This window comes from Ancylobacter sp., assembly GCF_965229075.1.
Classification (GTDB): domain Bacteria; phylum Pseudomonadota; class Alphaproteobacteria; order Rhizobiales; family Xanthobacteraceae; genus Ancylobacter.
The window spans coordinates 1,171,731-1,229,401 of sequence record NZ_CBDDIO010000001.1; the positions used below are offsets into that span (position 1 = coordinate 1,171,731).

Annotated in this window: 46 protein-coding genes and 1 pseudogene (2 of these 47 cut by a window edge); 6 read left to right on the forward strand and 41 right to left on the reverse strand. The window is 67.5% G+C overall.

The window, feature by feature from the left end; all coding sequences use genetic code 11:
• Positions 1–704, forward strand: partial view of a DeoR/GlpR family DNA-binding transcription regulator gene (locus ACO07Z_RS05795; RefSeq protein WP_421697796.1) — the 3' portion only. Its footprint begins 7 nt before the window's first position; 704 of the gene's 711 nt are visible here — the last part of the coding sequence; its start codon lies beyond the left edge, outside the window; the stop codon is at positions 702–704.
• 8 nt (positions 705–712) lie between these two features.
• On the opposite strand, the gene ACO07Z_RS05800 is transcribed toward ACO07Z_RS05795, so the two are convergent.
• The 14 genes from ACO07Z_RS05800 to ACO07Z_RS05865 all read right to left on the reverse strand — a co-directional run bounded on the left by ACO07Z_RS05800 (position 713) and on the right by ACO07Z_RS05865 (position 20,373).
• A complete protein-coding gene (locus ACO07Z_RS05800) occupies positions 713–1,549 on the reverse strand; it encodes a hypothetical protein (RefSeq protein WP_421697797.1) in 837 nt (278 codons plus the stop codon).
• Positions 1,549–3,024, reverse strand: coding sequence for an arylsulfatase B (locus tag ACO07Z_RS05805; RefSeq protein WP_421697798.1), 1,476 nt, complete (start codon positions 3,022–3,024; stop codon positions 1,549–1,551). Before ACO07Z_RS05805 ends, ACO07Z_RS05800 begins: the two co-directional genes overlap by 1 nt.
• A gap of 23 nt (positions 3,025–3,047) precedes the next feature.
• Entirely contained in the window at positions 3,048–4,046 is a 999-nt protein-coding gene (locus tag ACO07Z_RS05810) for a formylglycine-generating enzyme family protein (RefSeq protein WP_421697799.1), read from the reverse strand.
• A gap of 75 nt (positions 4,047–4,121) precedes the next feature.
• Positions 4,122–5,174 (reverse strand): AraC family transcriptional regulator ligand-binding domain-containing protein, encoded by a 1,053-nt coding sequence (locus ACO07Z_RS05815; RefSeq protein ID WP_421697800.1) that lies wholly within the window; start codon positions 5,172–5,174, stop codon positions 4,122–4,124.
• A gap of 121 nt (positions 5,175–5,295) precedes the next feature.
• On the reverse strand, positions 5,296–7,125 hold the full coding sequence (locus ACO07Z_RS05820; protein WP_421697801.1) for a hypothetical protein: 1,830 nt from the start codon (positions 7,123–7,125) through the stop codon (positions 5,296–5,298).
• 238 nt (positions 7,126–7,363) lie between these two features.
• Complete coding sequence (locus tag ACO07Z_RS05825) at positions 7,364–9,127, reverse strand: thiamine pyrophosphate-binding protein (RefSeq protein ID WP_421697802.1); 1,764 nt, start codon at positions 9,125–9,127, stop codon at positions 7,364–7,366.
• Positions 9,124–10,125 (reverse strand): glycosyltransferase family 2 protein, encoded by a 1,002-nt coding sequence (locus tag ACO07Z_RS05830; protein ID WP_421697803.1) that lies wholly within the window; start codon positions 10,123–10,125, stop codon positions 9,124–9,126. The genes ACO07Z_RS05825 and ACO07Z_RS05830 overlap by 4 nt, the downstream gene beginning before the upstream one ends.
• The gene (locus ACO07Z_RS05835) at positions 10,122–10,544 is read right to left on the reverse strand and encodes a GtrA family protein (RefSeq protein ID WP_421697804.1); all 423 of its coding nucleotides are present in this window, start codon (positions 10,542–10,544) and stop codon (positions 10,122–10,124) included. The genes ACO07Z_RS05830 and ACO07Z_RS05835 overlap by 4 nt, the downstream gene beginning before the upstream one ends.
• Complete coding sequence (locus ACO07Z_RS05840) at positions 10,541–11,500, reverse strand: NAD-dependent epimerase/dehydratase family protein (protein WP_421697805.1); 960 nt, start codon at positions 11,498–11,500, stop codon at positions 10,541–10,543. The genes ACO07Z_RS05835 and ACO07Z_RS05840 overlap by 4 nt, the downstream gene beginning before the upstream one ends.
• A 13-nt stretch (positions 11,501–11,513) precedes the next feature.
• Positions 11,514–12,842: a lipopolysaccharide biosynthesis protein RfbH gene (rfbH, locus tag ACO07Z_RS05845; RefSeq protein ID WP_421697806.1), complete on the reverse strand. Its 1,329-nt coding sequence runs from the start codon at positions 12,840–12,842 to the stop codon at positions 11,514–11,516.
• A 36-nt stretch (positions 12,843–12,878) separates the two neighbouring features.
• Entirely contained in the window at positions 12,879–13,952 is a 1,074-nt protein-coding gene (gene rfbG / locus ACO07Z_RS05850; protein ID WP_421697807.1) for a CDP-glucose 4,6-dehydratase, read from the reverse strand.
• Positions 13,949–14,725 carry a glucose-1-phosphate cytidylyltransferase gene (gene rfbF / locus ACO07Z_RS05855; protein ID WP_421697808.1) on the reverse strand — a complete coding sequence of 259 codons (777 nt, stop codon included), beginning with the start codon at positions 14,723–14,725 and terminating at the stop codon, positions 13,949–13,951. Before rfbF ends, rfbG begins: the two co-directional genes overlap by 4 nt.
• Complete coding sequence (locus ACO07Z_RS05860) at positions 14,725–18,255, reverse strand: glycosyltransferase (protein ID WP_421697809.1); 3,531 nt, start codon at positions 18,253–18,255, stop codon at positions 14,725–14,727. Before ACO07Z_RS05860 ends, rfbF begins: the two co-directional genes overlap by 1 nt.
• Before the next feature lie 63 nt (positions 18,256–18,318).
• Entirely contained in the window at positions 18,319–20,373 is a 2,055-nt protein-coding gene (locus tag ACO07Z_RS05865; RefSeq protein ID WP_421697810.1) for a hypothetical protein, read from the reverse strand.
• A 201-nt stretch (positions 20,374–20,574) separates the two neighbouring features.
• On the opposite strand from ACO07Z_RS05865, the gene ACO07Z_RS05870 reads away from it, so the two are divergent.
• Genes ACO07Z_RS05870 through ACO07Z_RS05880 form a run of 3 tightly spaced genes read left to right on the forward strand, consistent with a single transcriptional unit; the run spans position 20,575 to position 24,046 of the window.
• On the forward strand, positions 20,575–21,822 hold the full coding sequence (locus tag ACO07Z_RS05870; RefSeq protein ID WP_421697811.1) for an acyltransferase family protein: 1,248 nt from the start codon (positions 20,575–20,577) through the stop codon (positions 21,820–21,822).
• Positions 21,819–23,039, forward strand: coding sequence for an HAD-IIIA family hydrolase (locus tag ACO07Z_RS05875; protein ID WP_421697812.1), 1,221 nt, complete (start codon positions 21,819–21,821; stop codon positions 23,037–23,039). Before ACO07Z_RS05870 ends, ACO07Z_RS05875 begins: the two co-directional genes overlap by 4 nt.
• Before the next feature lie 11 nt (positions 23,040–23,050).
• Positions 23,051–24,046 (forward strand): galactokinase, encoded by a 996-nt coding sequence (locus ACO07Z_RS05880; RefSeq protein ID WP_421697813.1) that lies wholly within the window; start codon positions 23,051–23,053, stop codon positions 24,044–24,046.
• Between the two features lie 78 nt (positions 24,047–24,124).
• Here the strand turns inward: ACO07Z_RS05880 and ACO07Z_RS05885 are convergent, their stop codons facing one another.
• The 10 genes from ACO07Z_RS05885 to ACO07Z_RS05930 all read right to left on the reverse strand — a co-directional run bounded on the left by ACO07Z_RS05885 (position 24,125) and on the right by ACO07Z_RS05930 (position 34,099).
• On the reverse strand, positions 24,125–24,709 hold the full coding sequence (locus tag ACO07Z_RS05885) for a D-sedoheptulose-7-phosphate isomerase (RefSeq protein ID WP_421697814.1): 585 nt from the start codon (positions 24,707–24,709) through the stop codon (positions 24,125–24,127).
• 127 nt (positions 24,710–24,836) lie between these two features.
• Positions 24,837–25,916, reverse strand: coding sequence for an ABC transporter ATP-binding protein (locus ACO07Z_RS05890; RefSeq protein WP_421697815.1), 1,080 nt, complete (start codon positions 25,914–25,916; stop codon positions 24,837–24,839).
• Positions 25,913–26,713 carry an ABC transporter permease gene (locus ACO07Z_RS05895; RefSeq protein WP_421697816.1) on the reverse strand — a complete coding sequence of 267 codons (801 nt, stop codon included), beginning with the start codon at positions 26,711–26,713 and terminating at the stop codon, positions 25,913–25,915. The genes ACO07Z_RS05890 and ACO07Z_RS05895 overlap by 4 nt, the downstream gene beginning before the upstream one ends.
• A 5-nt stretch (positions 26,714–26,718) precedes the next feature.
• Positions 26,719–27,585, reverse strand: coding sequence for an ABC transporter permease (locus ACO07Z_RS05900; protein ID WP_421697817.1), 867 nt, complete (start codon positions 27,583–27,585; stop codon positions 26,719–26,721).
• A gap of 147 nt (positions 27,586–27,732) precedes the next feature.
• Positions 27,733–28,761 (reverse strand): ABC transporter substrate-binding protein, encoded by a 1,029-nt coding sequence (locus tag ACO07Z_RS05905; RefSeq protein ID WP_244376529.1) that lies wholly within the window; start codon positions 28,759–28,761, stop codon positions 27,733–27,735.
• 86 nt (positions 28,762–28,847) lie between these two features.
• A complete protein-coding gene (locus ACO07Z_RS05910) occupies positions 28,848–29,162 on the reverse strand; it encodes an NIPSNAP family protein (RefSeq protein ID WP_421697818.1) in 315 nt (104 codons plus the stop codon).
• Positions 29,163–29,171: 9 nt separating this feature from the next.
• On the reverse strand, positions 29,172–30,653 hold the full coding sequence (locus ACO07Z_RS05915) for an aldehyde dehydrogenase (protein ID WP_421697819.1): 1,482 nt from the start codon (positions 30,651–30,653) through the stop codon (positions 29,172–29,174).
• A gap of 10 nt (positions 30,654–30,663) precedes the next feature.
• Positions 30,664–31,701, reverse strand: coding sequence for an LLM class flavin-dependent oxidoreductase (locus ACO07Z_RS05920; protein ID WP_421697820.1), 1,038 nt, complete (start codon positions 31,699–31,701; stop codon positions 30,664–30,666).
• 18 nt (positions 31,702–31,719) lie between these two features.
• The gene (locus tag ACO07Z_RS05925; RefSeq protein WP_421697821.1) at positions 31,720–33,486 is read right to left on the reverse strand and encodes an alpha/beta fold hydrolase; all 1,767 of its coding nucleotides are present in this window, start codon (positions 33,484–33,486) and stop codon (positions 31,720–31,722) included.
• The gene (locus tag ACO07Z_RS05930; protein WP_421697822.1) at positions 33,479–34,099 is read right to left on the reverse strand and encodes an amino acid synthesis family protein; all 621 of its coding nucleotides are present in this window, start codon (positions 34,097–34,099) and stop codon (positions 33,479–33,481) included. The genes ACO07Z_RS05925 and ACO07Z_RS05930 overlap by 8 nt, the downstream gene beginning before the upstream one ends.
• A gap of 154 nt (positions 34,100–34,253) precedes the next feature.
• Between ACO07Z_RS05930 and ACO07Z_RS05935 the strand changes: the two genes are divergently transcribed.
• Both ACO07Z_RS05935 and ACO07Z_RS05940 read left to right on the forward strand, forming a co-directional pair.
• A complete protein-coding gene (locus ACO07Z_RS05935) occupies positions 34,254–34,949 on the forward strand; it encodes a GntR family transcriptional regulator (RefSeq protein ID WP_307017858.1) in 696 nt (231 codons plus the stop codon).
• A gap of 95 nt (positions 34,950–35,044) precedes the next feature.
• Complete coding sequence (locus tag ACO07Z_RS05940; protein ID WP_421697823.1) at positions 35,045–36,454, forward strand: FAD-binding oxidoreductase; 1,410 nt, start codon at positions 35,045–35,047, stop codon at positions 36,452–36,454.
• On the opposite strand, the gene ACO07Z_RS05945 is transcribed toward ACO07Z_RS05940, so the two are convergent.
• The 17 genes and pseudogenes from ACO07Z_RS05945 to ACO07Z_RS06025 all read right to left on the reverse strand — a co-directional run.
• Positions 36,451–39,090, reverse strand: a complete 2,640-nt coding sequence (locus ACO07Z_RS05945) for a DNA-binding protein (protein WP_421697824.1) — start codon at positions 39,088–39,090, stop codon at positions 36,451–36,453. The two genes, ACO07Z_RS05940 and ACO07Z_RS05945, sit on opposite strands and share 4 nt — an antisense overlap.
• The gene (locus ACO07Z_RS05950) at positions 39,087–40,211 is read right to left on the reverse strand and encodes a metallophosphoesterase family protein (RefSeq protein WP_421697825.1); all 1,125 of its coding nucleotides are present in this window, start codon (positions 40,209–40,211) and stop codon (positions 39,087–39,089) included. Before ACO07Z_RS05950 ends, ACO07Z_RS05945 begins: the two co-directional genes overlap by 4 nt.
• A 216-nt stretch (positions 40,212–40,427) precedes the next feature.
• Positions 40,428–41,615, reverse strand: a complete 1,188-nt coding sequence (gene mmsB, locus ACO07Z_RS05955; protein ID WP_307017865.1) for a multiple monosaccharide ABC transporter permease — start codon at positions 41,613–41,615, stop codon at positions 40,428–40,430.
• A complete protein-coding gene (gene mmsA / locus ACO07Z_RS05960) occupies positions 41,612–43,162 on the reverse strand; it encodes a multiple monosaccharide ABC transporter ATP-binding protein (RefSeq protein ID WP_421697826.1) in 1,551 nt (516 codons plus the stop codon). Before mmsA ends, mmsB begins: the two co-directional genes overlap by 4 nt.
• A 65-nt stretch (positions 43,163–43,227) precedes the next feature.
• The gene (gene chvE, locus ACO07Z_RS05965) at positions 43,228–44,298 is read right to left on the reverse strand and encodes a multiple monosaccharide ABC transporter substrate-binding protein (RefSeq protein ID WP_421697827.1); all 1,071 of its coding nucleotides are present in this window, start codon (positions 44,296–44,298) and stop codon (positions 43,228–43,230) included.
• A gap of 95 nt (positions 44,299–44,393) precedes the next feature.
• A pseudogene (locus ACO07Z_RS05970) lies at positions 44,394–45,060 on the reverse strand (2-dehydro-3-deoxy-6-phosphogalactonate aldolase).
• Positions 45,057–45,983: a 2-dehydro-3-deoxygalactonokinase gene (locus ACO07Z_RS05975; protein WP_421697828.1), complete on the reverse strand. Its 927-nt coding sequence runs from the start codon at positions 45,981–45,983 to the stop codon at positions 45,057–45,059. The pseudogene ACO07Z_RS05970 and the gene ACO07Z_RS05975 overlap by 4 nt, the downstream one beginning before the upstream one ends.
• Positions 45,983–46,891 (reverse strand): SMP-30/gluconolactonase/LRE family protein, encoded by a 909-nt coding sequence (locus tag ACO07Z_RS05980; protein ID WP_421697829.1) that lies wholly within the window; start codon positions 46,889–46,891, stop codon positions 45,983–45,985. Before ACO07Z_RS05980 ends, ACO07Z_RS05975 begins: the two co-directional genes overlap by 1 nt.
• Positions 46,878–48,680: an IlvD/Edd family dehydratase gene (locus ACO07Z_RS05985; RefSeq protein WP_421697830.1), complete on the reverse strand. Its 1,803-nt coding sequence runs from the start codon at positions 48,678–48,680 to the stop codon at positions 46,878–46,880. The genes ACO07Z_RS05980 and ACO07Z_RS05985 overlap by 14 nt, the downstream gene beginning before the upstream one ends.
• A gap of 17 nt (positions 48,681–48,697) precedes the next feature.
• Complete coding sequence (locus ACO07Z_RS05990; protein WP_421697831.1) at positions 48,698–49,624, reverse strand: Gfo/Idh/MocA family protein; 927 nt, start codon at positions 49,622–49,624, stop codon at positions 48,698–48,700.
• Entirely contained in the window at positions 49,621–51,219 is a 1,599-nt protein-coding gene (locus ACO07Z_RS05995; RefSeq protein ID WP_421697892.1) for an aldehyde dehydrogenase (NADP(+)), read from the reverse strand. The genes ACO07Z_RS05990 and ACO07Z_RS05995 overlap by 4 nt, the downstream gene beginning before the upstream one ends.
• A gap of 5 nt (positions 51,220–51,224) precedes the next feature.
• Complete coding sequence (locus ACO07Z_RS06000) at positions 51,225–52,157, reverse strand: dihydrodipicolinate synthase family protein (protein WP_421697832.1); 933 nt, start codon at positions 52,155–52,157, stop codon at positions 51,225–51,227.
• Positions 52,158–52,165: 8 nt separating this feature from the next.
• Positions 52,166–53,911 (reverse strand): IlvD/Edd family dehydratase, encoded by a 1,746-nt coding sequence (locus tag ACO07Z_RS06005; RefSeq protein WP_421697833.1) that lies wholly within the window; start codon positions 53,909–53,911, stop codon positions 52,166–52,168.
• A 12-nt stretch (positions 53,912–53,923) separates the two neighbouring features.
• A complete protein-coding gene (locus ACO07Z_RS06010; protein WP_421697834.1) occupies positions 53,924–54,658 on the reverse strand; it encodes a FadR/GntR family transcriptional regulator in 735 nt (244 codons plus the stop codon).
• Entirely contained in the window at positions 54,655–55,647 is a 993-nt protein-coding gene (gene yjfF / locus ACO07Z_RS06015; RefSeq protein ID WP_421697835.1) for a galactofuranose ABC transporter, permease protein YjfF, read from the reverse strand. Before yjfF ends, ACO07Z_RS06010 begins: the two co-directional genes overlap by 4 nt.
• Positions 55,644–56,654, reverse strand: a complete 1,011-nt coding sequence (locus tag ACO07Z_RS06020; RefSeq protein WP_421697836.1) for an ABC transporter permease — start codon at positions 56,652–56,654, stop codon at positions 55,644–55,646. Before ACO07Z_RS06020 ends, yjfF begins: the two co-directional genes overlap by 4 nt.
• An 11-nt stretch (positions 56,655–56,665) precedes the next feature.
• On the reverse strand, positions 56,666–57,671 hold the 3' portion of the coding sequence (locus ACO07Z_RS06025) for a sugar ABC transporter ATP-binding protein (RefSeq protein WP_421697837.1). It continues 530 nt past the right edge of the window; only the last 1,006 of its 1,536 coding nucleotides appear in the window; its start codon lies off the right edge, out of view; the stop codon is at positions 56,666–56,668.

The window sequence follows — 57,671 nt, forward strand, 5'->3', positions numbered from 1 at the left end:
AACCTGAGCGAATCCGGCGGCTGGACGAGCGGCTGCGCGCCGTGGGCGTGCTGCATTTGCGCGATGCCGCCCAGCATCTCGATGTGTCGGAAATGACAGTGCGCCGCGATCTCGCGAGCGCGCCGGAACTGTTCAGCTATCTCGGCGGCTATATCCTGCCCGCCGGGAGCGAACGGGCCTCAACCTACCGGCTCGATGCGGAAATCGACGCCCATGCCGAGGCCAAGGAGGCGGCCGGCCGCGCGGCGGCGCGTCTCGTCGAGCCGGACGACACGATCTTCATCGATTGCGGCACGACCACGCCGCGCATGATCGAGCATTTGCCGGTGACGGGCCGGCTCACCGTCATCACCTATGCGATGAACATCGCCACCCGGCTCGCGGGGCGGCCGAACACGAGCCTGATCCTGCTGGGCGGGCTGTTTCACGCCTCGTCGCAGAGCTTTTCCGGCGAGGAGGCGCTGCGCAGCCTGGAGCGGCTCGGCATCAGCAAGGCGTTCATTTCCGCCGGCGGCGTCCATGCCCAACACGGCGTCACCTGTTCCAACTTCCATGAAGTGCCGGTGAAGCAGGCGGCAATGGCGCGGGCGGCGGTGGCCTATCTCGTCGTCGACTCCAGCAAGATCGACAAGATCAAGCCCGCCTTCTTCGCCCGCCGCGACCAGTTCGCCCGCCTCATCACCGAGGCGGACGCGCAGAGCTGACGGGGCCGCTAGAAGCGGTAGGTCACACCCATGATGGGCCCCTGCATCAGCACGTCGTAGAGAAACGCGCCGTTCTGGTAGTCGACCGACAGCGCGCGGTATCCGGCGCGCAGGGCGAGGTTTTCGTTCCACTGGTAGTTCACGGTGGCGATGGCCTGCCAAGTGAGCTTGGAGCCGACATCGAAGCCGCCGATATCGCCCACCAACGTCAGGCTCCACGGCCCGCCAAGCTGGGCAAGCACACGGGCGGCGATGACCGGATCGATCCAGCTCTCGGCCTGACTGTATTCGAGCCCCGCCGGCAACAAGCCGGGATCGACGGTCAGCCGGTTGTTGAGGTGCCAGTAGCGCAGGCCCGCGCCGGCGTCGACGTCCAGCGTGTCGGATTCGTAGAGGCGATAGAGCACATCGCCCTGCAGCGTCAGGCTGCGCGAACGGATTTCGAAGCCGGCGTTGTAGGGGCCGGGCAGGGTGCCGGAGGGCGTCACCTGGGTGAACATCAGGTCGGCGAGGAAGCCCCAGCGCCCCACCCGCATTTCGCCCGAGCCCATGACCGCGCCGTTGAGGTCCTGCAGCACGTCGCGGAAGCTGAGGTCGATATTGGCGGCGGGCAATGGTGGCAGGGTGGAACTGGTGCCGTGCAGCGCGCTGGCCCAGAGATACATGGTGGCGGAGAAGGTGGGCGTATCCGCATCGACGACCGGCGCGGGCAGGCTCACCGCCGGCGGCGACGGTTCGAGATCGGCGGCGCCGGCCGGCGCGCCGCCGACAAGGGCGAGCAGCGCCGCGCCCAGAAGCGGTGCGGCGGCGGAAGGGCCAAGGACCCGCAAACGGGGCTCGCGCATCAATCGTTCTCCAAACCCATCTCGTAGAGCGCCTCGCCGGGCTGCGCCAGCGGCGCGGAAAGCGTAGCCTTGAGCGCCGCGCTGTAGAAGAGCGGCGGTGCCATGGTGCGGGCGAAATCCACCACGCGCTGCTGCAGCTGCGCCACCTTCTCCGGGTGAGCGGTAGAGAGGTCCGTGGTTTCCGACGGGTCCTTCGACAGATCGAACAATTCGACCTTCGGCGGCAGCGCGACATGCCACACCAGCTTCCAGTCGCCCTCGCGCACCCCCCCCTGGGTCGGGTCGACATTGTAGAGCAGTTCCGCCCGTCCCGGCTGGCCTGCGGCCAGTACCTGCCAGACATCGCCGCCATCGAGCGGTTTCGCCTTGCCGAGACTGGCGCCGGCGAGCTTGGCGAGGGTGGGGAGCATGTCCACCACATGCATCACCCCTTCCGCTGCGCCCGGCGCGATCCGTCCAGGCCAGTTGGCGAGGGCGACGACACGGGTGCCGCCCTCATAGAGCGTGCCCTTGCCCGCGCGCAGCGGCGCGTTGCTGGGCGGAAGGTCGCCTGCAACCGCGCCCTCGCCGGCGAACATCTTGTCGCGCGTGCCGCCATTGTCGCTGTGGAACACGATCAGCGTGTTGTCACGCATCCCCTGCGCGTCGAGCGCCGCCACCACCTTGCCGATCTGCTCGTCCATGGCGGTGATCATCGCCGCATAGGCCCGGCGCTGGGGATCGGCGATGCCCGCATAGGCATCGAGATAGCGCTGCGGCGCCTGATAGGGCGTGTGCGGGGCGGTAAAGGCGAGATAGAGGAACAGCGGCGTCTTCGGATCATGGCCGGCGATCTGGCGGATCGCGTCGGCACCGAACAGCTCGGTGTCGTAGCCCTCTTCCTTCAGCAGCGTGTTGTCGCGGTACCAGTCGGTGACGCCGTGCGCCTCGTGCTTGAAGTGGTCGATCTCGCCGACCAGCGGCCCGTAGAAATAATCGAAACCGCGCTGACGCGGCCAGTACTTGCGGTCGGCATGGCCGAGATGCCACTTGCCGACCAGGGCGGTGCGATAGCCGACCTCCTTCAGTGCCTGCGGCAGCAGGAATTCGTCGGTGGCGAGGCCGTAGCTGGCCCCGGAGGGGATGACGCCCACCTGCAACCCGTAGCGCAGGGGATAGCGCCCGGTCAGCAACGCCGCGCGCGTCGGGGTGCACATCGGCTGGGTGTAGAACTGGCTCAGCGTCGCTCCCGTCGCCGCCAGCGCGTCGAGATTTGGCGTGCGGATGTCGGAGCCCCGGAAGCCGACATCGGCGAAACCGAGATCGTCGGCGACGATGTAGAGAATATGCGGGCGCGGCGCCGCCTCTGCCCGCGCCCCGGAGGAGAGCAGCGACAGGCCGGAAACGGCGGCCAGGAAGCCGGCGCTGCCGGCCAGAACGTCGCGGCGGTTGGGCGCGCGGGCCGGCGCGGCGGGGGGGAGATCACGATCAGTCACGGCAGTTCCTCGGCTTCGGCTCGTCACAGAGGGCGGGCATCGGGGGCGACACGGCGGATGCAGCGGAAACCGATATGCACCGAGGCCGTGTCGAGGGTCTGGGGTTGGCGGGCGGCCGGGCGGTAGCGCCGGCAATAGCTGGGTGCGCAAAGATGCGAACCGCCCTTCAGCACCTTGCGCGGCGCCAATGCGCCCGCCTCCAGCGGATCGGCGCTGTCCTCGCGACGCGCGCCGCGCGGGTTGCGCGAGACGCAGCAGGCCTTTGCGGAGGGGAGGGACGCGGCATGGTTGGCGGCGTACCAGTCGTCGGTCCACTCCCAGACATTGCCGATCATGTCGAACACGCCGTAGCCATTGGCGGGATAGGCGCGGACCGGCGAGGTGCCGGCATAACCGTCCTCGGCGCTGTTTTCCCGCGGGAACGCACCCTGCCAGGTATTGGCGCGGTGGACGCCGCCCGGCACCAATGCGTCGCCCCAGGCGAATTCCGCACCCTCAAGCCCGCCGCGCGCGGCGAACTCCCATTCCGCCTCGCTCGGCAATTGCTTGCCGCACCAGTGCGCATAGGCGAGGGCGTCCTCATGCGCGACATGGACGACGGGATGATCCTCAAGGCTTTCAATTGTGCTGCCGGGCCCCTGCGGATGACGCCAGTCCGCCCCGGGCACGAAGCGCCACCACTGCGTCCAGTCTTCATGTCCCACCGCATGGTCAGGCGCGGTGAAAACGAGAGAGCCGGCCACGAGCAGGCGCGGATCGGCGTCGGGGTAATCCGCCGGGCAGGGGGCACGTTCGGCCAGCGTCCGGTAGCCGGTGGCGGCGACGAAGGCGGCAAAGGCGCAGTTTGTGACCGGTGTCGTGTCGATGAAGAAGCCGTCGACGCCGACGCGGTGGGCCGGCGCCTCTTCGGGATAATGCTGATCCGAGCCCATGGTGAACGTACCGGCGGGGATCCACACCATGCCGGGTGCCGTCAGCGCCTCGGCATCGGCATGCCCCTCGGCCAGAACTGTCAGCTGCATCGCGGCTCCGCTGCCTTCCCGCCGGTGCCGCCCTCGCGGGGTCACGCCAGCGTCGCGATCCGGAGAGACCGCGGATCAGGACCCTAGCACCGCCCCCTCGTCGCGCTCAATTGCCATTTCGCGCCACATCGACCGACGCCAATGGAGCGGCGCCACGCCTTCCCAGCGGTGGAAGGCGCGGATGAAATGGGCGGGATCGCTGTAGCCCAGCTGGCGGGCGATGGACGCGACGGGGAGCCGGCTCCCGGCGAGGCACTGCCGTGCCTGCCGCTGCCGCCACTCATCGACCAGAACCTCGAAACGCAGGCCGAGCGAGGCGAGACGCCGCTGCAGCGTGCGCGGCGAGAGGCCGAGGCTACGCGCGGCATCGATCAGCGACAGGGTGCCGGCGAGCGCCGAGACGGTGATGATCCTTTCAATCGCGGCGACCAGCGCGGCATCGTCGTGCCGCTCATACAGCATGACCGGTGTCGGGACGCTTTCGAACTGCGTCCATGCGGCGCCGAACATTGGGTTGGGGCGGTCGAGCCACGCCGCGTCGAAACCGATGACGAGCCCCTCGCCGTTGCCGAAGACGACATCGGCAGCCAAGGCATCCTCATAGGCACGAACCGGTGCCCGCGCCGGATGCGGAAGGCTCACGCGCAGTGGGCCGGCCTCGTCGCCGGCGACGGCGCGCAGCGCCCCAACCATGAAACCCGCCACCCCGTCATTGAGCACCGCGCTGTGGCCGGGATCGCTGTCCGCGAAACTGTGACGCCAGAACGCTCGCCCGCCATCTTCATCGAGCCGGAGACGCACGCCGCCCTGAAGTGTCGGCATATGCCGGGCATGGGCGGCCAGGCTTTCGCGCAGCGTACGGCCGGAGAACAGCGCCCGCCCGGAAAGGCCCAGCTGCGCCGGCTGGGCGCTGGCGGCGAGGGTGAGGCCCAGCGTCGGCTCGCCCGCCCGCCGCGCCGCCTCGCGCAGCACGGTCGCAATCTGCCCGCGCGCGACGATCTCCTCGCCATCAAGGGCGCCTGTTATGCCGGCCCGGTCGAGCAGCGGCGCAAGTCCCAAACCGCGCGCCTGCGCGACCTGCGGCAGCATGTGCAGCAGAGACAGACGGATCGGATGCCGGTCCCACATCAGCTCGGTTCCAACGCCCGTCCTCTACCGGAGATGGGCTTCAACTCCGCCCCGCAGCGGTCGAAACTACCATTCTCCTTAGCCGCTTGCCTAGCGCGGGGCGAGGGAGGGGACCGCTCCGTCACCGGGGCGCGGCTTCGGGTGCGGGAACCTGATCGAGCAGCCACTTGAACCACGGGTTCGGCTGGTGCGGATCATCCAACCGTACAGCATTGCGAAGAGCGGAGGCGGCGGTGGCGGTGTCACCTTGGCCGAGCGCCAGCTTGCCCTTCCAGAACCACCCATAGGGATTGTCGGGCTGCGCTGCGACGCACTGGTCGACCGCCTCGATCGCGGGTCGCGGGACCTCGTATTGCATGATCACGCCGGCCTTGACGCACGCGTGGGCACTCACGCCCTCGGTGTCGAGCAGTTCGGGAAAATTCAGTGCCTCGACAAGCGTGGTGCCGGAGGGCAAGGCCAGTTGCGCAAGCTCACCAGCCGCCAGATTCCGCACCAGCCGTCCATCGCGGCGCATGAGCCAGATCTCGTCATAGCCCTCAGGCGGACTGTCGAGCAGTGGCACGTAACGGGCCCGCGTGCCCTCCTCGTTTTCGCGCGGGACGAAGGCGACGACCGAGAAGGTCGCAGCCTTGTCGCCGAGAAGTTGGTCGAGAGAGCGAGGGAAAGGGAAAGGCGCGAAGGGCGCGGCCAGGCCGGTGATGAGGATGCGCGAGTGGCGGTCCGCCGGCAAATCGTCGATCTCCTCCCCCAGGCTGAGCCAGAGGTTCTTCAGCATCGCCTCCTGCTGCAGAACCCACCCCCCGGACGCATAGGCGGAGCGGTTGAGAACCGGATTGGCGATGAGGATGACGGCGACGGCACCGGCCAGCATTCCCCAGATCCAGCGTCGTTGGACGAAACCGGCCAGTAGCAGAATGGGCAGGAAGAACAGATAGGCCCCTCTCCATGAATAGCCGACAAAAAAATGATCCGGCAGCGCGGCATTCGGTACCCAGGCCAACGCACCCGCGCCCATAGCGGCGAGAGCCAGCCAAGCCGGCGAGGCCCTCCCCTCCAACCGCCGGCCCCACCATGCAGCAAGCACGAGGATCGCAAGGGCACAGATGAGCGCCGCGTTCACGCCCGTCGTCGCGTAACGCCACCATTCGCTGGCCACGGACAAGGGCGACAGATCGACACGATAGGCCCCCCCGCCGCCCTGGCCGATAAAGACCGATTTCGCCCGGACCGACAGCACCGCGGCGACAAGAGCGGCAGCGGCGAGCGCCAAACCGGGCAGCAACCGCCAGCGCCAATCCCGCCAGTCGGAGAGCACGAGAAACGCGAAGGCTATGCTGAGGCTGGTGAGAACATAGGTTTCTTTGGTGAGGAAAGCATAGGTCGCACCGACGAAGAGGGCGAACGAGGCCCCGCCGGCATGGCGGTTTTTGAGCGCGGCAAATCCGAGGCCCGCGAGCAGGAGCTGCAGGAACGACAGCTGCGCCATGCCGTCATGCGAATAGAATATGTAGAACCCCGGCGCCGTGAACAGCACGAAGAAGTAGAGCGCCGCCGATGCCGCAAACGCCGCTGTGTTTGGCAGGGCGAGAAGGCGACGGAAGATCACCACGCTGAGCGCGGCGTTCAGCAGGGTGACGAGAGCGATGATGCCAATTGTGACACGCATCGGTGCATTGCCGATCAATGCATAAAGATAGGTCCCGATGGGGCGCTGCCCGTGCAGATACCTCAGTGCCACGACGGGGTTTGCCCGCAGATGGTTGACCATGAAGAAATCGGTGTGATGCGGCCAGAACGGCGAGAAATAGCCGGGGAATACGAATCTGAGCGCAACCGCATAGATCAGCGCCGCCAGACAGAGATAGGCGAAAAGCTCCAAGCAACCACCCTTCAGGCGGGCCGTCGCCGCGCGCCCGCGGCCTTCTCGCTCCTCGATCAACACCTTCATGGATGCTGCACACCTTGATGGATTGTCGCCGCCGTCAGCTGACTTAGTGGACGCCCGTGCATCGATCGGGACCGGCTCGGGGGAGGTATCGACCGGTGAAAGCCGACTTGCGAGCAGCCTTTAGCGCCCCTTTCCTACACGTACGGTTCAAGAGCCGCGCGCATCCGTCTCTATTCCTGTCCGGACGCCGCCGCGCGAGACGAGGCGGTCAACGGACCCTGCGGCGACCTGCCGGCCGCTATTTCGGTGCGCCCGCCCGGCGCTCGTGACGGTTGAAGGCATTTCCTTCCGCCCATTCGCCATCGTCGAGATAGGGAAACTGGTCATGGATCGGGCGCCCCATCTCGACTTTGGGTTCGATAGGCGTGTGCGGATCGAGCATGATGTCGAGCAGCCGGAGTCCTTTGGGAGCCAGCATCTCCGGGCGGATGTCGCCGGGCCGTTCGATGCGGTGGTAGTCGATGCCGTAAGCGGCTGCGATACGCTCGAAATCCGGCTGGCTGTACCCCGTCGCGGTCGCGTGATGGCGACCGGCGAGATAGGCATCTTGAAACTGCTTGATGATGCCGTAGCCGGCATTGTTCATGACGATGATGGTCATGTCGATGCCGTAATGCACGGCGGTCTGCAGTTCCTGCAAATTGACCTGAAAGCCTCCGTCGCCGGTCATGCAGACCACCTGCCGCTCCGGCGCCGTCAACTTGGCGCCGATCGCGGCGGGGAGCGCGTAACCCATGGGCGAGTTGCCACCCGCAGTGAACAGCGCCTGTCCGGTGCGGTGAAACGCCTGGAACGCCCAGCAGACGGCCGCGCCGGTATCGTTCACCACCACCGCGTCGCGCGCGACAAGCGCATTGATCCGGCGGATCGCCTCATAGGGCGACTGGCTGCCATTCGCCTCGGCGAAGGTGCTGTGGCACTTGCCGACATAGCGCTGCTGCATCAGCCCCACATGGTCGAGCCACGCATTATTCGCCTCGGGCAAGGCGATCTGTCGCAGGACGGCCGGCAGGTGCTTGAAATCGAGGCGCTCGCAGACATAGCCGTCCGCAGCGTATTTCGCGAGTTCCTCGGCATCCACGTCCAGCACGATTACGCGCGCCTCGGGGGCGAAGGTCGCCGGGTTGCCGGTGCGCTGGCGGTTGTCGAGCCGGCTTCCGAGCACAAGCAGGGCGTCGCAATTCTGGATCAGGAGATTCCCGCCCCGGTTGCCATAGACCCCGACCGTTCCGCAGAAGCCGGGGAGATCGTGGTCGATATAGGTGGCACCCGCCCAGCTCGACACCACGGGCAGGCCGCTCGCGCGCACCCACGCTTCCACCTCCCCCTCGACCCCGGCCAATCCGACGCCAGCGCCCCAATAGAGAAGAGGGCGCCTCGCACCTTCCAGCGCCCGCGTCACCGTCGCGGCGATGCGGGACAGTTCCTCCTCATGTGGCGGAGGCGAAGGAGGTGATGGCAGGGGAGAAAACGCACCCATCTCGGCCTGCTGCAGGTCCATCGGCACGTCGACGAGAACCGGTCCCATGCGCCCCGTCGTGGCCTCGCGATAGGCGACCTCCAGCTCCCGCCGCAGGTCCTCGGGGGTATGAACCTGCACCGCGTATTTGGTGACCGGCCGGGCCATCTCGACGATCTTCGTCTCCTGAAAGCCGATCTGGCGGGGAGCGGCACCGCCGAGCCGTCGGCTCTCGCGCAGGTTCACCTGTCCGGTGATGTGCAGCGACGGGATGGAATCGAAATAGGAGCAGGCAATGCCCGTCAGCAGATTGGTGGCGCCCGGGCCCGATGTGGCCATCGCCGCCCCCACCGTGCCGTTCACCCGCCACACCGCGTCCGCCGCCATCGCCGCGGCCTGCTCATGCTGGACGCAGACATAGTCGATGTCGTCGCGCCGACCGATGGCGTCGATCATGAAGGTGGCGGCGCCCCCGGTCATCAGGAAGACATGGCGTATGCGCTTGCTGGCGAGGAAGGCGGCGATGTACTCGGCTCCGGTCATGGCACGCTCCCCGGATTGGCCGGCTGATCTGTCTTTGGCCCGCCCGCTGCGGCGGCCGCCTCACCGAAATTGAGGCGCTCCCGCTCGAAAACCACGGGTTTCTGGCGCACGCGGGCATAGATCGCCAGCACATATTCGCCGATGAGCCCCATGAAGAACAGCTGGACACCACCGAAGAAGAACAGCGCCACGATGAGCGTGAAGATGCCGGGCTCGGCGAGCCGCTGGTAAAACAGGAGGCCGACAAGAAGGTTGACGATCGAATAGAGGACGCTGAGCCCGGCGAGAACGAAGCCGGCGAAAAGCCCGATCCGCAAGGGCGCGGTGGTGAATGAGGTGATGCCGTTCATGCCCTGGTCGAACAGGGCGGACAGGCGGTTCTTCGACAGGCCGCGTTTGCGGGCCAGCCAGCGATAGGGCACGCCCACCGCCCGCCCGCCGCACTCAAACGTCATCATCCGCATGAACGGATAAGTGTCGTCGATGCGCCGCATGGAATCCACCACACGTCGGTCGACCAGCTGAAAATCACCGACTCCCGGGGGTATGTCGAACTCCGAGAAGCGCGTCAGCGCGCGGTAATAGACCTGACGAAGGGTGCGCATTGACCAGCTCTCGTCGCGGGTCGCCCGGATGCCATAGACGATTTCGTAGCCCTGCTCCCACAGGCGCACGAACTCGGGCAACAGTTCCGGCGGATCCTGGAGATCGGCCGGCAGGAAAATGAGCACCGCATCGCCGGAGGTCGCCATGACGCCATTATAGGTGTTACGGAGCGGGCCAAAATTGCGGGCGTTGACGATGACCCTGACGCTCGGATCCTCAGCGGCCAACCGGCGCAGGATCTCCCCCGTCGCATCGGTCGACGCATTGTCGCAGAAAATGTGCTCCCGCTCATAGCCGGGCAGATGCTCGTCGAAGATCGCCCGCACGGCCGCATAGCATTCAGCGACGTTGTCTTCCTCGTTGTAACACGGGGTGACGACGGAGATTTTCATGGGGCCCCCCGGAAGACGACAAGACGGTTCCCTAGGAACGAAAGAACCACGACGGCAGGCAAAACAAGCAACTGCCCCAACAGCGGCGCCACGCCTGCCGCGGCCAGCAGTTCGAGCGCACCGAGATTGAGCGCGAAGGTCAGAGCATAGATGCCGACGAACAGCGGCAGGCGGCCCCACCGGCTGTTTCCGAAGACCAATCGGCCGGTCGTGACGAAATTGAACAGCACACCCAGAACGGTCGCGACCAGCAGGGCGATCCTATGGTCGCCCGACAGCAGGAAAAGCACCGCGAACAGCGAATAGCCCACCAGCGTATTAAGCCCGCCGACGAGCACGAAGCGGACGAATTGCACCAGCCGCGCCTGACGCGTCGGGTCCGAGGTCAAGGGACAGCCGAGATGCCGGAACATGCTCATTGTCCACCTCGTCCGTTCCGCGCGCCGACATCGGAATGCTCCCGCCCTTGCGAGCCGTACCACCGCAGGGTGGAGGACAGCCCCTCCGCGAGCGTCAGGCGCGGCCGCCAGCCGGTGGCGCGGTGGAGGCGACCGATGTCCGCCTGCAGATGGATGAGTTGGTCGGGCCGGTAGGGCAGCGCGCCAAAACCGAGCGGCAAGGCGGGATCGATGAGGTCGCGCAACAGCGACACCGTGTCTGCGAGTGGCGGCGCCTCGCCCGAGCCGAGATTGAACAGTCCGGCCGCCGCCGGCGTCGTGGCGACGGCCACGATGGCAGCGGCCGCATCGTCCACGTGGAGAAAATCCCACTTCTGGGTGCAGGCGGTGAGGGAAGGGCACTCACCCGCCAGAAGGCTCCGCATCAGGGTCGGGATGAGAAAGGAGGGGTTGTCGCGCGGGCCATACGCGGAGAACAGCCTTATCCACGACCAGCGCAAACCGGCGCGGAGGCAAATCTGCTCCGTGGCGAGCGCGGCGGCCAGCTTCGCCACACCATAGAGCGAGGTCGGACGGGTGGGATGGGTCTCGTCGGCCGCACCGGTCATCGGACCATATTCGGCCTGCGAGCCGATACCGATGAAAGCACCCGCGCCAACTTCAGACGCCAGCGTGGCGAGGTCGGCGGCGACCACGGCGTTGCGCAGTTGCGCCGGCGCGTTCCGCCCCGCCCCGCTCACATCCGCCCACGCAGCGTGAATGACAACCTCCGGCGCAAAGGCGGCAAGCGGCGCGCGCAGGCTGGCCATGTCCTCAAGCGATCCCGAGACCAGGGTGAGGGTGTCCGCGACATCGCCAAAGCGCGCGGGATCCGTGTCAGGACGCACCAGGGCAGCGACCTCGTGGCCGGCGGCGACGAGCTGGCGCGCCGTGGGGCGCCCGAGAAAGCCGCTGGTGCCGGTCATGAAGACGCGCATGGCCGATACCGTCCTAACCGCGCACGAAGCTGCGGAGGGTATCAACCATGTAATCGATGGCGGGATCGCCGAGCCCCGGATAGACGCCGACCCAGAACGTCCCGTTCATCACGATGTCACTGTTGGCGAGGGACCCGACGGCACGATGCGGGCGCCCCGCCATATAGGGTTGGCGCAGCAAGTTGCCGCCGAAAAGCTGGCGCGTGCCGATGCGGTGCGCGTCGAGGTGCATCACCAGCGCCCGTCTGTCGAAAGGCGCACCTTCCCGAACCGTAAGGGGAAAGCCGAACCAGGAAGGATCGGAGTGGGCCGTGGCCTCGGGCAGAATGAACACGTCCTCAAGCTCGGCGAGCCCGGCCTTGAGGCGGTTGAAATTGTGCCGGCGGCTGGCGATGAAGCCGTCCAGACGATCGAGTTGCGAGAGGCCCACGGCCGCCTGCATGTCGGTGATCTTCAAATTATAGCCGACATGCGAATAGATGTACTTGTGGTCGTAGCCATGCGGCAGGTCGCCGAGCTGCCAGTCGAAGCGCTTGTGGCAGGTGTTGTCCGCCCCCGGGGCACAGTAGCAGTCACGCCCCCAGTCCCGGATCGACTCCATCGCTCGACGCAGCCGAGCATTGGCGGTGAAGACCGCGCCGCCTTCACCCATCGTGATATGGTGAGCGGGATAGAAGCTCAACGTGCCGACATCACCGAAGGTCCCGACCGGCTGGCCGCGATAAGTGGCGCCAAGCGCATCGCAGCAATCCTCGACAACCCACAGATTGCGCCGGCGCGCGATCTCCATGACCGCATCAAGGTCGAACGGATTGCCCAGCGTGTGGGCCACCACGATGGCGCGCGTGCGCTCGCTGAGCGCCGCCTCGATCTGATCGGGATCGATATTGTAGGTCGGCAGGTGGATATCCACGAAGACCGGTACCAGGCCGTTCTGCAGCACCGGGTTGATCGTCGTGGGGAAGCCGGTGGCGCAGGTGATCACCTCGTCACCCGGCTTCAGCGCCCGCTCCCCCAGCAAAGGCGAGGTCAGCGCCGAAACTGCCACAAGATTGGCCGATGAACCGGAGTTCACCGTCAGCACATGTTTCCGCTGCACCACCTTGGCCAGTCGCGCCTCAAAGGCGGCGTTGAAACGCCCGGTGGTGAGCCAGAAATCCAGTGCGCTGTCGACGAGGCTCTGCATGTCCCGGGCGTCGAACACGCGCCCCGAAACCGGCACCGGCGATCGGCCGGCGGCGAAGGGCGACGGGGCGTGCCGTGCGTCGTAATAGGCCTCGACCAGCGCCATGATCTGCGCGCGTAATTCCTCGGCGGTCGCAGCCGGCGTTTCGCTCACCATCACCCAATCCTCATTGCGGTCCGCCGTTGCGACACGTCACGTGGCCCTTCGCGCGGCGCTGTAGGCGTCGATTTGCGCAAGCGTGAACGCCCGCATGTCCGCCCCCGCCTGGCAGGCCTTGAACCAGTCCACCGTCAGCGCCACCGCCTCACCGAGATCGAGGGCCGGCTGCCAGCGCAGCTGTGTCCGCGCCTTGGTACAGTCGAGCGCCAGCGTTCGGGCCTCATGCAGGCCGGTCGTGTCGCCCTCGACCCGCCAAGCGGCCCCTTCACCCCAACGCCGCACCAGTTCGTCGGCCAAGCTCGATACCGGGACCTCACTGTCGGTCGCGGGACCGAAATTCCATGCCTGCGCGAAGTCCGCGGCGCGCGGCCCCAGCAGAGCTTCCGCCAGGATGAGATACCCGAACAGCGGTTCGAGCACATGCTGCCAGGGCCGCAGCGCCGCAGGATTGCGCACCGCCAGCACGCGGCCCTGCCCGAAGGCGCGAACCGCATCCGGGACCAGACGATCAACCGCCCAATCGCCGCCGCCGATCACATTGCCGGCCCGAGCCGTCGCCACCGCCGTACCGCCGGCCTTGAAATAGGAGGCGCGAAAAGCCTGGGTGACCAGTTCCGCACAGCCTTTGCTGTTGCTGTAGGGGTCGTGGCCGCCCATGGGATCGGTCTCGCGATACGCCCATATCTGCTCGCGGTTCTCGTAGCATTTGTCGCTGGTCACGATGACCGCGGCCCGCACGCCCCCTCGCCGGCGGATGACATCGAGCACATTCGCCGTACCCATCACATTCGTGGAGTACGTCCTGAGAGGATCGTCATAGGAGGGGCGAACCAGCGATTGCGCCGCCATATGGATGACGACCTCCGGTGCCGCCCGTTCGAACGCAGCTTCAACGGCCGCGAGATCGCGGATATCGCCGATGATGCTATCGAGCGTGCGGGCGTGAGAGAGGTGGGCAAACAGGCTGGGCTCCGTCGGCGGCTCAAGGGCGAAGCCGGTAACGATGGCCCCCAGTTGCTCCAGCCACAGGCCGAGCCAGGCTCCCTTGAAGCCCGTGTGCCCGGTGAGCAGCACCCGGCGTCCCCGCCATGCCGGATCGAGGCTCATGCCCACACCTTCCAGGGAGCCGTGCCGGACACCCAGCGTTCCTGCAAAAGCCGGCGATCGCGCGGCGTGTCCATGGGCTGCCAGAAGCCGTCGTGAAGGAAGGCCTTCAACTCGCCCTGCGAGGCGAGCGTTTCGAGAGGCTCCTGCTCCCATGCCGTTGAGTCGTCCGAAATCAGATCGAGAACCTTGGGCGACAGCAGGAAAAAGCCGCCATTGATCCGGCCCACCTCGTTCGGCGGCTTCTCGCGGAACGAGGCGACACGCCCGTCGGCGTCGATCTCAAGTACTCCGAAGCGGCTTGGCGGCGTCACCGCCGCGATCGTCGCCAGCCGGCCATGGGCTTGGTGAAAGGCCAGTTCCGCCTTGAGGTCGATGTCGGCGACGCCGTCGCCATAGGTCATGGCGAAGCACGGCTCGCCCCGCAGATAGGAGGCCACCCGTTTGAGCCGCCCTCCGGTATTCGTGCCGTCGCCGGTATCAACCAACGTGACCCGCCACGGCTCCGCGGTTTCCCTATGCACCTCCATCGAATTGCCTGCCATGTTGAAGGTTACATCGGACATGTGCAGGAAATAATTCGAAAAATACTCCTTTATGACGTAGCCACGATGGCCCAGGCAAATGATGAACTCATTGAAGCCGTGAGCGGAGTAGATCTTCATGATGTGCCAAAGGATCGGGCGCCCGCCAATTTCGATCATTGGCTTCGGCACGACCGTGGATTCGTCGCTGATGCGGGTGCCGAATCCTCCCGCGAGTATGACGACCTTCATCAGGCGCACATCCCTTCGATGGCCTGCACAAGTTGCCTGCGCATCGTGGCGCGGGAGAAGTGCTCCTGGGCATAGGCCTGCTGCGCGCTCGCCTGTCTTGCCCACAGATCGCCATCCGTAGCGAGCTGGCGCACCGCCTCGGCGAGTTCTGCAGGATTCGCGGTGACCGGACAGATGGTCTCCAGCCCCGGCATGCCTTGCGCCCCGACCGGTGTCGTAACCAGGGGCAACCCATACTGCAGCGCTTCCACCACTTTGGATTTAACCCCCGCTCCGATGCGTAACGGCACGATGGCGACGCGAGAGGTGCGATAGTAGCGCGTGAGATCTTCGGCGCTCACCCAGCCGCGAACGGTCACGCGCTCGGAGGCGAGAGCCTGGACCTCCGCGGTTGGATACGAACCGACAAGCGACAAGTGCAAATCGGGCATGGTTTGCCAGATCAGCGGCATGACCTCTTTCACGAGCCACACGGCGGCATCGACGTTCGGCGAATGCGCAAAGCCGGCCACGAAGAGCAGCCCCTCCCGGGTCTCGAAGTCGGGTGTCTGCGTCGGCAGCTCGGCGATGTAGGGAGAGACAAGCTGAACGGGTGTGGAAGGCTCCATCGCCTTCACCACCGCCACCTCGTCAACGGAGGGATAGAGCACGCAGTCCATCTGCGACCAGATCCACCGCTCCTCCTGCTCCTGCGCCTGTGCCGCCGCCAGGTCTTCAGGCACTCCCGTCGCCTGATGGGCGAGCCGGAGCCTTTGATGATGCAGATCGTGCCCGTAATAGACCGAGCGGGCCCGGGTGTTGATCCGGACGGTATCGATGTATTTCGCGGTGATGTGGGGCCGGCTGAACAGCACGGCGTGCAACTGCCCGCCGAACTCCTTCATCCACTCATTGAAGCCCGTCAGTGTGGACAGCGGCCCGTAGAGAATCTCGATGCCCATGTCCTGAATCAGCGGCGCGTAGTCAGGGTGAAGATAGCCGTTCTCAGTCAGGAACTTCACCACATAGCCGGCACTGAGAAGCTCGGCGAGGAACGCCACCATGGTTCGCGAACCAGCGTCCCGGTCCGGTTCGGGCAGATAGTGATCGATGACCAGTACGACCTTGCCGGTGAAGTTGCGCTCGCGGGCGCGGAATACATTCACCGCGTTGGGATAGTGGCGGGCTTCCAGATCCGCGCGCCACCGCTCGACCAGCCGTTGCTGGTTCCGAACCTGATAGGACTTGATGCCTTCGGACGTGTCGGTACCGTGGGAGACGCCCTCATAGTGGATGACCACGGAGCGCGGCTGGTACAACACTTTCCGAGAAGCCGCCCGCGCCTTGAACGCCAGATCGGAGTCCTCGCAATAAGCCGGAGCATAGGCGGTGTCGAAGCCGCCTTGGTCTCGGAAGAACCCGGCGTCGACGAGGATCGAGGCGCCGGAACAATAATCGACCTCGCGGGTGTAATTGTACTTGGGCAGCGCCGGATCGTCATTGCGCCCGAAATTCCAGGCCGAACCATCCCGCCAGACGATGCCACCGGCTTCCTGCAAACGCCCGTCGGGATAGACCAGCTTGGAGCCGACAATGGCCGCCGAGGGATGCAGAGCGAAGGCGCGAAGCAGCGTGTCGAGCCAGCCTTCGGTCACCTCGGTGTCGTTGTTGAGGAAGTGAAGGTAGCGCCCGCGCGCCTGCCCCGCGGCCTTGTTGCAATTGCTGATGAAGCCCAGATTGGTTTCGTTTTCCAGGAAGATCAGACCGGGAATGCGGCGCAGTATCGCCAGCGCCGGATCATGAGAGGCGTCGTCGATGACGATCACTTCAAAGGTCGCCGCGGGCCGGAAACGGTGCATTGATGCCAGGCACCGCAAGGTGTAGTCGACCTTGCCATAGGTCGGGATAATGACCGAGACGAGAGGCGTGTCCTCGCCAATGCCGAAATCGAGTCCTTCTGCCATCGGCAGCAACTCGATCCCCAGTCCTGCCGCAGTTCCGGGCAGCCCGGACTGCGACCTGCGGATGCCGAAAGCCGACTTCGCCTGCCCACGCAACTCCCGAAGCCGTGGCTTCACCGCGCGGTAGACGGCGGTCTTGCGAATCCGGTCTCTCATCCAGCGCCTAAGCGTGCGCAATGGCCGCCGACGCATCTCCTCGATCTGGCGTGCATAGGAGGCATGGAGTTCGTGCAGAGAACTCAAATGCGCAGCCTCAAATTGACCGCGCTCATATCTGCGGTCGCCGTCAACACGCACAAGCTCCGCCCTGAGCCCCGCGGCTTCCTCCTCCAAGCGGGTGACCTCGGCCGCGGCCGTCTCCCGCGCCTGGACCAGTTGGGCTTCAAGACGCACGGCAAGGGCGGCACCGACCGCTCGCGCATGAGTGAGTTCAGCCCCGAGACGGGCAATCTCCGCCTGAGCCGCCGCCTGCGCATGGACCAGATCGGTGCGAAGTCGCTCAATCTCGGCCTGCTCTGGGGACGCCAGGCCGTTTCCGGCCGCCAGCGGTGCCGCCGCACGCTGCCCCACGAAGTCGGCGTTGAGGCGGTCAATCTCCGCCTGCCCCGTCCGCCGCACATCGGTCAGTTCGGCGTTGAGCCGGTCGATTTCCGCCTGCCCAGCCCTATGGACGGCGGCGAGTTCGGCGTTGAGCCGGTCAATCTCGGCCTGTCCCCTGCGTCGAACATCGCCGAGCTCGTCGTTCAGCCGACCGATTTCGGACACGCCGGCCCGCGCGCTTTCCTCGGCACTGAGCCGGGCACCTTCGAGGGCGCGAAAGTGGTTCGGCGAATGGAGCACGCTGTGGCTCAGAGCCGGCAATTTTTCGTTTGAAGCGACCGCGATCAGATAGGGCGCCTCGGGCACGCCCACGCAGGAGGAGAAGTTGGTGCCATCATCGCTGATGAAGCCGGCGACGCCCCGCGCCCCCGTCGCCTCGTCGCCCAGGATCACCGACCCCCACAGGGCACGCTGTTCGAACAGCGCGATATGAGCAAAACGGGTCGCCAACAGGTCGCGCAGTTCCTGGCGGTCCAGTTCACGCACGTGGAAGGCGTTCTTGAAATCCCGCTTCTCCGAATAGGTGACGCGGTCCGGGGACGAAATCACCAGCATTCCGCCGGGGCGCAGGACGCGGAGGACCTCTCGGACAAAGGCTGGCTGGTCCTCAAAATGCTCCAGAGTCTCGAAGCTTACGACAACATCGACCGACTGCGCCTCAAGCGGCAGCGCCTCGGCCTTGCCCTCGCGGAACGAGACGGTCGCCGTTGCATGGTTGCGCGCCGCGAAAGCAACGGAAGCGGCGTCTATGTCGACACCCACCACGGAACGCGCGACCTGACCAAGGAGATGGCTTCCATAGCCCTCTCCGCTCGCCACATCGAGAACGTCTTTGCCCTCGCAGAATGGAAGGGCGAAGAGATAGCGGTGATAGTGCTCGTGCTGAATCTCACCCACCAGACCGGAAACATAGCGCTCCCCGGTGAAAGCCATGCTCTCTTCGGGAGACGGAAACCGGAACGTTGAAGGTCGGTGGGGAGAATCGGTCATGGATGCAATTCTAGATAGTGAACACGGGGTATTCAGATACAGGAGCCACCTGCCGGCGAGCAACTATGGATCGTCAGTGGATATCGGACCGGCGCTGCTCCCATGCCCCCTCAACCCGAGCAGCGACATGGATTTCGACGTGTTGGTATCCACGACACCATAGTGACGCAACGACGCCCACACATCAGTGTTCAGCTTGAGGGCGGTGTCACCGCCTTCGCCCACAAAGACACATCCGAATTTTCCCGACGCCAGTTGCCGGAGCATCGCGTCGCGATCTTCGACCGTCAGCATCTCCACATAGCCAGGCCCCTTCAGCGGCGACCGCAACCGCGCCGACGCGTAGTACAGTCCCTGCCGCTGCGCAAGGATGACGCATTCGTCCCCCGGCCGCGTGTGGCGGCGAATGAAGTCGAGTTCGTCCGCCACGAGAGGCGAGGCGAGGCGGCCCTGACCGTCGAGCGCCCGCTCCGCATCGCGCCAGAGCGGGCCGATGTTCTGGACGAACGGAAGGGCGCAGAACATCAGAACCGTGAGCGCCAGCGCGGGCAGGGCGAGATGGACAGGCCCCAGCCCGCCTGCGCGTACCATTCGGACGGTTCGGTCCGCCAGGATGGTCGCGATCGCCAGTGCCGGCCAACACACCGTGACAAGATTGAGGATGTGCGAACGGCCCTGATAATAGACGAACAGCCCCCATCCGAGCGCACTGAGGTAGAACACGACATCCACGCAGGGGGCGCGTGCCCCCCGGCGCCATTCGCTCAGCGCAAACAGCAGGCCCAGGAGATAGACCCCGAGCACGCTCATCCAAGGTGTGGCGACACCGAGCGGCAGGGGAAGCATGTTCAGGCCCAGCCGGTAGAAGAGGTTGGGATAGGTCATCAACCACTCCCAGTGAGGCGCCTCCGGTGTAACGGTTGTGAAGTAGGCAAACGTCCCCGCGAGCGTCACCGAGAGCACCGTCAGGAGCAGGAGCAGCGCCTGTATTTCATGGAAGGTGCGTCCTACCACCCCCCCAGGCGCCGCCGGCCGCAGGATCGCTTTCGCCGCGAGCAGAGCCGCGAAGGCACCGATCACCATCACGCCCGTGTCGGCATTCCACACCGTGCCGACGGCCGCGCAGAAGGAGACCATCGCCGCCCGACTCAGATCCGGACGATGGGCATAGGCATAGACCGCCAGCACCGAAAGTGCCGGCCAAAAGAACCGGATCGGCCAATACTGAAAATAGAACTCGGTTATGCCGTTGATCTTCAGCACGGTCTCGAAGGTGACGAGAACGAAGGCGAGGCCAAAGGTGACGCGAAACACGACGCTGCGTGTCAACCGCAGAACCACCCAATAGACGGCGACCATCGAAGCCACCTGCATCGCCGCAAAAAGCAGCGACAGCTTCAGGACAGAGAAGTCGGTCACCCGGAAGATCCGGCCGAGGAATTCCGGATAGAGGCCGTACTGAGAGGGGAGGTCGACCAGCAAGGTCTTCCCGGCAGAAACCTGGGCAATGGCATAAACCATTGCGTCCCAATGAATCGACCACGCGACATTGGGCTTCACCGCCTCTTCACCGACGAGGCGCCACGCGACGATCTGCAAGACCAACGCGCCAGCAAAGAGACCACCCGCCAGCCATGCCCCTGTGGAAGGTGAAAGAACGAACCTACGCGGCAAGAGATGCGCTACGGCAAGCACGGCAACGGCCGAAAGCCAGATCACAGCAAGACGCCGGGCTCCCCCCTCCTGCAACGCCGCCTCGCCGTACAGCAGCGACGGTCCGAAGTCGAAACGAGACAGCCCCAGGAGGACCAGAGCCGACAGGCAGAAATAGATCGCGAAATTGGCCAGCGCCGCGCTGGTGGGGCGCATCCAAGAAGGAAAGCGGGGCGGGACGGCCGCGACGAGGAGCGCCAGTACGCCGATGGCCACAGAGACCGACAGAAACACAAATCGTTCCGCCGGCTCCGGCCTAACCTCCCCGCTCAATTTCGGCAGGACAGTGAGATTGGCAAAATCGCCAGCCGCAAATCCGCCAAACGCCACATAAAAATGGTAACCCGCAACCGACAGAACAAGCGCGGCGACTATTAGAATACCTAATCCGGTACCAAGATACATAGCGCGACCCTCAGACTCGGAAAGCCGCTTGTCGCGAGTATTACTGTTTATTACACCCTTGGGTGAACGCATGAGGCGCAGTCACTAAGCCCATTTGATTTTTCTGCGCATTCTACATATTCGGCATCAGTGCCGTAAGCACCTGATTCTGCCGCCGGCCCACAAATGAATTCTTGCCATTGCGCGTGGGGCGGCTGGACTATGGCTTCTTCGACAGCCGCTTCGTCGGGCACGCCTGTGTCAGCAACGACACGGGAAAGATTCACCTTCTTCGACGGAATCCGCGGCCTGGGCGCGATACAGGTTGTCCTGGCCCATATGTTCTCGCTGTTTTTTCCGGTCGTGGCCCGCGTGCAGCCCGCCGCCGAGGACTCGCTGGGCCACTTCCTGGCTCATTCGCCCTTCTTCTTCGTCCTGGACGGTGGCGTCGCTGTTTTTGCCTTTTTTCTGATGAGCGGCTTCGTGCTCAGTCATACCTTCCTGAAGACCGATCTCTCCGCGGGGCGGCAGGTGGCAAAGCGATTTGTCCGCCTATACCTTCCGGTTCTTGCCGCGCTCGCGCTGGCGATCGTTCTGCTGACGATCTGGCCGGGAATGCGCGCGCGCATGGAAGTGCTGAACGCGTCCCAATGGATCCGGCAGCTTTATGTCTTCTCGGTTGAGCCAGGATGGCCCTTGCTTCAGGATGTTCTGCTCAATTCAATGCTCCTGGGCTATTCTGGAGCTTCCATCTTCGGTCAGCTGCAATCTTCATTTTTGGGCATCAAGCTCGTCGGGCTTTCCCAGGCGCTCGACCCGCCCTTATGGACACTGCATATCGAGTTCTGGGGATCGCTGCTCACCCTGGCGGTGGTCAAAGCCTATACCCATTTGCCGCGTATCGCCTTCTGGCCCTTGCTCGTGATCGTCTGTGTCTTGGTCGCGGATGCCCTTCTCAGCCTCTTCATTATCGGCTTCCTGGCGTATATCTGGCGCGGCCTTCTGCTGGGCGAGCGGGGCACACGCCCGCGTTCGTATCTCTCGGGGCTCTTTCTCGTTTCGGGGATCGTCCTGTCAGTCTACAATATCCTGCAGCCAAGCCTCGGCCTGCAGATTGAGAAGCAGATCGCTGCGCTGCTCATCGTCATGGCTGTCTTGGTCAGCCCTCGTCTGCGGAGGCTGTTTTCCTTGCGATGGGCGGCATGGCTCGGTCGGCTTTCCTTCAGCATCTATCTGACGCATTTCCCGATCCTGTTCACGATTGGTATCGCCCTCTTCCTTCCGCTGGAACCATGGCTCGGCTATATGCCGGCGGCGCTGATCGCGTGCGGGGCGAGCATCGGGGTTAGCCTTCTGGTTGCGATACCCTTTGAGCGCTATATCGACCGCCCCTCGATTCGCCTTTCCCACAGAGTGGGTGGACCGCATGCACATGACCGCAACCCGCGCCCAGCAGGCGACCTAACTTGATTGATCAGGCCGTCATCCTCTGCGGGGGCATGGGCACCCGCCTCGGCGCGCTGACCGAAGCGACGCCCAAACCCATGCTGGACGTCGCCGGGCGCCCCTTCCTCTTTCACCTCATTCAGGAAGTGGCCCGCTATGGTGTGAAGCACATCGTGCTGCTCGCCGGCCGTTTCGGTGAGCAGATCGTGACGGTGTTCCATGGGCGCAGGCTCTTCGGCGCGCAGATCGATGTGCTTGTGGAGCCGGGGCCGCTCGGAACGGGCGGCGCGTTGCGTTTCGCGGCCGATCACCTCGCGCCGCAGTTCCTGCTGTTGAACGGCGACTCCTGGATCGATGCCGACCTCTCACGCTTTGGACTTGGCTGGGAAAAGGCAAGGGAACGGGATCCCGAGCTCAAGGCCCAGATGCTGCTTCACCGCGTCCCCGATACCGCACGTTTCGGCCGGGTCACATTGAAAGGTGACCAAGTCGTCGGGTTCGAGGAGAAGGGCGCTCCGCTCGCGGATGCCTCAGGCCTCATCAGCGCCGGTGTCTATGCCATCGACCGGGCGATTCTCGATCTGATCCCGCGCCACGGCGCCTGCTCGCTGGAGCGGGACGTCCTGCCGCGCCTCGTGGCGGAAGGGCGCGTCGTCGCCGTGCAGGCGCGCGACGGCGTGTATTTCGTCGACATCGGGCTTCCCGAAACCTTCGCGCAGGTGCAAGTGGATCTCGTCGCCGCCCGTACGCGTCCGGCCGTGTTCTTCGATCGGGATGGGACGCTCAACCACGATGGCGGCTACACGCATCGGGTCGAAGATCTCGTCTGGATGCCGCAGGCACGGGAGGCCATCGCTCACATCAATGAGCGCGGCTATTTCGTCTTCGTGGTCACGAACCAGGCGGGCGTCGCCCGCGGCTATTACGACGAGGATGCGGTCGCGGCCTTTCACGGCGCCATGCAGGCTTCCCTGGCCGCGATTGGCGGCCATGTGGATGCGTTCGAGTGGTGTCCGCACCACCCCGAGGCCGCCATTGCCGCCTACCGCCGCCACTGCCCGCGCCGCAAGCCCGGCCCGGGGATGCTCGTCGACCTGATGGCGGCTTGGCCGGTGGATCCGCAGCGCAGTTTTCTCATCGGCAACAGTTCCGCCGACATGGAAGCCGCGCGCGCTGCGGGCCTGCGCTCCCTACGTTACGAAGGCGGCTCCGTCATCGACATCGTCGCCCGATTGCTTTAAGCGGTATTAGAATGTGGATTAGCAAAACCCCTCTTCGCGCCAGTTTTTTTGGCGGCGGCACCGATTATCCCTCCTATTTTCGCACCAGCCCGGGTGCTGTCCTCGGCGGCACAATAGATAAATACATCTATATCCAAGCGCTTCCCCTCTCGCCGATCGCAGAGCAGAGGTTTCGCGTGACCTACCGCACGACGGAAAGTGTGCAGCGGATCGAAGACATCCAACATCCGGTGATCCGCGAAAGCCTGAAGCTCTACGGCTGGGAGTGCCCGCTCAACATAGCGACCATGTCGGATTTGCCAGGCAATACCGGACTCGGCAGTTCGTCCGCCTTTACCGTCGGCTTCATCAACCTGCTTCACCGCATGCGCGGCATGCAGCTAACGCGCTATGAACTGGCGCGGCAGGCCATTCGCATGGAGCAGGACATTCTCCAGGAGAAGGTGGGCGTTCAGGATCAGATCCACGCGGCCTTCGGCGGCCTCTCGCGCTACGAGTTTTCCGGTGAGACCATTGCCATCGAACCGCTGACGCTAACCACCAGCCGCCTGGCGACCCTGAATGCCTCTCTGTTGCTCGTCTACACCGGCGCGCAGCGTCGCGCCGTCGACGCGCTTGAGAGTCAGCACCGCCGCACCGTCAGTGGCGACAACGCCGCCTATCTCGCCGAAATGTACGAGATGACGCGCATAGGAACCCGCCTGCTGGAGGAAGCCGGCGATGACAGGGCGAGTATCGCTCGCTTCGGCCATCTCCTGGATGAAGGCTGGCGCCTGAAGCGCAACCTGGGGGAGGGAGTGACCAGCCCGACAATCGACGGCCTCTATCGGCGCGGGAAAGAACTCGGCGCGCATGGGGGCAAGCTTCTGGGCGCCGGCGGCGCGGGCTTCATCCTCTTTATCGTCGAACCCGACCGCCACCCTCTCTTCGTGGAGCATTTCGGCGCCGGCAATGTCATTCCGATTTCGCTCACCGACGGTGGATCGACGGTGTCAAATTTCGACTGATGGCTCGCGTGTCGCCAGGCACGCACGCACCAGCCAGCCACGCACGTGCCTTCGAGCGTAAAGCCTGCAGGCGCGCGACTATCGACCGGGTGGGCAAAGCGCCGCTTCGGCGACGCCGCACATCACGTGCCCGATCGCGATATGGGCCTCCTGAATGTGGCTGGTCTGTTCATGCGGCACTGCCAGCAGAACATCCGCGAGCGCGCCCAGCGCGCCGCCGCTCGCCCCGGTAAAGGCGACGCAGGTGATGCCCATCGCCCGGGCGGCTTCGAAAGCCTTCACCACATTCACGCTGTTGCCACTGGTGGACAATCCGACCAGCACGTCACCTTTGCGGCCGATGCCACGGACCTGGCGCGCGAAGACATGCTCAAAGCCATAGTCGTTGCCGATCGCCGTCAACGCCGACGTGTCCACGGTCAGCGCCAAGGCCGGCAACGGAGCGCGATCCGCCAGGAATCGCCCCATCAGTTCGGCCGCAAGGTGCTGTGAATCGGCGGCCGAGCCGCCATTGCCGCAGAACATCACCTTGCCGCCGCTCGCCAAGGCATCGATCCAGGTGTCGGCCGCCCTGCGGACATCTGCCGCGATGGAATCGAGACGGCCTAAAAGGCGAGCGGATTCAGCGAAATAGGCGGAAATACTGTCGGTGGAATTGATCATGGCTTTGGCTCGGAAATGCAGCGACGGTGTCCGCCCGCTACCGTCCCGATCGGGAACTCGTCGATGGCTGGCTCAGAACGCGGGCAGACTTAGGTGGTCAGCCCGTAACTGTCCACACCACCAAGCGTCATTGGCCGAACAGGCTGGCGTCCGACGCTTCCCAGTGCAGCCGCAGGCGGGTGCCGATGGTCACATCGTCGGCTCGCACGAGGCTCGCGGGCGTGCGCATATCGACGCTCGCGCCCCATCCCGTTGCCAGCACGAAGTGGTAGGTTTCGCCGATGAAGGTGGCATCGGACAGGACGACGTCGATGCCAGGCCCACTTCCAGTTCCGAGCGGCGACAGATGGAGCCGATCCGGCCGGATCATCAGGCCGCCGTGCCCGCCGGCCGTTGCGGCGCCGTGCACCGCGACGCTCTCCAGCGCACTGCCATCGGGAAGCGTGATGTCCGCGAACCCGCCCTGGCTGCGAGTGATGGTACAGTCGAGAAAATTAGAATGACCGATGAAGTCAGCGACGAAGCGGGTTCGGGGCGCCTCATAAAGCTCACGGCCCTTGCCGAGTTGCTCGATTTTTCCGTGGTTGAACAAGGCGATGCGGTCGGAGAGGCTCAGCGCCTCCTCCTGGTCGTGGGTGACATAAAGGATGGTCACCCCCGTCTGCTGGTGGATGCGGCGGATCTCGTCCTGGATTTCCTCGCGCAGCTTCTTGTCCAGAGCGGACAGCGGCTCGTCCATCAGCAGCAAGGGTGGGTTGTAGGCGAGCGCGCGGGCGAGGGCGACGCGCTGCTGCTGGCCGCCCGAGAGCTGGGCGGGCATGCGGCCGGCGAAACTATCCAGCCGCACCAGCGCCAGCATTTCCTCCACCTTGCGGGCGATCTCCGCCGCCGGGCGCCGGCGCACGCGCAGCGGAAAGGCGACGTTCTCGGCGACGGAGAGATGCGGGAACAGCGTGTAGCGCTGGAACACCATGCCGATATTGCGTTTGTTCGACGGCTCGGAAAGGATGCTGCGCCCTTCCAGCCGCACATCCCCGCGCGTCGGCTCGAAGAAGCCGGCAATCATGTAGAGCGTCGTGCTCTTGCCCGAGCCGGAGGGGCCGAGGAAGGTGACGAACTCGCCGCGCGCGATGTCCAGGGACACGTCGCTGACGGCGGTGACATTGCCGAATGTCTTGGAAATATTGGCTATTTCCAGAAAGCTCATGAGCGGTCGTCCTTGCGAAGGAGGGCGGCGGCCGCCATGAGGGCGGCAGTCAGGGCGATGAGCAGCGTCGAGACGGCAGCGATGACCGGGGAGAGGTCCTGCCGCAGCGTGCCGTAAATGCGCACCGGCAGCGTCTGCAGGTCGGGGCTCGCCATGAAGATGGCGATCACCACCTCGTCCCAGGAGGCGAGGAAGGAGAAGATCGCCGCGCTGATGAGACCGAGGCGGATGCCGGGCAGGGTGACGCGGATCTTGGCTTCCAGCGGGCTGGCCCCGCACACGATGGCGGCGGTTTCAATATCGCGATCAAACCGTTCCAGCGCATTGGAAATCGCGATGATGGAGAAGGGCAGGGCGATGACCAAATGCGCGAGAACGAAGCCCAGAAAGGTGCCGTTGAGATGCAGCCGCAGGAAGAAAGCGTAGAGCGCCACTGCCAGCACCACCACGGGCAGGATCATCGGGGTAAGAAACAGCGCCCGCAACGCTTGCCGGCCGCGAAACGTGCCGCGCGTCAGGCCGAAGGAGGCCATCAGGCCGATGCCGACCGACAGCACCGTCACCACGGCGGCGATCTTGAAGCTGATGAGGAAGGAGGCGATCCATTCGGGATCGTCGAACAGGTCCTCGTACCAGCGCAGCGTCCAGCCGGGGGGCGGGAATTGCAACCATTGCGAGGAGCCGAAGGACAGCGCGACGATGAGCAGGATCGGCAGCAGCAGATAGGCGCCGACCAGCAGGGCGATGAGGCTGAGGGCGACCCGCCAGGGGCCAAGACGGGCGAAATCGAGCAGCATGGCGCCTAGCCCCTCGCCTGACCAAAGCCGAAAACGCGCAGCTGTACCATATAGATGGCGAGCGTGATCACGAGGAGCACCAGCGCCGCCGCCCCCGCCAGCCCCCAGTCGAGCAGCGATTGCACCAGCTGCGCGATCAGCTCCGCCAGCATCATGTTGGCGGTGCCGCCGAGCAGGGCCGGGGTGATGAAATAGCCGAGCGCCATGACGAAAACCATCAGCGCGCCGGCGGCGATGCCGGAGGCGGTGAGGGGGAGCATCACCCGGGTGAAAGCCTGAAAACGGCTGGCGCCACAAAGGGATGCTGCCTGGAAGATGGCGGGGTCGATGGAGCGCAGCGTGGCGTGCAGCGGCAGGATCATGAAGGGCAACATGATGTAGGTCATGCCGATGGTGACGCCGACAAGGTTGTTGATGAGCGGCAGCGGCTCGGAGATCAGGCCGAGATCCATCAGCGTGCGGTTGATGATGCCGGTGCGCTGCAGCAGCACCATCCAGGCATAGGTGCGGGCGAGCAGGTTGGTCCACATCGACAGGATGACGATGGCGAACAGCAGCCGCGACCAGAAGGACGGCGCGATCGCCAGGAACCAAGCCACTGGAAAACCGAGGAGAACCGTCACCAACGTGACCGTGAAGGCGACGAGGAAGGTGTTGCCCAGCACCTTGAGATAGGTCGTCGAGCCGAAGAAGGCGGCGTAGTTCTGCAGCCCCGGCGCGGGTTCCAGCACGCTGCGCAGCAGCAGCGCCAGCACCGGAATTACGAAGACGAACACAACCAGAGCGAGCGCCGGCAAGACGGGCGCGATCCCGCCGGCGCGCGGGCGCGCGGCGGCGGGAGGGCGGACGATCGGCGCGTCGGTCACGGTCATGAGGGCTCGATCAGGGCGGTTCGATGAGTGCAGTGAGGTGGACGATGAGGCCGACGAGGACGGAATGATGCGCCCGTCCTCGCCCGGCGCCTTTCCGCGCTCCCTGGTGACGGGAGCGCGGCTTTCATCCGGCAAGGGGCCGCCGGCTCACTCCGCCTGCCAGGCGTACCAGCGCTTGCCGATCTCGTCGCGATGGGCGGCCCAATAGCCCATGTCGAGATTGATCTGCGAGGCGGTGTGCTTGTCGGGCAGGTTGGCGGCGACGTCCTTCGGCATCAGCGCGGCGGACTTCACATTCACCGGGGCATAGCCGCTCTCGGTGGCGAAGCTCGCCTGCCCCTCGGGGCTGGTCGCCTCGGCGATGAACTTCATCGCCGCTTCCTTGTTCTTCGAACCCTTGGGCACGACCAGCATGTCGGCGGCGGTCAGGTTCTGCTCCCAGGACAGGTCGACCTTCTCGCCGCTCTGCTGCAGGGCGAAGATGCGCCCGTTCCAGAACTGGCCGATCGGCGCCTCGCCGGAGGCGAGCAGCTGCTGCGACTGCGCGCCGGTGCCCCACCAGACGATGTCCTTCTTGATGCTGTCGAGCTTCTTGAAGGCGCGGTCGAGGTCGAGCGGGTAGAGCTTGTCGGCCGGCACGCCATCCGCCAGCAAGGCGATTTCCAGCACGCCCGGCGCCGACCATTTGTAGAAGGTGCGCTTGCCGGGGAAGGTCTTGGTGTCGAACACATCCGCCCAGCTCTTCGGCGCCTTGCCCTTCAGGCTCGCCGGATTGAAGCCGAGCACGAAGGAATAATAGAAGCTGCCCACCGCATGGTCGGTGACGAAGCGCGGGTCGATCTCGCCGCGCTTGACGATGGAGAAGTCGATGGGCTCGATCAGCCCATCCTTGGCGGCGGCGGCGGCGAAATCGGCCTCCACATCCACCACGTCCCAAGAGACGTTGCCGCTCTCCACCATGGCTTTCAGCTTGCCATAGTCGGTCGGGCCGTCCTGCTTGACGGTGATGCCGGTTTCCTTGGTGAAGGGCACGGCCCAGCTCTTCTTCTGGGCGTCCTGGGTGGTGCCGCCCCAGCTGGTGAAGACGATGGAACCCGACTGCGCCACCGCCGCACCGGCAAGGCCGGCGGCGAGGGCGAGGGCGGCGATTCCGAGGGCACGGGATGTGCGCGACATGGTGGTCCCCTTTGGTTGGCGTTCGGTGTGGAAGGCGGCGCGTTTGGCGCTCGTGTCGTCTTGCGTCGGGCGGCGGCGAAGCGCCGTCAGTCGAGCGGCGAGAACGCCGTCGGCAGCAGGATCTTGTTTTCCATGGTCTCGATCAGCGCCTGGATCTTCGGCAGGAAGGTGAGCCAGGCGGGATCGGCGTTCAGCCGCGCCCGGCGGGCGGCGCGGTCATCGAGGCTTGCATAGGCCCAGATATGGACGATCTCGTTCAGCGGGCCGATCTCGCTGGTGAAATAGCCGACCAGCTGGCCGAGATGGCTCTTCTGCAAGGCGATGCCTTCTTCCGCCACCAGCTTCACATAGGCGGGGACGGCGCCGGTCTTCAGCCGATAGGTACGCATCTCGTAGAGCATGGCGGGGCCTCAGCGCATGACGAAGGGATCGTCGATCGGCGCGTCGGAGGTGCGCAGCCAGACCGATTTGGTGCGGGTGTAGTCGCGGATCGATTCCGCCCCGCCCTCGCGCCCGAGGCCGGAGAGGCCATAGCCGCCGAAGGGCACGATGGGAGACACGGCGCGGTAGGTGTTGACCCAGACGATGCCGGCGCGCAGCCGCCGGATCAGCCGGTGGGCGCGGGTGAGATCGCGGGTGAACACACCGGCGGCGAGGCCGAACGGGCTGTCATTGGCCTTGGCAACGGCATCCGCCTCGTCCACGAAGCCGATGACGCTGAGCACCGGACCGAACAGTTCCTCCGCCGCGCAGGGCACCTCATTGCCGGCGCAGGCGAGGATGGTGGGGGCGTAATAATTGCCGGCTGTGAACCCCTCCGCCCGCTGCCCGCCGGTCACCAGCGCGGCACCGGCTTCGAGGCTGGCGGCGACGACCTGTTCGATATGCGCGAGCTGGCGCGCGGTGGCGAGCGGACCCATCTCGGTCGCCGGGTCCTGCGGGTCGCCGATGCGGATGCGGCGGGCCTTCTCGGTGAGGATGGCGAGCAGCTTGTCGCGCACGCTTTCCTCGACAAAGAGGCGGGAACCGGCGACGCAGCTCTGGCCGGAGGCGGCGAAGATGCCGGCCACCACGGCGTTCGCGGCGCTGTCCAGATCGGCATCGGCGAACACCAGCACCGGCGACTTGCCGCCGAGTTCGAGCGTCGTATAGGCGAGGTTCTCCGCCGTGTTGCGCACCACATGCCGCGCGGTCGCCGGCCCGCCGGTGAAGGCGACGCGGGAGACGAGCCTGTGCGCGGTGAGCGTCTTGCCGCACTCCTCGCCGAAGCCGGTGAGGATGTTGACGACGCCGGGGGGAAAGCCAGCCTCATGCACCAGCCGGGCGAAGGCGAGCAGCGGGGCGGGGCCTTCCTCCGAGGCTTTCAGCACGACGGTGCAGCCCGCCGCCAGCGCCGGGCCGAGCTTCACCGCCGAGAGGAACAGCTGCGAATTCCACGGCACCACGGCCGCGACGACGCCGATCGGCTCGCGCCGCAGCCAGGCTTCCATGTCCGGCTTGTCGACGGGCAGATGCGCGCCTTCGACCTTGTCGGCGAGGCCGCCGAAATAGCGATAATATTCCGCGACATAGCCGATCTGCGCCCGGGTCTCGCGGATGATCTTGCCGGTGTCGCGGGTCTCCAGCTCCGCCAACTCCAGCGCATGGGCGGCGACGAGATCGCCGAGCCGCATCAAGAGCTTGCCGCGCGCCGTGGCGGTGAGGCTGGCCCATTCCGGCGCCTCGAAAGCGCGGTGGGCGGCTTCCACCGCGCGGTTCACGTCGTCCGCCGTGGCCGCCGGCATCACCGCCCAGGGCTGGCCGGTGGCGGGGTCATAGCTCTCGAAGCTGCCCCCGCCGGTGACGAAGGCGCCGTCGATATAGAGCCGGAAATCGTCGCGCAGCGCGGTCATCGCTTCATCCTCACGCAAAGGCCGGCATCACGTGGCGGATGAAGCGGTCCAGCGACTTCGCCTTGCGCGCGTGGCTGATGCCGGCGTCGATCCACAGCGAGAACTGGTCGAAGCCGAGCGCCTCATAACCTTTCAGCCGCGCGATCACCTCGTCGGGCTCGCCAATGACGAGATTCTTGCGCACCACGTCAGGGGCGAAGTGCGGGGCGGCGGCGCGCTCCTCCGGGGTGAGCGGCGCCATGATCGCCTGGTGGATCGGCCGCTTATTGGCGAACCAGGCGCCGAACAGCCCGTACCAGGCGGACAGATCGTCGGCGAGCTGGTCGGCCTCATTAGGGGAATCGGCCACGAAGCAGTGCTGCAGCAGCATGATCTTGGGGCGCGGCACCTGCGGGTGATCCGCCACCGCCGTGTTGAAGCGCTCCATCAGGCTCGCCACCTCGCCATCGCCCGAGGCGAGCGGCGTCACCTGCACATTGCAGCCATTGGCGACGGCGAAAGCGTGGCTGTTGGGGTCGCGCGCGGCGATCCAGATCGGCGGGCCGCCTTCTTGCACGGGTTTGGGCGAGGCGGTGGAGGTGGGGAAGCTCCAGAACTGGCCCTCATGGGCGTAATCGCCCTCCCACAGCTTCTGCACCGCCGGCACCAGCTCGCGCATGCGCAGGCCGGCGCCCATGGCGTCGAGGCCGGGCAGCAGGCGCTCATATTCGAAAACATAGGCGCCGCGCGCGACGCCGAGATCGAGCCTTCCGTCGCAGGCGAGGTCCATCATCGCGGCCTCGCCGGCGAGCCGGATCGGGTGCCAAAACGGGGCGATGACATTGCCGGTGCCGAGGCGGATGGTTTTCGTCTTGGCCGCGAGATGGGCGAGCTGGATGAAGGGGTTGGGGGCGATGGTGAAATCCATCGCGTGATGTTCGCCGATCCACACCGTCTCGAAGCCCGCCCCCTCGGCGGTGAGTGCCAGCTCCTCCAGCTCGGCGAACAGCCTTGCGTGGGGAATGGCGGGATCGGTGCGCTCCATATGGACGAAGAGGGAGAACTTCATGGCAGTGATCCCGGTGACTCAGTGCGGCGCGGGGGTGGCGAGGGGATGGACGACGCCCTGCGCGGCATCGCCGACATAGATGCCGAACGTGTCCTCGCGGCGCTCGCGCAGATAGCGCGCGAGCATGGAGCGGGTCGCCTCATCAGGCAGGCGGGCAAGATCGACCGCGTCGAGCGGCACAAGCACCGCGCCCGCCGACGCGGAGGGCACGCCCTCGAAGCTGCCGCGGTAATAGAGCGAGACGGTGGGCGGACCGTCGCCCGTGCCTGGCGTCTCGAACACCGCGAACAGGAAGCCGAGCCGTCCCTCGACGCCGAGCCGGGCCAGCGCGCCGCGCAGGCTGCGCGGATTGGCGGCGGGCTCCAGGCAGGAGCCGGTGGGCAGGCTCAGCCCGCCCTTGCCGTCCTCGACCATCAGCAGCGCGCCGTCCGCTTCCAGAATGGCACCGACGCGGGCGGGTTCGTCGCGCTTGGCCAATGCCTGCAGGCCGAGCGAGACATCGACATAGGCGCCGCGGCAATAGCCGAGCGGGGCGACATCATGCGTGCCGAAGCCGCGGACATGGCCGATGAGGATAACATGGTCGCCCGCCTCCACCACCTCGTGGCGCGTGCAGTCGAACCACGCCGCCGCGCCTGTAATGACCGGGCTGCCGGCCGGGCCGAGCTGCCACGGCGCGCCGGAAAACTTGTCGGGCGACTTGGAGGCGAACAGGGCCGACACGTCCTTCTGCTCCGCCGCCAGCACGGAGACGGCGAAGTGATCGGCGGCGGAGAATACCGGGAAGCTCGACGCGGTTTTCGCCAGGCAGACGAGGATCAGCGGCGGATCGAGCGAGACGGAGGAGAAGGAATTGGCGGTGAAGCCGCGCATCTCGCCCGCCGCATTGCGCGTCGTCACCACGGTGACGCCGGTGAGGAAGGCGCCGAGCGCGCGGCGGAAGGCTTTGGCGTCGAAGGGCGCGGCCGGCGTATCGAGGAAGGCGAGGAGCCGCGCGTTCACCTCGGCCGGATGGGTCAGCGTCATCATATGGCGCGCGCCGGCCAGCACCTCGGCGGCGCCCTGCGGGGCCAGCGCGGCCATCGCCCGCGACATGGCGGGGGTGGAGTTGGGATCGCCCTCGGCGGTCATGAACAGCGCCGGCATGGCGAGGCTGGCGAGCCGGTCGCGATGCGCCGCGTCCGAGGCGGCGAACAGCGCATAGGTGCGGGCATAGCCAAGGGGGTCGCCGGACGCGAGCAGGGCCGATACCTGCGCCGCGCTCGCCTCAAGCTCCGCCGGCACCGGCGCGCCGAACCAGCGCGCCACGGCGGCTTCGTGCGAGGCGGCGCGGCCTTCCGCCTCCAGCGAGCCGGCGCGGGCGGTGACCACCGCGCGCTGTTCCGGCGTGCGGCAGAACACGGCGTTGAGCGCGGCGACGGCGCGCACCCGCGCGGGATGCGCCAGCGCCACCTCCAGCGCCACCAGCGCGCCCATGGAATGGCCGACCAGCGCGGCCGAGTACAGGCCCAGCCCGTCCAATAGCGCGACGACCTGATCGGCGTAATCGGAGAGCCGCGCGTCTTCCGGCGGCAGGCTAGAGCCGCCATGGCCGGGCATGTCGAGCGCGATCACGTCATGGAAGGCGGAGAGCGCGTCGATCTGCGGTGCCCACACCTCGCTCGCCATGCCGACGCCATGGATCAGCACCACGGCCGGCGCGCCGGCCACGCCCGCGCGGCGATAGGCGACCTGCGCGGGGGCGCCGTCGCGGCCGGCATAGGCGAGGACGCGCCGCTCAGCCATGGGAGGCGTCCGCCGGGGCGGCGTCGAGGCCCTGGGTGGAGCCGAGCTCCTTGAGATCCTGATAGCGGTCGCCGATGCGGTGATGCGGGCGCCCGCCAATGGAGGCGCCGAGCGCGACGACGATCTCGTCCGGCGCCGGGGCGTCGTTAATGGCGAACTGGATGGTGAGGTAGTGCGAGCGGCGGCCCTCATCCAGCTTGTCCATCAGCGGAATGGCGATGGAAGCATTCGGCCCGCCGCGCGTATTGGTGAAGGCGAGATAGCTCTTGGCGCCGACCGCCTTGCGGTAGTGATTGCCGAAGCGCAGCGTGTGGATCAGCGCCGAAGCATACTCCACCTCGCCGGACGTACCGACGATTGCCGCCTTGCCATAGCCTTCCACCGCCTCGCCCGAGCCGGCCATGCGCAGGATTTCCTCGGTCAGCAGCGCGCCGAGCTGGGGGGCGATGTCGTGAATCTCCGGCTTCAGGTCCTCGACGAAGCCGCGCCCCGCCCACGGGTTGGTGAGCACCGCCGCCGCCGCATAGAGCCGCAGCGGCGAGGCGGCGGCGCGGCCGCCCTCGATGAAGGTGGTCTCGGCATAGGTGACGAGCTTGCGCAGCTGCAACGGCATGATCTGTCTCACGAAAGACGGGCTGAGCGGCGCCGTGCGGGCAGTCGTTCAGCGACGATGGCCTCAAGTTCCGTATGATGGTATACCATAAGACAACCGAGTCAATTGTCATCCCGCGCCGCTCGGGCGACAAGAGGCGGGAACGGAGACAGCCATGGTCGCGACTACCGAATCCAATGCTGCCGGCGAAGAGATGAAGGTCGAGCGCAGCGTGCCGACGCTGCGCAGCCTGACGCTGGAGAAAATGCGCGACGCCATTCTCGATTTCCGCTTCAAGCCCGGCGAGCGGCTGGTGGAGCGCCAGCTGTGCGAAAGGCTGGGGGTCAGCCGCAGCGTGGTGCGCGAGGTGCTGCGCCATCTCGAAGCCGAGGGGCTGGTGGAGACGATTCCCCATCAAGGCCCGGCCGTGACCAAGCCCGACCCGGCGCAGGCGGCGCAGATCTACGAGATCCGCGCGCTGCTGGAGAGCGAGGCGGCGCGGGCCTGCGCGCTCAACGCTCCCGAGGCGGCGATTGCCGAGCTTGGCGGGGTGATCGACGAGATCGACGCCGCCTTTCGCACCGGCAGCCCGCGCGAGGTGCTGCGGCGGACCACGGAATTCTACGAGAAGCTGTTCGTCGCCGCCGGCAAGGAAGTGGCGTGGGATGTGGTGCGCTCGCTCAATGCCCGCATCAACCATCTGCGCTCCATGACCATCGCCCAGCAGGGCCGCCACGCCGACGCCATCGCCGAGATGCGGCGCCTCCATGCCGCGCTGATGCAGCGGGACGGGGAGGGTGCCTATGAGGCGAGCCGCGCCCATGTCGCCACGGTCGCCCGGCTCGCCGGCGCCATCCTCGCCCGCATCTGAGCGCGCCTCGCCCGAACGCGACGGCTTGCCAGCCGTGCCGCGCGCCGGCTATCTCCCCCGGCCCGCGCGAGGGCAGGGGAAGAAGGGCGGCACGCATGGACCCGATCAACCGCGTACTCGGCAGCCTGCCGGCGGAACTCACCGTCACCGACCCGGACGTGGTCGCGCGCTACCTCACCGATTTCCGCCGCTTCCGCACCGGCACCGCCCGCGCCGTGCTGCGCCCGCGCTCCACCGCGGAGGTGCAGGCCATCGTCGCGCTGTGCGCCGAACACCGCGTGCCGCTGGTGCCGCAGGGCGGCAACACCTCCTATTGCGCCGCCGCCACGCCCTCGTCCGAGGGCGGGGAACTGGTGCTGAGCCTGGAACGGCTGAACGCCGTGCGCACGATTGATGCCGCCAATCTCTCGCTCACCGCCGAGGCCGGCTGCGTGCTGAGCGTGGTGCAGGACGCCGCCGACGACGCCGGGCTGATGCTGCCGCTCGACCTCGGCTCGCGCCAGTCCTGCCAGCTGGGCGGAACGCTCTCGACCAATGCCGGCGGCATTTCCGTGCTGAAATACGGCATGGCCCGCGACCTCGTGCTCGGGTTGGAGGCGGTGCTGCCGGACGGGCAGATTCTCGACGTGCTGCAACCGCTGCGCAAGAACAACACCGGCTATGACGTGAAGCAGGTTCTGCTGGGCGCCGAAGGCACGCTCGGCATCATCACCGCCGCCTCGCTGAAGCTGGCGCGCAAGCCGGCGCAGACAGTGACCGCCTTCCTCGCCACCGAGGAGATCGGCGCACTGACCACGCTGCTGGCCCGCGCGCAGGTGCTCACCGGCGAGAACATCACCTCGTTCGAATATGTCTCGCATCACTCCCTCAGCCTTCTGCTCGCCGCCCAGCCGGGGCTGCGGCATCCGCTGGAGACGGCGGCGCCGCATTATGTGCTGATGGAGGCGCAGAGCTGCTCGCCGCTGCTGGGACTTGAGGAGGCGATGGCCGCCTTTCTCGAAGAGGCGATGGGCGAGGGCTGGGTGAGCGACGGCACGCTGGCCAATGGCGGGCAGCAGCGCGACCAGCTGTGGTACTTACGCGAGCATATTCCCGAGGCGGAAGTCGCCAATGGCGGCTCGCTCAAGCACGACATTTCCGTGCCGACCTCGGCGCTGCCGGACTTCATCACGCGAGCCAGCGCGCTGGTGGAAGAGCACGGCGCCGGCGGGCGGCTCTCCATCTATGGCCATGTCGGCGACGGCAATGTGCATTTCAACGTGGTCGCCCCGGGAGCGGAGCCGTCCGTCTACAAGCCGTGGTTCGAGCGCGAGGTGTCGCCGCGCGTTTACGACCTCGCCGTGGCGATGGGCGGGTCCTTCGGGGCCGAATATGGCATCGGCACCGTCAAGCTCGACCTGCTCGATCGCTATGGCAACCCGGCCAAGCTCAGCCTGATGCGGGCGCTGAAAGCCGCGCTCGACCCGGCCAACATCATGAACCCCGGCAAGGTGGTGCGGAACTAGCCGGCGGTGCCGGCGCCGGGCTGCCAGTCGGTCATGGCAAGCACATGGCCGCCCAGCTTCTGGAAGGCGCGCTGGCGGCAGGAAAAGACGATGATCTGCTGGTCGCGCGACTGGCGGTGCAGCGCGTCGAACATGCGCTCGATGCGGTCATCGTCGGAATAGACCAGCGCGTCGTCGAGAATGACCGGCGCCGGCCGGCCGTCGCGGGCGAGCAGACGGGCGAAGGCGAGGCGGGTGAGCACGGAGAGCTGTTCGCGCATGCCCCCGCTCAGCCGCTCCACCTCTTCCTCATGGCCGTTGCGGCGCAGCGTCTGCGGCAGCAGCGTCTTGTCGTCGAAGGTGATGGCGGCATCGTCGAACAACAGGCCGAGCAGCGGCGAGAGTTCGGCCATGACCGGCCTCAGATAGAGATCGCGCGCCTGCGCCCGCGCCACCTCCAGCGCGGTGGCCAGGCGCTGCAGCACCCGCACCTCGGCCTTGAAACCCTCCACGCGGGCGGTGGCGGCGGCGAGCGCCTCTTTCGCCTCGCCCCACATTTCCTCCACCGCCTCATCCGCGCGGGTGCCGATTTGCGCATTGAGCCCGGCGAGGGTCTCGCGCAGCGTCGCCGCTTCCCGGGTCGCGGCCTCCTCCACCGAGCGGGCACGGCGCAGCGCCGCCTCGGCGGCTTCAAGATCGACCGCCCCGGCGCGGTGGCGCTGCACCTGCGCTTCCGCCTCGGTGAACAGGCGTTGCAGCTCGTCGCGCCGGCGCGCCAGTGCGTCCGCGCGTGCCGGGCGGGCGTCCTCCGGGCCGAGCAGGGCCGCGATCTGCGCGTGTTCGGCCTTCAGCCCGGCGAGCGCGGTCTCCGCCTCGACGAACGCCTCGTCGGCGCGGGCGCGCAGCGGCTCGGCCGCCCGCAGCGCCTGCCGGGCGAGGGCGCGCCGCTCTTCCGCCGCTGCGAGGGCGGCGCGCAGCGCGGCGGGGTCGTCCTCGGGCTCGGGCAGCTCCGCGCCGAGCCCGGCCCCGGCGGCCACCTCCTCACGCAGCCGCGCCAGACCTTCCGGCGCGAGCAGAGCGAGGCGGGCCTGCCCCTCGCGCCGCTCGGTCTCGATCTGCTGCGCCCGCATCTGCCGGGCGCGGGCGGCGGCGAGATCCTCCACCCCCAGCGCGGCGAGCAAGGCGCGGTGGCGCGCCTGCGCCTCGGCGAGCTTGCTGTCGGCCGGCGCGGCGCGGTTGGAACGCAGAGTGAGCGTGCCGAGGCCGGGCAGGGTGAGCCGCGCCTGCCCGTCATAGCCGCGCTCCTCGCCCGCGCCCAGCGGCACGGCGTCCATAAGGATGGGAGCGGCGCCGGGTGCGTAGTCGATGGTCACCGACGGCCGCGCCGCCTCCTCCACTGCGCGGCGTTTGGCGATGTCGATTTCCAGCGCCTGCAATTCATCGAGACGGCCGGGCGGAACCTTGGCGAGGGCCAGCGCCGCATCGGCGGCTTCCAGCGCCTGCCGGGCCGCTTCGGCGGCGGCGAGCCGCTCGGCCAGCGCCGCCTGCCGTGTGCGCGCTTCGCGCGCCTTCGATGCGGCGTCGGCACGGGCGAGGCGCTGGCGCGCCGCGTCCTCCGCCGCTTCGGCTGCGATAAGCTCGGCCTGCACCCGTTGCAGTTCCGCCCCGGCGGACTGGCGCCGCGCCACCGCCGCCGCGCGCCGCTGCTCGGCCTCGGCCATCGCCGCCGCATGCGCCTGCGCCGTGGCGAGCACGTTGCGATAGGCGGTGAGTTCGCGCTCGGCGGCGTCGCGGCGCTCAAGCGCCAGCCCGGCCTCGGCCTCGGCGGCGCGCAGCGCCTCGCCCTGCGCCTTGGCGGCGTCGAAAGCGGCCTGCGCACTTTCCACCGCGCGATGCCGCGCCTGCCGCTCCTCCTGCTGCTCCAGCTCGGCGAGCCGCTTGAGCGTCTGCGCGCGCCGGTCCAGCGCCTCGCGCAGCGCCCGCACATCGGTGGCCAGCCGCTGCTCCTGCTCGATCAGCGCGTCGCGGGCGTCGAGCGCGGCGGCGTAGCGCCCGCCCGCCTTGGGCCGGCCGGTGGCGGTGACGAGATCGGCCAGCGCCGCCTGCGTCGCTGCCATGATCTCCGCCATGCGCCGCCCGCCGGTGACGGCCTCGACCTCGCCCTGCACCGATTCCAGCAGGCTGGCGCGCACCTGCTTCTCGCTGTCCTCTTCCGATTTGCTGCGCTTCTCGATGCCGGTGAGCCCCTGCCGCACCCAGAGCAGCCCGGCCGGGCCGGCGGTGCCGCCACGGATCAGCCCGGCGATGAAGGCTTCCGCCTCATCCGCCTGCGCCAGCAGCCGGCCGGTGGCGAGATCGGTGACGCGGGCGAAGCGGCCGCCATAATATTGCTTGGTCAGGCGAAAGCGGCCCGCCCCGGTCGAGATGTCCGCCTCCACCAGCGGGCTGCCGCCGCTATAGGGCCGCAGCCGCTGCACATCGCCCGGCGTGCCGGAATGCGGCTGGAAGAACAGCGCGTGCAGCGCCTCGAAGCTGGTGGACTTGCCGAACTCGTTCACCGCGCACAGCACGTTGACGCCGTCGCCGATGTTCTCGATGGCGACGCCGCGCTGGGCGAAGCGCTTCACATTGAACAGCCGCAGCGCGGAAATCTTCATGGTGCGCTCGCCTGTGCCAGGGAATAGAGCCGGCCGAGAGCGGCGCGGGCAATCTCCCGCTCCTCGGCCGAGCGGGCGAGGTCGCCCGATTCCGCCAGCAGTGCGTCGGCCGCCGCGCGCAGCGCGCCGCCCCGGTCGATGCGGTCGAGATCGTCCGGCGCGCAGGCGGTGGCAAGGCCGGCAGCGTCGAGGTCGAGAAAGGCGAAATCCGGCGCAGCGGTAGCAACGGCGCGCTGCAGCGCCGCCTGCCCTTCCAGCCCGGTGCGGCCGGTGGCGACGAGCCGCGCGAGCGTCTGCCGGCGCACCCGCTCTTCCGGCAGCAGCGCCGCCAGCGCCGCTATCGGGTCGTCGCCCTCCAGCAGATGCAGGTCGAGTTCGCGCCAGGCGAAGCTCGCGGTCGGCAGCGCCTGCACCTCGGGAAGGGCGTCGGCACCGGCGAGGCCGACCGCCAGAGCCGTACCGGGCGCTTCGTGCTTGAAGCGGTCCGGTTCCGGCGTGCCGCTGTAGCGGGTGCGTGGGTCCACCTCCACCGCGCCATGCCAGTCACCGAGCGCGAGATAGGCGAGGCCGGCGCGGCGGGCACGGTCGGGCGCGATCACCTCGCCGGCCACCGCGTCCTCAGAGAAGGAGCGGATGGCGCCATGGGCGAGGCCGAGACGCAGCGTGCCCTCCGGGGTGGGGTGGGCGTCCATCCATTCGGTGAGGTCGCGGCCGGGCCGGCGCGTGGTGCAGGGAGCGGGCAGCAGCACCACGCCCGGGGCGAGTTCGAGCGGCCGGGGCTCGGTGGCGAGGATGACATTATCCGGCGCTTCCGCCTTCAGCGCCGCCCAGAGCGGCGCGGCCTGGAGCGAATCATGATTGCCCGGCAGCAGCACCCAGCGCAGCGGCGCGTGGTGGCGCATCTCCGCCAGCGCCTGCCGCCGCACCTCCGGCGCGGGAGTCTCGGTGTCGAAGCTGTCGCCGGCGAGCAGGATGGTGCCGGCGCCCTGCTCGCGCGCGTGCTGCGCCAGCCGGGCGATCACGCCATGGCGCGCCTCGCGCAGCCGGCCGGGCAGATCGCCGGCGAAATTGCCGAAGCGCTTACCCAGATGCAGGTCGCTGGAATGCAGGAAGCGGAACATGGCGCGCCGGGTGTGACGAGGGATGCGGACAACCGGGGTCCCCCAGCGCGCCGCCCTTGTCAAGCGGCGGGAAGGCGGCCCGGCCGCCCCCAGAGCATTTCACTGTTTCATGGAAACAGTGAAATGCTCTGACTCTTTCTTTTGTCGCGTTTTCTTCACGCGAACCGGTAGCCACTTCGCTCGAAAACGCTCTAAAGGCGACCGGGCGTTGCGCGCTCAGGCGCGGCGCTGGTTGTAGACGTCGAGGCAGACGGCGCCGAGCAGCACCAGCCCCTTGATCACCTGCTGGTAGTCGATGCCGATGCCCAGAATCGACATGCCGTTGTTCATCACGCCCATGATCAGCGCGCCGATGACCGCGCCGCCGACACGCCCGACGCCGCCATAGGCCGAGGCACCGCCGATGAAGCAGGCGGCGATCACGTCCAACTCGAAGCCGAGGCCGGCTTTCGGCGTCGCGGTGTTGAGCCGGGCGGCGAAGACGAGGCCGGCCAACGCCGCCAGCACGCCCATATTGACGAAGGTGAGGAAAGTCAGCCGCTCGGTTTTGATGCCGGAGAGCTTGGCCGCCTTCTCATTGCCGCCGACGGCATAAATCTGCCGGCCAATGGTGGTGCGGGTGGTCACGAAGGCATACAGCGCGATCAGCGCCGTCATGATGACCAGCACATTGGGCAGGCCGCGATGCGAGGCGATGAGATAGGCGAAATAGAGAATGACCGCGAACAGCAGCGCGTTCTTGGCGAGGAAGAAGCCATAGGGCTCGGTGTGGATGTGGTGCGCTTCCTGCCGGGCGCGGCCGCGGAAGTTCAGCCACACCATCGCCAGCGCCAGCGCCGCGCCGATGGCGAGCGAGGTGGGGTAGAGGTTGCCGGCGTCGGGGATGAGTTCCGGGATGAAGCCGGAGGACAGCTTCTGGAAGGTGGGCGGGAAAGGACCGACCGACTGCCCCGCGAGGATCGCCAGCGCCAGCCCCTTGAACACGAGCATGCCGGCCAGGGTGACGATGAAGGACGGGATCTTGAAATAGGCGACCCAATAGCCCTGCGCCGCGCCGATCAGCCCGCCCAAAGCGAGGCAGATCAGCGTCGCCGGGATGAAATGCAGGTCGAACTTCACCATCAGCACCGCCGCCACCGCACCGATGAAGCCGGCCACCGAGCCGACCGACAGGTCGATATGACCGGTGACGATGACCAGCAGCATGCCCAGCGCCATGATGACGATGTAGCTGTTCTGCAGCACGAGATTGGTGAGGTTGAGCGGGCGCAGCAGCGTGCCGTTCGTCACCACCTCGAAAAAGATCATGATGGCGAAGAGCGAGATCAGCATCCCGTATTCGCGCAAATTGTTCTTCAGGAAGCCGGCGTGGCTCGCCTTGTCCTTGAGAGCGGTGTCGCTCATGCCAATGCCTCCATGGGGCGTTGCTCTCCCTTGCGCATGATGGCGCGCATGATCTTTTCCTGCGAGGCCTCCGCGCCGGGGAACTCGCCGACAAAGGCGCCCTCGTTCATCACGCAGATGCGGTCGCAGATGCCGAGCAGTTCCGGCATCTCGGAGGAGATCACCACCACGCCCTTGCCGGCATCCGCCAGCTCGTTGATGATGCAATAGATTTCATATTTGGCGCCGACATCGATGCCGCGCGTCGGCTCGTCGAGGATCAGCACCTTGGGGTCGGTGAACAGCCATTTCGACAGCACCACCTTCTGCTGGTTGCCGCCGGAGAGCTTGCCGGTTTCCTGATAGACGCTGTGGCAACGTATGCGCATGCGGGCGCGGTAGTCGGAGGCGACGCGCAGCTCCTTCAGATCGTCGATCACCCGGCCCGGCGCGACGGCGGGCAGATTGGCGAGAGTGACGTTCTTGCGGATGTCCTCGGCCAGCAGAAGGCCGAGCTGCTTGCGGTCCTCGGTGACATAGGCGAGGCCGGCATCGATGGCGCGGCGCACGGTGGAGAGGTCCGCCGGCTGGCCCTCCATCTCCGCCCTTCCGCTGATCTTCTGGCCCCAGGAGCGGCCGAAAATGCTCATGGCGAATTCGGTGCGGCCGGCGCCCATCAGCCCGGCAATGCCGACGATCTCGCCGCGCCGGACCTCGAAATCGACATTCTTGATCACCTGCCGCTCGGAATGCAGGGGGTGATAGGCCGACCAGTTCGTCACCTTGAAGATCGGCCCGCCAATATCAGGCTCGCGCTTGGGGTAGCGGTGTTCGAGGTCGCGATCGACCATCTTGGAGATGATGCGGTCTTCCTCCACCGCGCCGTCATGGCAGTCGAGCGTGTCGACGGTGCGCCCGTCGCGCAGCACGGTGATGCGGTCGGCGACCTTGGAGACCTCGTTGAGCTTGTGCGAGATGAGGATGGAGGCGATGCCTTGCGCCTTGAATTCCAGCAACAGGTCGAGCAGCGCGGCGCTGTCCTTTTCCGACAGGCTGGCGGTGGGCTCGTCGAGGATCAGCAGGCGCACCTTCTTCGACAGCGCCTTGGCGATCTCCACCAGCTGCTGCTTGCCCACCCCGATATTGGTCACCAGCGTGTCCGGGGATTCGTCGAGCCCGACCTTGGCCAGCAGTTCCTTGGTGCGCCGGTGGACCGCGCCGCGGTCGATGACGCCGAAGCGGCCGGGCGGATTGGCGATGAAGATGTTCTCAGCGATGGAGAGCAGCGGAACCAGCGCCAGCTCCTGGTGGATGATGATGATGCCCAGCGCTTCCGAGTCGGTGATGTCGCTGAAGCGGCGCTCCTCGCCGTCGAAGACGATGGCGCCCTCATAGGAACCGTGCGGGTAGACCCCGCTCAGCACCTTCATCAGCGTCGACTTGCCCGCGCCGTTCTCGCCGACAAGGGCATGGATCTCGCCGGGCCGGACGGCGAAGGTGACATCGCTCAGCGCCCGCACACCCGCGAAGTGCTTGCTGATGCCCTGCATTTCCAGAAGAGCGTTCATGGATCGGTCCAAAGGCCGGGGCCGCGCCGGCGGGGTGCCGGCGCGGCGTTCGGCGGGTAGGGGGATCAGTTGATCTGGCCGGGCTTGTAGTAGCCGGAGCCGATCAGCACGGCTTCCCAGTTGCCCTTGTCGACGACGACGGGCTTGAGCAGGTAGGACGGCACGACCTTGACGCCGTTATTGTAGGTCTTGGTGTCGTTGACGGTCGGCTCCTTGCCGGACAGGGTGGCGTCGACCATGTCGGCCGTCACCTTGGCGAGTTCGCGCGTGTCCTTGAAGATGGTGGAGTACTGCTCGCCGGCGAGGATCGACTTCATCGACGGGACTTCCGCGTCCTGGCCGGTGACGACGGGCATCTTCATCTTGCCGGAGCCATAGCCGACGCCCTTGAGCGAGGACAGGATGCCGATGGACAGGCCGTCATAGGGCGAGAGCACGCCGTTGAGCGTCTTGTCGGAGTAGTAGGCGCTGAGCAGATTGTCCATGCGGGCCTGGGCGGTGGCGCCGTCCCAGCGCAGGGTCGAGACCTTGTCCATGCCCATCTGGCCGGAAGCGACCTTGAGCGTGCCGTTGTCGATCAGCGGCTTCAGCACCGACATGGCGCCGTCGTAGAAGAAGTAGGCGTTGTTGTCGTCCGGCGAGCCGCCGAACAGCTCGATGTTGAACGGGCCCTTGTTCTCGGGATAGCCGAGGCCCTTGAGCAGCGACTGCGCCTGCAGCACGCCGACCTGGAAATTGTCGAAGGTCGCGTAATAGTCGACATTCGGCGTCTCGCGGATCAGGCGGTCATAGGCGATGACCTTGATGCCCTTGTCATGCGCCTGCTTCAGCACGTCCGACAGGGTGGTGCCGTCGATGGAGGCGATCACCAGCACCTTGGCGCCCTTGGTCACCATGTTCTCGATCTGCGAGAGCTGGTTGGGGATGTCGTCCTCGGCATATTGCAGATCGGTGTTGTAGCCGCGCTCCTTGAGCACCTTCACCATGTTGTCGCCGTCGGCGATCCAGCGGGCGGAGGATTTGGTGGGCATGGCGATGCCGACCGTGCCCTTGTCCGCCGCCGAAGCGGGGAGGGCGAGGGCCAGCGCGCCCAGCGCGAAGGCGGTTGCGGAGAAAAGCGTCGTCAGGCGTTTCATCGTCAGCTCCTTGAGCGTTTCAACTCGGGTGTTTTCAACGGCCGCCTTGGGCGGTCCGGATTTTTGGCGGGGAAGCCCGCAGGAAGGCGCGCGGGTCATCCGCTGCCTCGTGTCTCGGTCGGAAAGGCCGCGTCATAGGCCGCGACCATGGCCCGCGCCTTCGCCCGCACCTCGGCGGCGGTGGCGCCGGGCCGGTACAGGCTGGAGCCGAGGCCGAAGGTGCGGATGCCGGCGCGGGCATAGGCGGCGAACTCCTCTTCGCCGACACCGCCCACCGCGCCGACCACCGTGCCCGGCGGCAGCACCACGGCAATCGCCTGAATGATCGACGGCCCGAGCAGATTGGCGGGGAAGAATTTGAGCCCCGAAGCCCCGGCCTTCAGCGCGGCGAACGCTTCCGTCGGGGTCAGCACGCCGGGCATCGTCACCATGCCGTGGCGCGCGGCACGGGCGATCACCTGCGGATCGACATTCGGGCTCACCATCAGCCGCCCCCCCGGCATAGTTGAGCAGGTCGACCTCCTCCACGCTGAGCACCGTGCCGGCGCCGATGAGCACGCCCTTTGGGGCGAGGCGCGCGGCGGTCTCGATGGAGGCGAAGGGGTCCGGCGAGTTGAGCGGGATCTCGATCGCCTCCAGCCCTTCCTCGATCAGCGCGCCGACAATGGCTTCCGCCTCCTCCGGCCGCAGGCCGCGCAGGATGGCCACCAGCCCGCGCCGCAGCTGCGGCCAGGGCACGCGGGGAGCGAAGGGGGCGTTCATGCGGTGATCCTTTCCAGCCGGAACGCCTTGAGGGCGGCGGCGTGCAGCCCGGCGCGCACGCAGTCCTCGGCGTCGTGAAGGGTGACGGCGGCGAAACCGGCGCGTGCCAGCGCCGTGCGGTAGAGCGCCGCCGCCGCGCCGGAGGCGATGAGCGCGACCGGGCTGGCGCCGGCAAAGTGCCGCGCACCCGCCAGCTCCGCGCCGATGAGCAGGCCGGACAGCCGCGCCAGCGTCGCCTCCGGCGACGTGCCGTCCAGCAACCAGCCGGCGCGCAGGCGGAACAGGTCGCGGCCGAGCAGCTCCGGCGCGGCGAGGCCGTTATCGACGCCCTGCGCGAAAGCCTCGGAGTCCGGGTCCACCGCCGCCGCCCCGTCCACCGCCGGCGCGACGACGGAGGCGCTGCGCAGCAAATGGAACAGTTCGCCGGTGAGAAAGGTGGCGAAGCCAGCGACCGTGCCGCCTTCCACCCGCACCCATTTGCAATGGGTGCCGGGCAGGCAGGCGACGCCGTGGAAGCCGTCGCGGATCAGCGGCAGCAGCTGGGTCTCCTCGCCGCGCATCACGTCGGCCCCCGCCGCGCCGCGCTGGGCGATGCCGGGCAGGATGCGGATGAGCCGCCGCGCGGAAGGCACATGCGCCGCCTTCTCGGTCAGCCCGTCCAGCCCGGCGGGGGTGGCGACATAGGCCGCCTCCACCCAGCCGGCGCGCGAGCCGACCATGCCGCACATCATGACCGGCACGCGGTCCGCTATGCCCAGCACGTCGAGATGGGCGTCGAGCACGCGCTCGAAGCCCTCAGTGCCCGACGCCGCCAGCCCCTGCGTGCTGCGCCGCTCGGCCAGCACCGCGCCGTCGCGGTCCAGCGCCCAAAGGCGGAAGCTCGACGTGCCCCAGTCGACGACGATGTGCGAGACGCCGCCCATCACCGCGCCCCCAGAAGGACGCGCGGCTCGGCGCGGCCGGTGGCGCCGATGTCGAGGAGGAAGGTGCGGCCATGCTCCGGGTCCGCCGCGCGGGCGTCCGCATCCATGTGCTGCCAGGCGGAGGTGACGAGCACGCGGTCGAAACCCGGCCCGACAAAGACCGGGCAGCTGGTCTGGTGCGCCGGGGTGGGCACGCTGCGGACGAGATCGCCCGCCGGGGAATAGGCGTTGAGCCGCCCCCCGCCCCAGATGGCGCACCAGATCAGCCCCTCGGCATCGGTGACGGCACCGTCCAGCCCGCCTTCACCCGGATGCCGATGCAGCAGGGTCGGGGCTTCCAGCGGCAGGCCGGATCCGGGATCGAGCCGCACCCGGTAGAGTTCGCCAATCGCCGTGTCGGCGAAATAGCCGAGCGACCCATCGGGCGAAAAGCAGATGGCGTTGGGAATGGTGACGGCGGGAAAAAGCGGGATCACCGCGCCGGCATGGAAGGCATAGACGGTGCCGGCGCCGGTCTCCGCGTTGCGGCCCATGGTGCTGAACCAGAAGGTGCCGGAGGGGTGGACGCGGGCGTCGTTGGAACGGGTGCCGGCCTTGTCCGCCTCCACAGGGACGAGCGTTTCCAGCCGGCCCGAAGCGACATCGCGCAGCATCAGCCCGGCCTCGGTGACGAGCAGCTGGCGCTCGGCATCGACAACCGCCAGCGCGCTCGCCATGACCGGCAACGTATGCACGGCGATATCGCCGGTCGCGAGCCGCGCCTCATAGAGCCGCTTCTCCACGATGTCGAACCACCAGGCGGTGTCGCGCGCGGCGTCATAGGCCGGGCCCTCGCCGAGATGGCAGCGCTCGGCGCAGATGAGGGTGCTGGAGGTTGCCTCGGGAGCGGGCGCGCTAATGGTTGTCACGCGGCATCCCCTTGGTCTGGGCGATGCGCTGGTAGCGCACGGCGTTTTCCAGCACGGCGCCGGTTTCCAGCTGGCCGACCAACCCGCGCTGGATTTCCTGCCACGGCGTCTGGCTGGCGGGGTAGGCATAGCCGCCGGCCGCGTCCAGCTCGGCGCGGCGGCGGGCAAGTTCCTCCTCCGCCACCAGCATGTTGGCGCTGTTGCGCTTCAGATCGATGCGCACCCGGTCGCCGGTGCGCAGCAAAGCGAGGCCGCCGCCGACCGCCGCCTCGGGCGAAGCGTTAAGGATGGAGGGCGATCCCGACGTGCCGGACTGGCGCCCGTCGCCGATGCAGGGCAGGGCATGCACGCCGGCCTTGATGAGGTAGTCCGGCGCGCGCATGTTCACCACTTCCGCCGCGCCGGGATAGCCGATGGGGCCGGCGCCGCGCATGAACAGGATGCAGCCATCGTCAATGGCAAGTGCGGGGTCGTCGATGCGGGCGTGGTAGTCTTCCGGCCCGTCGAACACGATTGCGCGGCCCTCGAAAGCGTCCGGGTCGTCCGGGTTGGAGAGGTAGCGCACGCGGAATTCCGCGCTGATGACGCTGGTCTTCATGATGGCGGAAGAGAACAGATTGCCGCGCAGCACGCGGAAGCCGGCCTTTTCCTTCAGCGGTTGGTCATAGGGGCGGATCACCGCCTCGTCCTGAATGCCGGCGCCGGCGCAGTTGGCGCCGAGCGAGCGCCCGTTCACGGTGAGCGCGTCCTCGGCGATGAGGCCCTGGCCCATCAACTGGTTGACCACCGCCGGCACGCCGCCGGCATGGTAATAGTCCTCGCCGAGATATTCGCCGGCGGGCTGGAGATTGACCAGCAGCGGCACCTCCTCGCCATAGGTCTGCCAGTCGTCGATGGAGAGTTCCACCCCGACATGGCGGGCGAGCGCGTTGAGATGGATCGGCGCGTTGGTCGAGCCGCCAATGGCGGAATTCACCCGGATGGCGTTGAGGAAGGCGTCGCGGGTGAGGATGTCGGAGGGTTTAAGATCCTCATGCACCATCTCGACGATGCGCAGGCCGGTGCGGTAGGCGATTTCCTGCCGGTCGCGATAGGGGGCGGGGATGGCGGCGGAACCCGGCAGCTGCATGCCCAGCGCCTCGGCGAGCGAGTTCATCGTCGTCGCCGTGCCCATGGTGTTGCAATAGCCGGTGGAAGGGGCGGAGGACGCCACCAGCTTGACGAAGCCGGCATGGTCGATCTCGCCGGCCGCCAGCAATTCGCGCGCCTTCCACACGATGGTGCCGGAGCCGGTGCGCGCGCCCTTGTACCAGCCGTTCAGCATCGGCCCGACCGAGAGCGCGATGGCGGGAATGTTCACCGTCGCCGCCGCCATCAGCAGCGCCGGGGTGGTCTTGTCGCAGCCGATGGTGAGCACCACGCCGTCGAGCGGGTAGCCATAGAGCACCTCGACCAGGCCGAGATAGGCGAGGTTGCGGTCGAGCCCGGCGGTGGGGCGCTTGCCGGTTTCCTGGATGGGATGGACGGGGAATTCGATGGCGATGCCGCCGGCCTCGCGAATGCCGTCGCGTACCCGCTTGGCGAGTTCGAGATGGTGGCGGTTGCAGGGGGAGAGGTCCGAGCCGGTCTGGGCGATGCCGATGATCGGGCGGCCGCTCTGCAATTCGTCCTGGCTGAGCCCGAAATTGAGGTAGCGCTCCAGATAGAGCGCGGTCATGTCGATATTGTCGGGGTTGTCGAACCAGGCGCGGGAGCGCAGGGGCCGGTTGCTTTTGCTGGCTTTGTCCATGCGTCTCTCCTTAAGGCTCAGTCATGGAATGGCGCGACGTCAACGCGCCGACCCAGCAGGAAGGCGTCGGCGACCAGTTGCAGCGGGGCGAGGTCGACATCCGACCCCCCCGTCTGAACCAGTTCGACGAAGCGTTTGTAGATGTTGCGATATTCCGCCTCGGTCTGCGCGCTCAGCACCTGGCCGTCGAGCGAGAGTTCGGCCCCGCCCTTGGCGAGCAGCAGCGTGCCGCGGTCGGTGTCGACCTCGATGTCCCAGCTCTGCGGCCCGGTCTGCAGGAAATCGAGATCGGCCTCTACCTTCAGCCCGTGCGCATCCGCGAAAGAGACGGTGGCGGCGATGGGCGCGGCACAGTTGGAGGGGAAGGAAAGCTCCGCGCCGGTGACGAACACCGGGCGCGGCAGAATCCGCGTGAGGATCGACAGCGCGTTGATGGCAGGGTCGAACACGCCGAGCCCGCCCGGCTCCCAGATCCAGCGCTGGCCGGGATGCCAGACGCGCACATCCTCCTTCCACGTCACCCGCACCGCGCGCGGCGCCACCTCGGCGAGGAAGGCGCGGGCCGGTTCCACCGCCGGGGCGAAGCGCGAATGCCAGGTGGCGAACAAAGTGCGGCCGGACACCTGCGCCGCGGCGACCAGCGGGCCGAGCTCGCTCACCGTGGCGCCGGGCGGCTTTTCCAGCAGCACATGCTTGCCGGCGGCAAGCGCCCGCGCCGCCAGGTCGTGCCGGCCCTGCGGCGGGGTGCAGAGCGCCACCGCGTCGATCGGCTCGCCGCTCGCCAGCAGATCGGTGAGCGTGGCGAAATGGGCGACGCCGTCGAGCGAGGCGTTGCGGCTGGCTACCGCCACCAGCTCGATACCCTCCGTGGCGGCGATGGCGGGGAGGTGCTGGTCGCGGGCGATCTTGCCGAGGCCGACAAGGGCGAGGCGGATCGGGCTCATGGGCGGGCCTCCCCGGGGAGTGCGGGCGTGCCGTCGACAAGGCGCGGCAGGCCGAGCGGATTGCCCGTCTGCACGGCGGCGGGCAGCAGCGCTTCCGGCAGGTCCTGGTAGCAGATCGGGCGCAGGAAGCGGCGGATGGCGAGCGTGCCGACCGAGGTGGAGCGCGGGTCGGAGGTGGCGGGGAACGGCCCGCCATGCACCATGGCGTGGCAGACCTCCACCCCCGTCGGCCAGCCATTGGCGAGAATGCGCCCGGCCTTGTCCTCCAGCACCGGCAGCAGCCGGGCGGCGAGGGCGTGGTCGGCGGCGTCCAGTTGCAGCGTCGCGGTGAGCTGGCCTTCCAGCGCCCCGGCCACCGCCGCCATGTCCGCCTCATCGGCGCAGCGGATCACCAGCGAGGAGGCGCCGAACACTTCGTGCGACAGCACCGGCTCGCGCAGGAAGTGTTCGGCGTCGGTCACGAACAGCGCCGGGCGGCAGGCATTGACGCCGCCCTCGCCGCCATGGGCGAGCTCGCTGACATCAGGCTGCTCCGCCAGCGCCGCGACGCCCTTGGCATAGGCGCCGGCAATGCCCGGGGTGAGCATGGTCGCGGCAGGGGCGGCGGAAACCGCCGTGGCGGCGGCCGCGATGAAGCGGTCGAGCGCCGGGCCGGCCATCGCGATGACAAGGCCCGGATTGGTGCAGAACTGGCCGGCGCCCATGGTGAGCGAGCCGACGAAGCCGGTGGCCAGCGCCTCGGCGCGGGCTTCCAGCGCGGCGGGAAGCAGGAACACCGGGTTGATGCTGCTCATCTCGGCGAAGACCGGGATCGGCTCGGGCCGGTTGGCGGCGATGCGGCACAGAGCGAGGCCGCCGCCGCGCGAGCCGGTGAAGCCCACCGCCTTGACGCGCGGATCGGCCACCAGCGCGGAGCCGAGTTCATGCGACGTGCCGGTGAGCAGCGAGAACACGCCTTCCGGCAGCCCGGCCTCGGCCACCGCCGCGCGGATGGCGCGGCCGACCAGTTCCGATGTGCCGGGATGGGCGGGATGACCCTTGACGATGACCGGGCAGCCCGCCGCCAGCGCCGAGGCGGTGTCGCCGCCGGCGACGGAGAAGGCCAGGGGGAAGTTCGAGGCGCCGAACACCGCCACCGGCCCGAGGCCGATATGGCGCATCCGCAGATCGGCGCGCGGCAGCGGCGTGCGGTCGGGCAGGGCGCTGTCGAGGCGCGGCTCGTCGGCCCCGCCCGCCCTCACCCAGCTGGCGAACAGCCGGAGCTGGCCGGTGGTGCGGGCGCGCTCGCCGTTCAGCCGGGCGACCGGCAGGCCGGTCTCGCGCGCGGCACGGGCGATCAGCGTGTCGCCCAACGCCTCGATGTTGGTGGCGATGGCGTCGAGAAAGGCCGCGCGCGCCTCCGGCGTCGTGGCGCGGTAGAGCGGGTAAGCCTGCGCCGCCAACGCCGCCGCCTGCGCCACCTCGGCCGGGCCGGCGTTGAGGAAGGCCGGCTCCAGCGTAGTGCCGGTAGCGGGATCGATGGCCTGGAACGTCGCCGCGCCGGTGAGGTCGCGGGACCCGAGAAGAGCGGCTCCGGTAAGCTCGGTCATGGCCATCGCGCTCACTTACCCCACCTCAATACCAGCGGATCGAGCCGGCGGGCAAGTTCGAGCAGGCCGGCCCGCGTCGCCGGATGCACCGGCGGCAGCGGCGCGCGCAGCGTGTCGTGGCGGATGACCCCGCCCTCCTGCATCAGGATTTTCGCCGTGGCGAAGCCCGCCTGTCGGTTCTCGTAATTGATCAGCGGCAGCCAGCGCTGATAGGCGTCGAGCGCGGCCGCGCGGTCCCCGGCGAAATAGGGGTCGATGATCTCGCGGATACCGTCGGGGAAACCGCCGCCGGTCATGGCGCCGGTGGCCCCCGCATCGAGATCGGCCATCAGCGTGATCGCCTCCTCGCCGTCCCACGGGCCGACGATGGATTCGCCGCCGGCCTCGATCAGCGCCCGCAGCTTGTTCGCCGCCTGCGGCACCTCGATCTTGAAATAGGCGAGGTTCTCGATCTCCTGCGCCATCTTGGCGAGGAACGGCACGGAGAGCGGCGTGCCGGCGACGGGCGCGTCCTGCACCATGATCGGGATGTCGATGGCGTCGGACACGGCCTTGTAGAAGCCGTAGACGGAAGGCTCCGGCACGCGGAAGGTAGCGCCATGATAGGGCGGCATCACCATCACCATCGCCGCGCCCGCCTCCTGCGCCCGGCGCGAACGCTCGGCGCAGATATGGGTGGCGAAATGGGTGGTGGTGACGATGACCGGCACCCGGCCCGCCACATGTTCCAGCACCGTGGCCATGACAAGATCGCGCTCGTCATCGGCCAGCACGAACTGCTCGGAGAAATTGGCGAGGATGCACAGGCCGTGCGAGCCGGCATCGATCATGAAGTCGATGCAGCGCTTCTGGCCGTCGAGATCGAGCCGGCCGGCGGCGTCGAACACGGTCGGCGCGACCGGGAACACGCCCTTATACGGGCCGGCGGCGGAAAGGCGGGTCATCCTGCACCTCAGTGATTGTCGCGGGGAACGGGCGAACCCGAACGCCCGACCAGAAAGTCGAAATCCGCGCCGCGATCGGCCTGCAGCACGTGGTCGATGTAAAGCCGCTGGTAGCCGCGCGCGGCGTGCGGCGCCGGCGGCACCCAGGCGGCGCGGCGGGCGGCCATTTCCTCCGCGCTCACATGCAGGTGCAGCGAGCGGGCGGCCACGTCGAGCGTGATCAGATCGCCATTCTTCACCAGCGCCAGCGGCCCGCCGGCGGTGGCCTCCGGGGCGACATGGAGCACCACGGTGCCATAGGCGGTGCCGGACATGCGGGCATCGGAAATGCGGATCATGTCGCGCACGCCCTCGCGCAGCAGCTTGGCGGGCAGCGGCATGTTGCCGACCTCGGCCATGCCGGGATAGCCCTTGGGGCCGCAGTGCTTCAGCACCATGATGCAGGAGGCGTCGATGTCCAGCGCCTCGTCATTGACCGCGTGGTGCATCTCCTCGACGCTCTCGAACACCACGGCGCGGCCGGTGTGCTGCATCAGTTCCGGCGAGGCGGCGGAGGGCTTGATGACGGCGCCGTCCGGGGCGAGGTTGCCGGTGAGGATGGCGATGCCGGCTTCCGGCTTGAACGGCGCCTCGAAGGGGGTGATGACCTCGGGGTTCCAGTTCGGCGCCTTTTGGACATTCTCCCACAGGGTGCGGCCATTCACCGTGCGGGCGTTCCTGTTCAGCAGACCGCGCTCGCCCAGCGCCCGCAGCACCGCCGGCAGGCCGCCGGCATAGTAGAAATCCTCCATCAGGAAGCGGCCCGACGGCATCAGGTCGACGAGGCAATGGATGTCGCGCCCCAGCCGGTCGAAATCCGCCAGTGTGAGATCGACGCCGACGCGCCCGGCGAGGGCGAGCAGATGCACCACCGCGTTGGTCGAGCCGCCAATGGCGGCCAGCGCGCGAATGGCGTTCTCAAACGCTTCCCGCGTGAGGATGTCGGAGGGCTTCAGGTCCTCCTGCACCATCTCGACGATGCGCCTCCCGGCCATGCGCGCCAGCAAATTGCGGCGGGCGTCGACGGCGGGAATGGCGGCGTTCTCCGGCAGGCCGATGCCGAGCGCTTCCACCATCGAGGCCATGGTGGAGGCGGTACCCATGGTCATGCAGGAGCCCGACGAGCGGTTCATGCCCGCTTCCGCCTCATGGAACTCGGCCATGGTGATCTCGCCGGCGCGCAGCTGCTCGCTCATGGAGATGATGTTGGTGCCCGAGCCGATGATCTGGCCACGGTAATTGCCGCGCAGCTGCGGCCCGCCGGAAACGCCGATGGCCGGCAAATCGGCGGAGGCCGCGCCCATCAGCAGCGCCGGCGTGGTCTTGTCGCAGCCCATCAGCAGCACCACGCCGTCGAGCGGGTGCGCGCGGATCGCCTCCTCCACGTCCATCGAGGCGAGGTTGCGAAACAGCATGGCGGTGGGGCGCATCGTCACCTCGCCGAGCGAGGAGACGGGGAATTCCAGGGGATAGCCGCCCGCATCCAGCACGCCGCGCCGCACATGCTCGGCGAGGTCGCGGAAATGGATGTTGCAGGGGGTGAGTTCCGACCAGGTGTTGCAGATGCCGATCACCGGCCGGCCGTCGAAACGGTCCTGCGGCTGGCCGGAATTCTTCAGGAAGGAGCGGTAATAGAACCCCATCTTGTCCTGCCGGCCAAACCAGGCCTGGCTGCGCAGAGGCTTCTTGTTGTTGGTCGATCCGTCATCGCTCATTTCGGCACCCGGTCAGCCCGCCGCGCCGTGGCGGCGCAGGCCGTTGAAAATCACATTGGTCATGGCGGCGGCGGCGGCTTCCGCGTCGGCATCGGCGATCGCCTCGACGATGCGCTCATGCGCGGCCACGGCGATGTCGTGCTCGCGCGCGTCGGCCGGGGCGGAGAGCACGAAGGAGGCGCGCAGCGCCGCCTCGATGACCGCGCCGACCGAGCGCATGAACGGGTTGCCCGAGGCGGTGGCGACCTCCACATGCAGCGTCAGATCGGCCTCGGCGAAGCCTTCGGAGGCGCCCGGCTCGTCCTTCATCTGCGCGACGGCACGGCGCATCACCGCGAGCTGTTCCGCGCTCCGGCGCTCGGCGGCCAGCGCGGCGGCGCGCGGCTCCACTGCGAGGCGGATTTCCGAGAGATCGCGCAGGAAGCGCTTGTCGATGCCGGCATCGAGATGCCAGGCCAGCACATCGGCGTCGAACATGTTCCAGGCCGCGCGCTCGCGCACCACCGTGCCGACACGCGCCTTGGTGGAGAGCAGGCCCTTGGCCACCAGCGTCTTCACGCTTTCCCGCAGCACCGGCCGCGACACGCCGAAGAGCAGCGTCAGCTCGGCATCGCCCGGCAGCTTGGCGCCCTCGCCATAGCGGCCGGCGATGATGTCGATGCCGATGGTGCGCGCCACTTCCGCATGGTTGGAATGCGAGCGGCGGGTGGGGATGACGATGATCTGCGAGGTGTTGGGCGCGCTCATGGATGGGCTCCGGCCGGGGCGCGCCGCGAGCGGCGGGCCAGGTGCAAGGTGAGCTGCTGGAAGGCGATGAAGGCGAACAGCAGGAGCCCGGTGGCGATCTTCGCCCACCAGCTCGACAGCATGCCGTCGAAGCTGATGTAGGTCTGGATCAGGCCCTGGATCATCACGCCCAGGAAGGAGCCGAAGATGAAGCCGTACCCGCCCGAGAGCAGCGTGCCGCCGATCACCACCGCCGCGATGGCGTCGAGTTCGACACCGACGGCGGAGAGCGAATAGCCCGAAGAGGTGTAGAGCGAGAACACGATTCCCGCGAGCCCGGCCAGAACGCTGGAGAGGGTGTAGATCAGCACCGTGGTGCGCGCGACATTGATGCCCATCAGCCCCGTGGCGGTGCGCGAGCCGCCCAGCGCATAGACATTGGCGCCGAAGCGGGTGAGGTGCAGCAGCACCATGCCGGCGAGCACCACCGCGAGCATGATCATCGCCGGCACGGTGAGCCGGGCGCCGCCCTCGAAGCGGAAGGCGTGGTCGGAGAGATGGGCGTAGAGATCGGCGGTGATGGGGAGCGATTCCGTCGACAGAAGAAAGCTCGCCCCGCGCGCCAGAAACATGCCGGCCAGGGTGACGATAAAGGCCGGCAGCTCGAAATACTGGATGATCGCCCCCATACAGGCGCCGAACAGTGCGCAAAGCACGAGGATCAGCACGAAGGCGGCGAGCGGCGGCACGCCCCAGCGCTCGATGGCCAGCGCCAGGAACACGGTGGTGAAGCCGATGACCGAGCCGACCGACAGATCGATGCCGCCGGAAATGATGACGAAGGTCATGCCCACGGCGACGATGACCAGGAAGGCGTTGTCGGTAAGCAGGTTCATCACCACCCGCAGCGAGGCGAAGTTGGGGTAGATGAGCGCGCAGACCACAAATCCGGCAAGGAATACCGCAGCGGTGGCGAGCACCGGCGTCAGCCGGCTCAGGGAGCGGATCATCGGCGCTTGCCTCCCGATTTCGACCGGCTGAACAGCACGCCGAGCCCGGCCAGCGCGCCGCCGAGCCGGGGCGACTGGGCGAGCAGCACGGCGAGCACCACCACCGCCTTCACCACGAGATTGGTCTCCGGCGGAAAGCCCGAGAGCAGGATGCCGGTGTTCATCGCCTGGATGATGAGCGCGCCGACCACGGCGAGCAGGATCGAGAACCGCCCGCCGAACAGCGAGGTGCCACCGATCACCACGGCGAGGATGGCGTCGAGTTCCAGCCACAGCCCGGCATTGTTGGCGTCGGCACCGAGAATGTCGGCGCTGGCGACGATGCCGGCCAGCGCGGCGCACAGGCCACTCCACACATAGACCGCGACGGTGATGAGGCGGGTGCCGATGCCGGCGAGCGCGCTGGCGCGGGGATTGCCGCCGGTGGCCTCGATCATCAGCCCGAGCGCGGTGCCGCGCACCACCAGCAGCGTCAGCGCCATCATGCCGAGCGTCAGCACGACCGGCGTCGGCAGGCCGAGCACCGATCCGCCGCCGAGAAAGGCGAGCTGCGGCGAGGTGAAGGTGACGATGCGCCCCTCAGTGATGAGCTGGGCGATGCCGCGCCCGGCGACCATGAGGATCAGCGTCGCGACAATGGGCTGGATGCCGAGCACGGCGACGAGAAAGCCGTTCCACAACCCGCAGAGCAGCCCGGCGCCGAGCGCGGCGGCGAGCACGACGGGGAGGGCGTGACTGTCGGCGAGGCTGGCGGCGATGGCGCCGCAGATCGCCATGACCGCGCCGACCGAGAGATCGATGCCGCGCATGGCGATGACCAGCACCATGCCGATGGACAGCAGCGCCACCGGCGCGCCGCGATTGAGCACGTCGATCAGGCTGCCGAACAGCCGCCCGTCCTGCACGCGGATATCGAAGAACTGCGGCGAGACCATCCAGTTGGCGAGGAGAATCACGCCGAGCGCGAGCAGCTGCGAGGTGCCGATGCGGGGGAGACGCAGAGCCATCAGCCGCCTCCTCACGCCGCGACCGGCGCGGCGGGCGCTTCGGCAATGGCGGCGAGGATGGACGCCACGTCGATCTGCTCCCCGCCGAGCCGGGCGACATGGGCGCGGTCGCGCAGCACGATCACCTCGTCGGCATAGGTGACGAGTTCCTCCAGCTCGGAGGAGACGACGAGCAGCGCCATCCCCTCCGCGCACAATTCGCGGATCAGCCGGATGATCTCGGCATGGGCGCCGACATCGATGCCGCGCGTCGGCTCGTCGAGGATGAGCAGGCGCGGGGCGGTGGCGAGCCAGCGGGCGAGCAGCGCCTTCTGCTGGTTGCCGCCTGAGAGCAGGCCGATGGGCCGTTCCGGGTCCGGCGGGCGGATGTCGAGCAGGCGGATGAACTTCGCCGCGATGGCGTCCTGTTCGCGCCGCGACAGCGGGGCGAGCGCACCACGCCGGGCCTGCAGCGCCAGCACGATGTTCTCGCGCACGGTGAGATCGGCGACGATGCCCTCGGTCTTACGCTCCTCCGGGCAATAGCCAAAGCCGAGCGCCATCGCCTCGCGCGGCGAGCCGATGGAGGCGGCATGGCCGGCGACCTCCGCCGTGCCGCAATCGGCGCGGTCGGCGCCGAAGACCAGCCGCACCGTCTCGGTCCGCCCCGAGCCCAGAAGCCCGGCGAGGCCGACGACATGGCCGGCGCGCAAGGTGAGGTCGAACGGGGCGACGGCGCCCTCCTTGCCGAAGCCGCGAAAGGCCGCGACCACCTCGGCGGGCGTGTCGTCGGTGCGCGGCGGGCGCTGGGTCGTCGCCTCGCTCAGTTCGCGCCCCAGCATCAGCCGCACCAGATCGAGCCGCTGCATCTCCGCGATGGGGGCGCTGCCGGCGAGGCGGCCATTGCGCAGCACGGTGATGCGGTCGCAGATGGCGTAGACCTGATCGAGGAAATGGGTGACGAAGACGATGCCGATGCCGCGTGCTTTCAACTGCCGCATCACCGCGAAAAGCACCTCCACCTCATGCGCGTCGAGG

Excerpts from the sequence above, each read along its gene's own strand:
- ACO07Z_RS05800 (WP_421697797.1), bottom strand. The coding sequence starts at position 1,549 with ATGCGCGAGCCCCGTTTGCGGGTCCTTGGCCCTTCCGCCGCCGCACCG.
- ACO07Z_RS05810 (WP_421697799.1), bottom strand. The coding sequence starts at position 4,046 with ATGCAGCTGACAGTTCTGGCCGAGGGGCATGCCGATGCCGAGGCGCTG.
- ACO07Z_RS05815 (WP_421697800.1), bottom strand. The coding sequence starts at position 5,174 with ATGTGGGACCGGCATCCGATCCGTCTGTCTCTGCTGCACATGCTGCCG.
- ACO07Z_RS05820 (WP_421697801.1), bottom strand. The coding sequence starts at position 7,125 with ATGAAGGTGTTGATCGAGGAGCGAGAAGGCCGCGGGCGCGCGGCGACG.
- ACO07Z_RS05825 (WP_421697802.1), bottom strand. The coding sequence starts at position 9,127 with ATGACCGGAGCCGAGTACATCGCCGCCTTCCTCGCCAGCAAGCGCATA.
- ACO07Z_RS05830 (WP_421697803.1), bottom strand. The coding sequence starts at position 10,125 with ATGAAAATCTCCGTCGTCACCCCGTGTTACAACGAGGAAGACAACGTC.
- ACO07Z_RS05835 (WP_421697804.1), bottom strand. The coding sequence starts at position 10,544 with ATGAGCATGTTCCGGCATCTCGGCTGTCCCTTGACCTCGGACCCGACG.
- ACO07Z_RS05840 (WP_421697805.1), bottom strand. The coding sequence starts at position 11,500 with ATGCGCGTCTTCATGACCGGCACCAGCGGCTTTCTCGGGCGCCCCACG.
- rfbH (WP_421697806.1), bottom strand. The coding sequence starts at position 12,842 with ATGGTGAGCGAAACGCCGGCTGCGACCGCCGAGGAATTACGCGCGCAG.
- rfbG (WP_421697807.1), bottom strand. The coding sequence starts at position 13,952 with ATGAGCCTCGATCCGGCATGGCGGGGACGCCGGGTGCTGCTCACCGGG.
- rfbF (WP_421697808.1), bottom strand. The coding sequence starts at position 14,725 with ATGAAGGTCGTCATACTCGCGGGAGGATTCGGCACCCGCATCAGCGAC.
- ACO07Z_RS05860 (WP_421697809.1), bottom strand. The coding sequence starts at position 18,255 with ATGACCGATTCTCCCCACCGACCTTCAACGTTCCGGTTTCCGTCTCCC.
- ACO07Z_RS05865 (WP_421697810.1), bottom strand. The coding sequence starts at position 20,373 with ATGTATCTTGGTACCGGATTAGGTATTCTAATAGTCGCCGCGCTTGTT.
- ACO07Z_RS05870 (WP_421697811.1), top strand. The coding sequence starts at position 20,575 with ATGGCTTCTTCGACAGCCGCTTCGTCGGGCACGCCTGTGTCAGCAACG.
- ACO07Z_RS05880 (WP_421697813.1), top strand. The coding sequence starts at position 23,051 with ATGTGGATTAGCAAAACCCCTCTTCGCGCCAGTTTTTTTGGCGGCGGC.
- ACO07Z_RS05885 (WP_421697814.1), bottom strand. The coding sequence starts at position 24,709 with ATGATCAATTCCACCGACAGTATTTCCGCCTATTTCGCTGAATCCGCT.
- ACO07Z_RS05890 (WP_421697815.1), bottom strand. The coding sequence starts at position 25,916 with ATGAGCTTTCTGGAAATAGCCAATATTTCCAAGACATTCGGCAATGTC.
- ACO07Z_RS05895 (WP_421697816.1), bottom strand. The coding sequence starts at position 26,713 with ATGCTGCTCGATTTCGCCCGTCTTGGCCCCTGGCGGGTCGCCCTCAGC.
- ACO07Z_RS05900 (WP_421697817.1), bottom strand. The coding sequence starts at position 27,585 with ATGACCGTGACCGACGCGCCGATCGTCCGCCCTCCCGCCGCCGCGCGC.
- ACO07Z_RS05905 (WP_244376529.1), bottom strand. The coding sequence starts at position 28,761 with ATGTCGCGCACATCCCGTGCCCTCGGAATCGCCGCCCTCGCCCTCGCC.
- ACO07Z_RS05910 (WP_421697818.1), bottom strand. The coding sequence starts at position 29,162 with ATGCTCTACGAGATGCGTACCTATCGGCTGAAGACCGGCGCCGTCCCC.
- ACO07Z_RS05915 (WP_421697819.1), bottom strand. The coding sequence starts at position 30,653 with ATGACCGCGCTGCGCGACGATTTCCGGCTCTATATCGACGGCGCCTTC.
- ACO07Z_RS05920 (WP_421697820.1), bottom strand. The coding sequence starts at position 31,701 with ATGAAGTTCTCCCTCTTCGTCCATATGGAGCGCACCGATCCCGCCATT.
- ACO07Z_RS05925 (WP_421697821.1), bottom strand. The coding sequence starts at position 33,486 with ATGGCTGAGCGGCGCGTCCTCGCCTATGCCGGCCGCGACGGCGCCCCC.
- ACO07Z_RS05930 (WP_421697822.1), bottom strand. The coding sequence starts at position 34,099 with ATGCCGTTGCAGCTGCGCAAGCTCGTCACCTATGCCGAGACCACCTTC.
- ACO07Z_RS05935 (WP_307017858.1), top strand. The coding sequence starts at position 34,254 with ATGGTCGCGACTACCGAATCCAATGCTGCCGGCGAAGAGATGAAGGTC.
- ACO07Z_RS05940 (WP_421697823.1), top strand. The coding sequence starts at position 35,045 with ATGGACCCGATCAACCGCGTACTCGGCAGCCTGCCGGCGGAACTCACC.
- ACO07Z_RS05945 (WP_421697824.1), bottom strand. The coding sequence starts at position 39,090 with ATGAAGATTTCCGCGCTGCGGCTGTTCAATGTGAAGCGCTTCGCCCAG.
- ACO07Z_RS05950 (WP_421697825.1), bottom strand. The coding sequence starts at position 40,211 with ATGTTCCGCTTCCTGCATTCCAGCGACCTGCATCTGGGTAAGCGCTTC.
- mmsB (WP_307017865.1), bottom strand. The coding sequence starts at position 41,615 with ATGAGCGACACCGCTCTCAAGGACAAGGCGAGCCACGCCGGCTTCCTG.
- mmsA (WP_421697826.1), bottom strand. The coding sequence starts at position 43,162 with ATGAACGCTCTTCTGGAAATGCAGGGCATCAGCAAGCACTTCGCGGGT.
- chvE (WP_421697827.1), bottom strand. The coding sequence starts at position 44,298 with ATGAAACGCCTGACGACGCTTTTCTCCGCAACCGCCTTCGCGCTGGGC.
- ACO07Z_RS05975 (WP_421697828.1), bottom strand. The coding sequence starts at position 45,983 with ATGGGCGGCGTCTCGCACATCGTCGTCGACTGGGGCACGTCGAGCTTC.
- ACO07Z_RS05985 (WP_421697830.1), bottom strand. The coding sequence starts at position 48,680 with ATGGACAAAGCCAGCAAAAGCAACCGGCCCCTGCGCTCCCGCGCCTGG.
- ACO07Z_RS05990 (WP_421697831.1), bottom strand. The coding sequence starts at position 49,624 with ATGAGCCCGATCCGCCTCGCCCTTGTCGGCCTCGGCAAGATCGCCCGC.
- ACO07Z_RS05995 (WP_421697892.1), bottom strand. The coding sequence starts at position 51,219 with ATGGCCATGACCGAGCTTACCGGAGCCGCTCTTCTCGGGTCCCGCGAC.
- ACO07Z_RS06000 (WP_421697832.1), bottom strand. The coding sequence starts at position 52,157 with ATGACCCGCCTTTCCGCCGCCGGCCCGTATAAGGGCGTGTTCCCGGTC.
- ACO07Z_RS06005 (WP_421697833.1), bottom strand. The coding sequence starts at position 53,911 with ATGAGCGATGACGGATCGACCAACAACAAGAAGCCTCTGCGCAGCCAG.
- ACO07Z_RS06010 (WP_421697834.1), bottom strand. The coding sequence starts at position 54,658 with ATGAGCGCGCCCAACACCTCGCAGATCATCGTCATCCCCACCCGCCGC.
- yjfF (WP_421697835.1), bottom strand. The coding sequence starts at position 55,647 with ATGATCCGCTCCCTGAGCCGGCTGACGCCGGTGCTCGCCACCGCTGCG.
- ACO07Z_RS06020 (WP_421697836.1), bottom strand. The coding sequence starts at position 56,654 with ATGGCTCTGCGTCTCCCCCGCATCGGCACCTCGCAGCTGCTCGCGCTC.